This window comes from Microbacterium sp. NPDC076911 (genome assembly GCF_040687125.1).
Classification (GTDB): Bacteria; Actinomycetota; Actinomycetes; order Actinomycetales; family Microbacteriaceae; genus Microbacterium.
This window is the reverse complement of the sequence record NZ_JBFBMP010000001.1, coordinates 57672-115342: the sequence shown is the minus strand read 5'-3', so window position 1 is coordinate 115342 and position 57671 is coordinate 57672. Positions and strand designations below refer to the sequence as shown.

Below are 57671 nucleotides of genomic sequence, written 5' to 3'. Positions count from 1 at the left end.
GACGGCCCGGCGCGCCTGACCGTGGGGCACTGCTGCTCGGGCGAAGGTAATTAGGTGCCCCTGGATTTCACCGCAATCGACTTTGAGACGGCGAACTCCTCGAATGCCTCGGCCTGCGCCGTGGGACTCGTACGGGTGCGCGATGGCATTGTCGTGGAGCAGACAGGCTGGTTGATTCAGCCGCCTCCCGGGCACGACGAATTTTTCGAGCTGAACACCCGCATTCACGGAATATGCGCCAACGACGTCGTGGATGCGGCGAGCTGGACGTCGCAGCTCAGCGCGCTCGTTGACTTCGTCGGTGACGACGTCATCGTCGCGCACAACGCAGGCTTCGATATGGCCGTGCTCAAGCGCGCGTGCGCCGCCACCGAAGATGACCTGCCTGCCTACCGTTACGTATGCAGCCTGCAAGTCGCGCGAAAAGTCTACGAACTGGATTCATACCGGTTGCCTTTTGTCGCCGCGGAAGCGGGTTTTGCCGAGTTCGCGCACCACAACGCCACCGCCGATGCGCTTGCTTGCGCTCACGTCATGATCGACGCGGCTCGACGCCAAAATGCCGACAGTATCGAGTTGCTGGCTGAAGCTACCGCGGTGAAGGTTTCGCAGATCACCGTTGCCGCAGCTCCTCCGAAGACAGTTTTCGCCACGTAGGCCGAGCACAGTCATGTTGCGCGGGTCGCATGTTGGGGCGGGCCCTGTATGGGGGCGGGTCCTGTGTTGGGGCGGGTCGCGTTGCGCGGCAAAACCAGTCGGCCCCGGCCAGCCGCGCCTTTGATGTCTGAGGCCAGCACCACTATGAGGGCATGGACACAATCGCTGTACTGCTGATCACCGTCGTGATGCTCGCTCTCGGCGCGGCGATCGGCCTCTGGATTGGCAACATGCGCGCGTCTGCACGCGCGGCGACTGTGAACGCAGACCTGCACGCACGGGTCGCAACTGCTGAGGCCGCGAGGAATGGCGCGCAGGCGCAATTAGAGCAGCAACAGCAGCTTTACCGAGAGCTGTCATTGCAGACCCGCCAAGATCAAGTTGCCCGCGAAGAGCGCGAGCGTCGAGACCAGACAGTGCTGCGCGCCCTCGCTCCCGTTCAAGAAACCCTCACGGCGATGCAGGGCAAAGTAAATGACCTCGAACGAGACCGGCAGGAGCAGTTCGGCACACTCGCCGAGCAGCTGCGACGTGCGCACGAGTCTGATGAAGCACTGCGCGCCACCACCGAATCGCTCGCGAGCGCGCTGCGCTCCGGCAGCACTCGCGGAGTGTGGGGTGAGACCCAGTTGCGTCGAGTCGTAGAGGCGGCGGGACTCACCCGCTACGTCGACTTCGATCTGCAGACATCGATCTCGTCAGACGCCGGCGTTGGGCGCCCCGACATGATCATCCGACTCCCCGGTGGCAAGGCCATCGCGGTCGACGCGAAAGTGCCGCTGGATGCGTACATCGAGGCGAGCGCTATCGCACTCACCGCCCAAGGTGCCGAAGGTGCTCAGCGCAAGGCATTGCTTGAAAAGCACGTCAAAGCTGTGCGCAGTCACGTTGACGCGCTTGCGAAGAAGGCCTACTGGGCAGGGCTGGAGTCGAGCCCAGAGTTCGTTATCTGCTTCATTCCGAGCGAGTCACTGCTGGCAGCCGCACTCGAAGAAGACCCGTCGCTGCTTGACTACTCGTTCAGCAAACGGGTCGCGCTTGCCTCACCCGTCAACCTCTGGGCTGTGCTCAAGACCGTCGCATACACGTGGACGCAGCAAGACGTATCCCAAGAAGCCCGAGTGCTGTTCGATCTGGGCAATCAGCTCTACGAACGTCTGGGATCTCTCGCCACGCACGCCGACGACCTGCGCCGCGCGATCGAGCGGACGGTCACGAGCTACAACAGCTTCGCTGGCTCACTCGAGAAGCGCGTGCTGGTGACAGCACGCAAGTTTCCCGGCATCGATCAGACCAAGCTTGATTCCGTGGCGGCGCCGCAAACGATCGAGGCTACTCCCCGTCAGATGACCCAGCCGGAGTTGCTGGATGGACTGAACGAAGAGCACCTTGCCGATTCACGCTCAGGGGTGACCGCCGAACTCGGCGATATTCGCGCGCGTCTGTCGCCAACCAACGAGGCAGAACGGATCTCTGGCACGCCCTAGAACACGTTCTGACCCGACGCGGGCTAGAGGGTTACACGGCGAGGGCAGCGGAGCGAAAAAACCGGCTACGCGCCGCCGGGCACAAAGCTCATCACGATGATGACGACGGCTGAGACGCCAACGAATGCACCGATCATCCACCATGCGCTAATTTCGTGGCCTTCTTCGCGGCGAACGCGAAGAAGCACATCAGGTCGACGTGCGGGGTCTGCGGCACTCGCGATGACAGCCTGCGCGCCCGTTTGGGGTGCAGGACCACCAGTAGGTGTAGACATCGACAAACCCCCTCGAATCACGACAGATCAGCGACGCATCGTCGTTGCCGCCTCTGCGATTCTGCCAGAGTTGCCGCGTTGATGACGGATCGAACCGCGACTTACGCCTAAAGCCACTTCGAGGTGAGGTGCTCCGACGAGATACGGCGAAGGGTTCCTGACGCTCCACGAAGTACGACAGATTCGGTGTAAACGTACCCTCCGTCGCGTCGAACACCTGCCACAAGCTGGCCGTCCGTCACACCTGTCGCGACGAAGATCGTGTTGCTTCCGCGCACCAGATCGTCGGCTTCGTACACGTGATCGTCGAGCTTGAGGCCGGAGTCGATACCGCGCTGCTTCTCGTCATCATCACGTGCCCACAGGCGACCCTGAATATGACCGCCCAGAGACTTGATCGCGCACGCGGTGACGATTCCTTCTGGGCTGCCGCCGATGCCCACACACATATCAGTACGCGCATTGTGACGCGCCGCGTTGATGCCGCCAGCAACATCGCCGTCGCTCATCAGTCGCGTTCCCGCGCCAGCTTCACGGATTTCTTCGATCAGCTGTTCGTGACGCGGACGGTGCAGCACCGACACGACGAGTTCATCGACCGGCTTTCCGAGCGCCTTCGCCAGCAAACGGATGTTTTCACCGATGGGCAGGCGAATGTCTACGACGCCTACCCCGGCCGGACCGGTAACAAGCTTGTCCATGTAGAACACGCTTGACGCATCGAGCATCGTGCCGTGGTCAGACACCGCGATGACCGACAGGGCGTTGTTGCGGCCCGCGGCAGTCAGCGAGGTGCCGTCGATCGGGTCAACCGCCACGTCACAGCGAGGACCGCGGCCATTGCCGACTCGTTCGCCGTTGAACAGCATCGGCGCTTCGTCTTTCTCGCCCTCGCCGATCACGATCGTGCCGTCGAAGTTGACGGTGGTGAAGAACGCGCGCATCGCGTCGACGGCAGCTCCGTCAGCATCTTCTTTTCGCCCCCGACCGATGAAAGGGACCGCTCGAATCGAGGCAGCTTCGGTGGCACGAACAAGTTCAAGTGCCAGATTTCGGTCGGGATGCAGCGGACTCATATCCGCAGTAAGACTCACCATGTTCCTCAGCATAGGGTTTCGCATGACGAATATTTCAAACTTTGATGCCCTGTGAAGTGAAGGAATCGCAATTCTTTCCTGAATGGCAGGAGTGGCCACCGCCAACAATGAATCCACGCGCACGCGGCCACTTCGATAGAGTTCTTGTGCACCTGCCATCACGACCAAGGAGCCTTCATGCCCGTCGCAACCCCTGAGCAATATGCCGAGATGCTTGACCGCGCGAAGGCTGGTGGCTTTGCCTACCCGGCCATCAACGCGGCTAGCTCGCAGTCCGTCAACGCCGTCCTGCAGGGACTCACAGAAGCCGGATCAGACGGTATTCTCCAGGTCACCACCGGTGGCGCCGATTACTTTGCCGGCCACACCGTCAAGGGCCGCGCCACTGGCGCGCTCGCCTTCGCGAAGTTCGTGACCGAGGTCGCCAAGAACTACCCGATCACGGTGGCGCTGCACACTGACCACTGCCCGAAAGACGCGCTTCCTGGCTTCGTGCTTCCTCTCATCGAAGCATCCGAAGAAGAAGTGCGCGCCGGTCGCAACCCGATCTTCCAGTCGCACATGTGGGATGGCTCGGCCGTTCCCCTCGACGAGAACATCGAGATCGCCAAAGACCTGCTCCCCCGCATGAAGAACATCAACGCCATCCTCGAGGTCGAAATCGGCGTCGTAGGCGGCGAAGAAGACGGCGTGCAGCACGAGGGATCGAACGATGCCCTCTACACCACCGTCGCTGACGTGACGAAGGCCGTCGAGGCTCTCGGGCTCGGTGAGCAGGGTCGCTACATTTCGGCCCTCACCTTCGGCAATGTGCACGGCGTGTACAAGCCCGGCAACGTCAAACTGCGCCCCGAGCTTCTCGGCGAGATTCAGGCTGGCATTGCTGAGCGCTTCGGCACCGGCGAGAAGCCCCTCGACCTCGTGTTCCACGGTGGCAGCGGTTCAACCTCCGAAGAGATTGCCCTCGCGGTAGCAAATGGTGTTATCAAGATGAACATCGACACCGACACGCAGTACGCGTTCACTCGCTCGGTCGCTGGCTTCATGTTCGAAAACTACGAGGGTGTCCTCAAGGTAGACGGCGAAGTGGGCAACAAGAAGAAGTACGACCCCCGCGCGTGGGGCAAGATCGCGGAGTCGGCGATGGCAGCTCGCGTTGTCGAAGCGACTCACCAGCTCGGCTCAGCAGGTAAGAGCCTCGGCGCCTAAGGCGACAGACCGATAGCAAGAGGGCCGGATGCTGCAGTGCAGCATCCGGCCCTCTTCTTTGCGTTTATCGCGTCACGCCACCGCGTCGAGAATCGCCTGCCAGACGCCCGGCGTGTTCATCAACGGCACGAGCATAAGAAGCGCTGAGATGCTGGTGAAGACAAACGCACCCACGAGCGGAATCCACCACGAGATGCGGCCGCGCGACATCGACATCCACGAGAACATCGCGGTGACGAACCAGCCGAACACCAACACGAGAGCGGCCGCGATGCCCCAAGACTGCCCGGCGATCGTTGCGGCGAGATCGGTATCAACGCCCATCATCGAGAGCATCTGCTCGGCGTACGGGTTGTACTCGACGAGTTCGGTGAATGACGTCACCACCGTGATAAGCCCGTAAACCAGCAGACCGAACGTCGCTGCACGGTCGAACGGACGCCGACGGTTCTGCCGCTTCGCGCCGCCTTCGCCCACCACCGGCGTCTCAGCAGGGATCACGTCAGGTGAGAGTTGACCCTGGGGGACGTCCGCGACAACGCCGGTGTCGAGCGCCTGGCTGATGTCTGGTTGCTTGATGCGCGCTTGCTGCTCTTCGGCAGTGGCATATTCGCCGTACTGCGGTCGTGGTCGCGGGTCGATGGCATCGTTCATGAGGTGATCCGTCCGCCAAGCGCGCGCTCGTCGCGCTTGCCCTCGTTAGTGGAGCGCAATTCCTTGGGCAACGAGAACAACAGGTCTTCCTCTGCGGTTTTTACTTCTTCCACATCGTTGAAGCCCGCGTTGGCGAGGTCGTCCATCACTTGCTGCACGAGCACCTCCGGTACCGATGCGCCGCTCGTGACGCCTACGGTTTCTACGCCTTCAAGCCAAGCCTGTTCGATCTCATCGGCGTAGTCGACCCGGTAGGCGGCCTTGGCGCCGTATTCGAGTGCCACTTCAACCAGGCGCACGCTGTTCGAGGAGTTCGATGAACCCACGACGATCACGAGATCAGCGTCTTTCGCCACCTTCTTGATCGCTACCTGACGGTTCTGGGTGGCGTAGCAAATGTCGTCCGACGGAGGATCTTGCAGCTGAGGAAAGCGAACGCGCAGTCGGCGAACGGTCTCCATCGTCTCGTCGACCGAGAGCGTGGTCTGCGAAAGCCAGACGACCTTTGACGGATCGCGCACCTCGATACGGTCGGCGTCTTCGGGTGAGTTCACGATCGTGACGTGGTCGGGGGCTTCGCCCGCGGTGCCCTCAACTTCTTCGTGTCCTTCGTGGCCGATCAGCAGAATCTCAAAATCGTCACGCGCGAATCGCACTGCCTCGCGGTGCACTTTGGTCACCAACGGGCAGGTGGCGTCTATAGCCAGCAGACCACGGTCTGAAGCGCTGTCAACGACAGCGGGCGACACGCCGTGTGCGCTGAAGACGACGTGCGCACCAGCGGGCACTTCGTCGACTTCTTCGACGAAAATGGCGCCCTTCTGCTCCAATTCGGTCACCACATGAATGTTGTGAACGATTTGTTTGCGCACGTAAACGGGAGCGCCGAAACGTTCCAATGCCTTCTCTACGGCTATGACTGCGCGATCAACGCCAGCGCAGTAACCGCGGGGAGCGGCGAGCAGCACCCGCTTGGGTCCGGGCACGGCGATATCCTGAAGTGGTTCACGCCGGCGCGGAACACGAGGAATGGGCATGCTGATAGTCACCCCCCGAGTCTACGGCCGGTGCCGAGCGCCAGCCTGAAAGGTGCCATGACGAGCTTCGAGCCCGGCCACATCGTCGGCGAACCGCCTCCCGCAGATTCGGTACGTCCCAAAGACTCCACCAACGACGCTCCTACCTCGGTGTCACGGCTCAACGACACGATTCGTGGCTTCATCGCGAACTGGGGGTCGGTGTGGGTCGAGGGCGAGATCACCCAGTGGAACGCGCGCGGCGGCAGCGTGTTCGGTCGACTGAAAGATCTCGTGACCGATGCGGAAATCTCGATTCGAATCTGGTCGAGCACCCTGAATCGTCTCCCCTCCGACCTCAAGGTCGGCGATCACGTCGTTGCTTCGGTGAAAGCTGACTACTTTCCCAAGCGCGGCGATCTCTCCTTCGGCGTGAACGCGATGCGCCATGTCGGTGTGGGCGAGCAGCTTGAGAAACTCGAGCGGCTTCGTGCACAGTTGCGTGCCGAAGGGCTGTTCGACGATTCACTCAAGAAACCGATTCCCTTTCTTCCGCAGGTGATCGGCCTCATCACCGGCGAACGCTCGGACGCCGAGAAAGACGTGCACCGCAACGCCGAGCTGCGCTGGCCACAGGTGCGCTTTCGCACTCAGCACGTCGCCGTGCAAGGGGAGCGTTGCGTGCCCGAGACGATCACGGCTCTCAAACTATTGGATGCTGATCCCGACGTTGACGTCATCGTCATCGCTCGCGGCGGTGGCGATGTTCAGTCTCTGCTCGGCTTCAGTGACGAGAAGCTTGTGCGGGCGGTGGCGGCAGCATCGACCCCTATCGTGAGTGCTATCGGCCACGAGAATGACCGACCGCTACTCGACGACATCGCCGACCTTCGCGCCTCGACGCCTACCGATGCGGCAAAACGGGTGGTTCCTGACGTCGTCGAACAACGTACACTGATCGGCCAGTTGAGATCACGGCTCGCCACGCGGTTGTCGCAGCGCGTCAATCATGACATCGCTCAGCTCGAACAATTGCGCAGTCGCCCGGTGCTGCGACAGCCCGAGACTCTCGTGCACACGCGAGCCCAAGACGTCGAGATCGTCACGACGCGAGGCCGCGAACGCATCGCGCGTGTGCTTGAAACCTCGGCTCGCCGCACCTCAGAGCTCCGAGCCTCGCTACGCGCGCTTTCACCAGCAGCGACGCTCGAGCGCGGCTACGCGATCGCGCACCTGGACGACGGAGTGATCGTTCGCGATGCCAGCCAAGCACCGAGGTCGACACCCGTGATTGTTACCGTCGCTCGTGGCTCTTTTGCCGCACGCTCTGACGGCGAAATTGTGGAGTCGTCGGAGACATCTTGAACGGGCAAATCCGCCAGCGCGCCGAAGTAGGATAGACAGCATGACCGAAGCGAATGGAGCCGTCACCGACGTCGCGGATCTTTCGTTCGAACAGGCTCGAGACGAACTCGTGCGTGTCGTATCAGAGCTCGAGCAAGGTGCACCCACGCTTGAGCAGTCACTTGCCCTCTGGGAACGCGGCGAGGCACTCGCAGCACGCTGCGAACAATGGCTGGTCGGCGCGAAGCAGCGACTCGACGCGGCCCGCTCTGGCGCGGTGGCCGAGGACGACCAGAAGTAATGGCGAGTCAACAGCGAATTGTCGCCGAACTCGGCCGTCCCGAGACTCCGCAAGAAACTGCCAATCGCAAAGCGGCTTCTTCACACGCGTATCGCTCAAGCCAGACCGCGCGCAACCTTATCGCCGCGCTGCTCATCACCCTCGTGCTCGTCGCAATCGTGATCTTCGGCGTTCCTCGTGGCAGCGCACCCGAAGCGGAGCCAATCGATGTCGCCGCAGTCGCTGAGAGCGTCGAAGCCGCTGAAGGCCAATCGGTTATCGTGCCTGACGCTCCCGATTCATGGCGTGTGAACCGTGCCTATGTTGACCGCAACGATCTAAGCGCCTGGACGGTCGTGTATGCGCCGACAAGCGGTTTTGTGCGCATTGCCCAGGGCTTCGACGCAGACGCGGCATGGACGACCCGAGTACTGGGCGGCGCGAACTCTGGCGACAGCGTGAGCATCGACGGAATCACCTGGACGCAGTACGACATCTCAGACCCCGACCGTGCCGGCGGTATTACCGCCGCGATGTCGACGCAGGTCGGCGATGACACCGTGCTCATCTACGGCGTTGCCGATGATGAACTGCTTCTTCAGGCCGCCGAGTCGGTATCGGAATCCATCCACCAGCTTGAAACGGAGTCCCAGTGAGCGAGCACCCTACCCCCGCACAGGTGTGGAACGAGATGGAACGCGGCAACGAGCGCTTCATTTCGGGAGCGCCACAGCACCCGCGTCAGAATGTAGAGCGTCGCCACGAGCTTGCGAGCGGGCAGCGTCCACGAGCCGCGCTCTTCGGCTGTTCGGATTCGCGGCTCGCTGCGGAAATCATCTTCGACAAAGGCCTCGGCGATCTCTTTGTCATTCGCAACGCTGGTCAGGTGATCTCTGAGTCAGTGATCGGCAGCCTCGAGTATGCCGTCGCGGTGCTTGAGGTTCCTCTCATTGTCGTGCTCGGACATGACGAGTGCGGCGCCGTCCGGGCTGCCATCGACAGCGCGAATATGGACTCTGCTCCCCTGCCCCCGCACATCTGGCGACTGATCGCACCGATCGTGCCGGCCGTGCGTCGCGTGGTGCAGGCGACCGGAGCGGGCAAAGCGAACCCCGACACGATCGACGCCGAACACGTTGGTCGCGAGCATCTGCGCGACACCGTCAAAGAGATCCTCCATTCTTCCGAACTCATCACCGACGCAATCGCGTCCGGGCGCCTCGCGATCGTCGGCGCGAACTACCAACTCGCGCAGGGAAAGGCCGTGGCTGATATCGCTGTAGGCCTTGAACTTGTCGCATCCTGACCACACATTCACAAAGGAACAATGAAGTGACTGACATCGAATACCGCATCGAACACGACACCATGGGCGAAGTTCGCGTGCCGAAAGACGCGTTGTACTCCGCACAGACACAACGTGCCGTCGAGAACTTTCCGATCTCGGGTTCAGGTCTCGAATCGACGCAGATCGCTGCGCTCGCGCGCATCAAGAAGGCTGCGGCTCTCGCCAACAAAGAACTCGGCACGCTCGACGGCGGTATCGCTGACGCCATCGCGGCGGCAGCCGACGACGTCATCACTGGTGCGTTTGACGCCCATTTTCCCGTTGACACGTACCAAACCGGCAGTGGCACCTCGTCGAACATGAACATGAACGAGGTGCTCGCTAACCTCGCCTCGCAGAAGCTTGGCGCTCCGGTGCACCCGAACGATCATGTCAACGCCTCTCAGTCGTCGAACGATGTCTTTCCGACCTCGGTGCACATCGCCGTCACCCAGGCTCTGATCGACGACCTGATTCCCGCCCTTGACCACCTCGCGGTGTCACTCGAGGCCAAGGCCGAACTGTGGAAGACCGTCGTGAAGTCGGGTCGCACCCACCTGATGGATGCGACACCTGTCACGCTCGGTCAGGAGTTCGGCGGGTACTCACGGCAGATGCGACTCGGTATCGAGCGCGTACAGGCCGTGATTCCGCACGTCAGCGAGGTGCCTCTTGGCGGCACCGCCGTGGGCACCGGAATCAACACCCCTCCGGGATTCCCGCAGAAGGTTATTGCGCTGCTCGCCACTGAGACCGAGTTGCCGATCACCGAGGCCAAAGACCACTTCGAGGCTCAGGCAAACCGTGACGGTCTCGTCGAAACATCTGGCGCACTGCGCACGATTGCGGTATCGCTGACGAAGATCAACAACGACCTGCGCTGGATGGGCTCTGGCCCGAACACCGGGCTCGGGGAACTGCACATCCCAGACCTGCAACCGGGTTCATCAATCATGCCGGGCAAGGTCAACCCGGTCGTCCCGGAGGCCACGCTCATGGTGTGCGCTCGTGTGATCGGCAACGATGCCGCTGTCGCATGGGCGGGCGCCTCGGGCTCCTTCGAGCTGAACGTCGCCATCCCGGTCATGGGAACCGCACTGCTCGAGTCGATTCGCCTGCTTGCAAACGCGATGCGAGTGCTCGCTGACACGACCGTTGACGGCCTCGAGGCGAACGTCGACCGAGCGGCCGCGTATGCGGGCATGTCACCGTCGATTGTGACTCCTCTGAACAAGCTCATCGGATACGAAGCCGCAGCGAAGATCGCGAAGCACTCGGTTGCCGAGGGCATCACGGTGCGCGAAGCTGTTCTCGATTTGGGTTACGTCGACCGCGGCGAACTCACAATCGAGCAGCTTGACGAGAAACTAGACCTGCTTTCTATGACACACCCTGGATAATCAAGGGGTGAGCCGCACTAGACGGCCGATCTCGGCGCGCGTCAGAATCCTGGGAGCGATCCTCGGTGTGACGTGCGTCGGGCTCGCCATCGTGGGGAGCGTGACCTTCGTCGTGCAGCGAGAGCGCGTGTTCGACGAAGTCAACATCCGCTTGCAATCGCAGGTCGATCGTTTGACGACTGTCGCCGAGCAGGCGATCCCCGCGCCGACGGATGCAGACGGTGCAGCAGACGAAGGCACACAGCCGGCGGATGAGAACTTCACGCCGCAGTCTTTCGATGACCTTCGCTCGTATATGCGCTCTGTGGTCGCTCGCTTGGTGCCAGCGCGCAACGAAGCGTCGATGGCTATCATCGATGGCGAGTTGGCGTTCGTGCCGTCGACGCTCTCGGGTTTCACGCTGCCGGATGACGAAGAGTTCATCGATCGAATCGTCGCCGAAACCGCTGACCGTGAGATCATCATCGGCACCGCGACGACAGATGACCGCACAATTCGCTATATCGCAGTTCCCACTGAGGTCGAGGGCGACCCGAGTTCCGGCATCTACGTGCGCGCGAGCGACCTTGGTGCCGAGCTGCAGCCAGTCACCGCTTCTCTCACCACCTATGTACTCGCCGCGCTGGTGCTGCTCGTGGCTACGGGTGTGGTCGGCTGGTTTGTGACCGGACGTCTACTCAAACCGATTCGCGATATGCGTGTCACCGCCGACTCGATCTCGCTCTCGGATCTTTCTCCTCGTTTGCTCCCTAGGGGTGACGATGACATCTCAGATATGTCTCGTACGGTGAATTCGATGCTGGATCGCATTCAAGGATCGGTCTCTGTGCAGCAGCAGTTGCTCGATGACGTGCGACACGAGCTAAAGACGCCTCTTACGATCGTGCGTGGACATCTAGAGCTGATGGATGCTCATGACGCGACCGACGTCGAACTCGCGCGTCAGATCGGGATCGCCGAGCTCGATCGCCTTGCACGCCTCGTTGAAGACATCGACCTGCTCGCAGCGGTCGAAGGCGAGGCATACTCTCCCACCGACGTCGACGTCTCCGCCCTCACCGCACGTATCGGCGAACTGGTGACGGTCATTCCTGGTCATACGTGGAGCGTCGAGAAGGTGGGAAACGGCACGGTTCTCGGCGAAGAGGACCGTCTGCTGCAGGCCTGGCTTCAGCTTGCCGATAACGCTGCGAAGTACACACCAGCGGGCTCTCCGATCGAGGTTGGCAGCTCTGTGACCGCCGATGGGACGCAGCTCTGGGTGCGTGACCACGGGCCAGGAATCCCTCCAGCTTCACGACATCGAATCTTCCGGCGCTTCGACCGGGCAGGCGGCAAACGTTCCGTCGGAGGCTCGGGTCTTGGGCTCGCCATCGTCGACGCAATCGTCAAGGGGCACGGCGGTAGTTGCACGGTCAATGACACTCCTCGCAGCGGCGCTACGTTCGCTATCCACCTTCCACCCACCTCAACTCCCCTACCGCAGCCTGTGCGCGCCGGTGATGTTGTCATGCAGCGAGAGGCATTCGAATGACGCACATACTTATCGTCGAAGACGAGCCACAGATCGCCTCGTTCGTATGTCGAGGCCTCGTCAACGCAGGATACGAAACAACGATCGTCGAAGACGGAGACAAGGCGCTAGAAGAGATCCTCGGCGGCGCCTATGATCTGGTGCTGCTCGACGTCGGCCTTCCCGGCCTTGACGGTTTCGAGGTGCTGCGGCTTGTGCGTGCGCAGGGCTCCATGGTGCCCATCATCATGCTGACCGCACGCACGAGTACTCGAGACACCGTTGATGGACTCGACGCGGGCGCCAGCGACTACGTACCTAAGCCGTTCACGTTTGAGGAGCTCCTCGCCCGCGTGCGCTCCAGACTTCGCGAATCCACCGCAGCTGCCGCGATGATGATCACCGAAGGAGAGGTTGAGCTAGACGTCTTGGGCCGCCGCGCCACAGTGGCAGGCCGTGAAGTTGAGCTTTCAGCCCGCGAGTTCGCACTCGCCGAGCAATTCCTTCGAAATCCGGGTCGAGTGCTCAGTCGCGAAGTGCTCCTCAGCCAAGTCTGGGGGCTGGACTTCGACCCGGGCTCGAACGTCGTTGATGTGTATGTGCGCTATCTTCGAGGCAAACTAGGCGCCGAACATATCGTGACGATCCGTGGCACCGGCTATCGCTGGGAGTAGCGGATAAGCACCGAGAGCGGCCGGGTGCAGCAGAAAAGGAGAAGCCCCCGGTGCTGGGGAACACCGGGGGCAGGAAGCCGGGCTGGGGAAGCCGGCCTCGTGTCAATCGCGACGATCTGGGGAAACGTGCGATTGAGTCTTGTTGTCGTCGCGTCGATCTTTCTCAGACTTACTCGACGCGCGGTCGTTCGACGCTCTTAGGCCTTCTGGCTCGCGAGTCGAATCTGAGCGCGACTCGCGAATCTTCTCAACGACCTGTTCGACGATCTCGATCTTCTCCGCTGGAGCGCCATCATCTGATCGGCTCTTGTAAGCGGAGGCGGGGGTGCTCGGCTGCTTCACTTGATCAGCTTGCTCTTGACTTCCCGGCTCGCTCGATGCGGCGCTGACCGCGACAACAGCACCGTTGGCTTCTGCGATCGGTGTTGTTGCGATCGGTGTTTCTGCGGCGGGAGCTTGGCTCTCGGCCCCTGAAGCAACAGCGTCTGAAGCAGTAGCGTCTGAAGCAGCAGCGTCTGAAGCAGGAGCGTCGCGCTGCGTAGCCTTGACAACCACCGTTCCGCTTCCCACTGCAGTGCCGCGCACGTCTGCCAATGTTGCAGAGTTCGACATGGCAACAGCGACTACGAGTCCGACGCTTGCCGCCACGCTGGCGATACCGCCAGCTGCGTACTTTGCGCGAGTTTCCATGATGCCGTTCCCATCGAACAAAATCTGTTCTGGATCAATTTTCGCACGCGTTCAAGTCAGCTCAGAACACGGTGGATGAGACTATTCTCATCCCGTGCCACGACGCGAGCGGGAGGGCCGAGCTAGGCATCCCGGCCTTCCCGCTCGTGTGGTCACGCGAGTTCGCCAGCCTCCAGGAGCTCAGTCACCAGTGCGGCAATTGCGGAACGTTCTGAGCGGGTGAGAGTGATGTGCGCGAAAAGCGCATGGCCCTTGAGCGTTTCGATTACTGATGCGACGCCGTCATGTCGGCCGACCCTCAGATTGTCTCGCTGGCCGACATCGTGGGTGAGTACCACGCGTGAGTTCTGGCCCATGCGGCTCAGCACGGTCAAGAGCACGTTTCGCTCGAGCGACTGCGCCTCGTCGACGATAACGAACGCATCGTGCAGCGAGCGGCCGCGAATGTGGGTCAGCGGCAGCACTTCAAGCAATCCGCGCTCGACGACCTCTTCAAGAACATTGCCCGAGACGACAGAACCGAGAGTGTCGAAGACTGCTTGCCCCCACGGATTCATCTTCTCTTGCGCATCGCCGGGCAGATATCCCAGTTCTTGCCCACCCACGGCAAAGAGCGGACGAAACACGATGATCTTTTTCTGCTGCTGACGCTCGAGTACTGCTTCGAGTCCGGCACACAGAGCAAGCGCTGACTTGCCCGTTCCCGCTCGGCCTCCGAGCGAGACGATCCCCACCTCAGGGTCAGTCAGTAAATCGATCGCAATACGCTGTTCAGCCGAACGACCGTGAAGGCCGAAGACGTCGCGGTCACCGCGCACCAACCGGTACGAGGTGTCCCCCGTCACTCGACCCAACGCCGATCCACGCTCTGAATGAACGATCAGCCCTGTGTTGACGGGAAGACCGCGAACATCTTCGCTCGTCGCCACTTCGCTCTCATAGAGATCGCTGATGTCGTCGCCTGCGACGTCGAGGGTCGCAATGCCCGTCCAACCTGAATCCACTGCCTGCTCAGCAAGGTACTCCTCCGCGCTGATACCCAACGATGCCGCCTTCACACGCATGGGCAGGTCTTTGGAGACCACCGTGACTTCTTGGCCGTCCTGGGCAAGGTTCATCGCGACAGCCAAAATACGGCTGTCGTTGTCGCCGAGCCTCATTCCGGCAGGAAGAACAGAGACGTCGGTGTTGGTGAGTTCGACCCGCAGAGTGCCGCCTTCTCCCACCGCCACGGGGAAGTCAAGGCGGCCATGCTCGACGCGGAGTTCGTCTAGATGGCGAAGTGCCTGACGTGCAAAGTAGCCGATCTCGGGGTCGTGGCGTTTTCCTTCGAGTTCGGTGACCACCACGACGGGAATCACAACATTGTGTTCGGCAAACCGGAAATACGCCCGAGGATCGCTCAGCAGAACCGAGGTATCCAGCACATAAGTGCGCAGATTCTGATCCTGATCGTCGATGTGCTCGACGCTCTGACTGCGCTGATTGTGTAGTGCTCGTGTGGTCACAACCCACTCCCGCCCCGGGTGTGAACCCGGCAGTCACGAGTCGACCAAGGTCACGAGTCGCGATCTTTCAGGCCGACTCGAACGGACTCTTTGTCCGTTGAGATGACCGTACGACTGCCAGACGCAATCGCGCCAGGCCGACACGCGGGAAGCTGGTTACGGCTGGGTAAATTCGAAAAGTCGGCTCGTTCACCACACCCGTGCCGACGAAAAAGCGGCAAGCGCATCGCCGAACAGACGCAGCGTGTTGGCGCCGGTTCCGACGTGAGGCGCCACGCGTACGAGCCCGGAGCGCACAGTCACTGTCAACCCGTGATTCGACAGTGATGCTACGAGTGGCGCAGCATCTTGCGGTGCGGGCGCGAGCGTGACGATACCCGCTCGACGTCGCTCGTCGCGCGGCGTCACCACGGGCAGTTCATATCGATCCGCAAAAAACATCACATCTCGTGTGCGCTCAGCAAGCTCCGCTTGTAGCGTGGCGACACCGATGTCTCGAACCTCGGCCAGTCCCGTTGCAAGGCGCGCCGCCGCGAGGTTGTCGACGCGGCTGACGGTGAACGCGCGCGCGGAAGTTGACGGAAGCGGAACGACATCCGTCGGGAGTTCACTATCTGTGCCCGAGAAGCCGGACAGCACGGGAGCAATCCGCTCAAGTGCTCGATCGCTGAACGACGCAAACCCGGTGCCACGTCCTGACCGCAACCACTTATAGCCATTGGCGCACACCACATCGGCGGCACCGAAGTCTGCATCAACAATGCCGAAGCCTTGAATGGCGTCGACGATAAGCAGCCGGTCACCGATGACATCGCGCAGCGCCGAGAGATCAGTGCGATAGCCCGTACGAAAATCTACGAGGCTCACCGCGACAGCGCGGGTGTCGTCGGTGAGGCTGTCGCGCACCAGCTCGGGGGTGATGAAGCCATCATCAGGCTCAAGCCATTGCAACTGAATGTTTCCCAGCGCATCAGCAGCGCGAGTGGCCGCTACCGTGAGCGATGGGAATTCTCCTCTGCCCAACATGAGCCCGCCAGTGAGGCCATACATCGCCTGCATGAGCCCATGTGTGGTCGAAGGTTGGAGCACAACGCGATTCGCGTCGACGTCGAGAAGCTCGCCGATCAGCGAGACCGCCGCAGTAGCGTGCTCGTTGACCAGCTCAATGCTCGATGGTCGCCCTGACCCGAGCAGCTCGGTATCAGCTTGCGCCTCGGCACGAACGGCAGGCGAAAGCGGTCCGAACGCGGCCCAGTCCAAATACCCCGGCTCCCCATCGAACGTGGCTAGAAATGCATCCAGATCCGTCACTTTGTCATTCTGGCATGTCAAGCCCGCAGGCAGGGGTGCAATGCATATGACGCCTCAGCTGCCGAAGCGACGATTGCGGGTCGCGAAATCACGGATCGCTCGAAGGAAGTCGACCTCACGCAGATCGGGACCGAGAGCTTCTACGAAGTAGAACTCACTATGCGCTGACTGCCACAGCAGAAAGTCACTCAACCGCTGTTCACCCGAAGTGCGGATGACCAGATCGGGATCGGGCTGCCCTCCGGTGTACAAATGCTCACCGATCTGTTCGGGAGTAAGGCTGGCAGCAAGCTCTTCAAGAGAGCCGCCGTCTTTGTCGTGTTGCGAGATGATGCTGCGCACGGCGTCGACGATCTCACCGCGGCCTCCGTAGCCAACGGCGAGATTCACGTGCAGTCCAGTGTTACCGCGCGTGCGCTCGGCGGCCGAGGCGAGCACGCGCGCCAGTTCAGGCGGGAGTAGATCGGAGCGCCCGACCGGCTGCACGCGCCAGTCCGGCTGATGAGAGAGCTCATCAGCGAGTTCAGCGATGATCTCGATGAGGTCTTCGATCTCTTTGGTGTCGCGCTTTTGGAGATTGTCCATGGAAAGCAGGTAAAGCGAAACGACGCCCACACCGACATCGTCACACCAGCCGAGAAACTCACGCATCTTCGCGGCACCGGCGCGATGGCCGTGAGCCACGGAGTCGAGGCCGAGCAGCTTGGCCCAGCGGCGGTTTCCGTCGATCATCATGGCGACGTGATGCGGCACACGCCCTGGATCGAGCTGTCGCCGCAGTCGCTTGATGTAGAGGCGATAGAGCGGGCCGCGCCCTGTATTCTCCGAACCTCGTGTCACGCTCCTACGCTACCGCGATACGCAGGCGAACTTTGGAGACTAGGTGCCACAATCGCTGGCACTGAGTATGTACGACTGAGGGCATAGGAGTGGGCCTACCCTGGGTAGCATGAGTCGACGCAGCGAGGAATCCCACCCGCCTGAGGTCCCCGAGCTTCCGTTGATGGATGCGGCGGCCGTCGATGCCACGCTTCCCGAGATCAAGCCGTCGTGGCGTGGTTGGATACACGCCGCCACTTTTCCGGTGACCATCGTCGCGGGAGTCGTGTTGATCGTCGTCGCCGAGGGGTCGGCAGCCAAGTGGGCGTGCGCGGTGTTCGTCGCGACCTCGATGCTGCTCTTCGGAAACTCGGCTCTGTATCACCGTTTCAACTGGGGCCCGAAGACCAAGGGCGTTCTGAAACGCATCGACCATGCCAACATCATGTTGCTCATCGCCGGCACCTACACCCCACTGGCGGTGCTCGCGCTTGAACCGCCCAAAGGATGGATCCTGCTCGCCGTGGTCTGGGGCGGTGCGCTGCTGGGCATTCTCTTTCGAATCTTCTGGATCAACGCCCCGCGCTGGCTCTACGTCGCGCTCTACCTCGCGTTGGGTTGGGCCGCCGTGATGTACATGCCCGATCTCTTCCGCGCGAACGCCGCCATGATGGTACTCGTCATCATCGGCGGTCTGCTGTACACCGGCGGGGCAATCGTCTACGCCATGAAAAAGCCGAACCCCTGGCCTGGCCACTTCGGGTTCCACGAAATTTTCCACGTGTGCACGGTACTGGCGTTCCTATGCCACTGGACGGCATGTTTGCTGATCGCGATCAACCCGCCTTACAACGGATAGACATCGAGCCTCAGCCGCGCGGCGGTTCGCTCTCGGGGTTCGTTGCTGACGACTCGGACCCTGCGACACCGCCGGGCGTCTCTTCCGATTCCGCCGCGAGTCGCGCCTGTTCAGTATCCAACTCTTCATTGACGTCCGCGCGCACACGCCCGCGCCGAATTCGTCGCATCATGTCTGCCACCAGCAAGAAAACGGCGACCACAATCAGCGCGATGACAAAGAAACCCTCGGGGCCTGGAGTCACGGAGTCAGGGTCGAGCGTCGGCGTAGGAGTCGGCGTCACCGTTGTAGTCAGCCATACGTGCGCGGCAAGCGATTGCATATCGTCCTCTGGTCTGCGGGGGCTCCAATTGCGGTGCACCACGAGGGCGCGGAACCGCATAACCTTGACCTACAGCCTAATCTCCGAGCGGAAACGAAAAGCGACAAGGCATGACGACTGAACAGATGCTCGACGAGCGCTATGGGCGCGCGACGTCGGGGCGAAAGCGGCTCGGACTGGGCATCGCCATCGCCTTGGGCACGGTCGCGACACTGTTGCTCGGCTGGGCGGTGTACAACAGCAACGTCAACTCTGTCGATTCCGACAGCACGGGTTTCGAAGTCATCGATGAGCACACCGTGACCCTGCGATTTCAAGTGACCACGGTTCCCGGTCGCGATATCTCCTGCGTCATCGAAGCGCAGGATGAGGACTTCGGCATCGTGGGGTGGCGAGTGGTCAGCTTCGCGGGGTCCGACGTGACGAGTCGAGAGTTCGAAGAGTCCATACCGACGACAGCGCTGGCCACGACAGGTTTTGTCAACTCCTGCTGGGTGTCGTAGTCTGGGCCGAACGCCGTCACCGCGCGCCCTGGCTAAATGCCGGGGCGTTTGACTTATATGCGCGCCCCCGACTGAAGGAGTCAGACGTGTCCAACGATGCCCCAGTGACCTTCCTCACCCAAGATGCCTACGACCGTCTCGCCACCGAGCTCGAGCAGTTGTCGACGACCGGACGCGAAGAGATCGCCAAGCGCATTGAAGCCGCGCGCGAAGAAGGCGACCTCAAAGAGAACGGCGGCTACCACGCGGCCAAAGACGAGCAGGGCAAGCAGGAGGCACGCATCCGCACTCTGCAGCATCTGCTGAAGACTGCAACCGTCAGCGAAGCACCGCAGAGCACCGGCGTTGTCGAGTCGGGAATCGTTGTCACGGCGATCGTCGCTGGGGGCGAAGAGGTTTTCCTCCTCGGCAATCGTGAAATCGCAGTCGGCTCCGAGCTCGATGTGTACAGTGAAGCATCCCCGCTGGGCGCTGCCATTCTTGGTTTGAACGAGGGCGAGAAAACGAGCTACACCGCGCCCAACGGTCGCGAGATCAGCGTAGAGATCGTGAAAGTCGCCACCTACACCGGCCAGTAGCCTGCCGGTTAGTCCAGCGCGACCCGTGCAGTGAAACCAGCCTGCTCGAGCACGTCGATCACGTGGGCACGGTGTTCTTGACCACGGGTCTCTACGCTCAACTGCAGGATCACTTCACTAATCTGCAATCCCTGTCCGTGTCTGGTGTGTAGCACTTCGATCACGTTTGCCCCCGCCTGCGACAACAGCTCAGACACACGCGCGAGCTGGCCAGGACGATCCGGCAACGGAATCTGCAGAGTCATATAGCGACCGGATGCGGAAAGGCCGTGAGCGACCACGCGCTGCAACAGCAACGGGTCGATATTGCCGCCCGAGAGCACTGTGACAGTGGGGCCGTTGGCCTGGATCTTGCCAGCAAGAATCGCGGCCACACCGACCGCCCCTGCGGGCTCCACTACCTGTTTGGCCCGTTCGAGCAGCACCAGCAGAGCGCGAGCGATGTCATCTTCAGTGACGGTCACGACCTCATCGACGAGCTCGCGGATGATCTCGAACGGCAAGTCTCCCGGCCGAGCAACTGCGATGCCGTCTGCGATGGTCGGGCGGGTCTCAACAGTGAGCGGCATGCCCTCGCGCAACGACGTGGGGTAGGCAGCTGAGTTCTCGGCCTGTACACCGATCACCCGCACGGTACGACCCGCTGCAGCAGCGCGAGCCTTCACTGCGGCGGCGACGCCAGCGATCAGCCCGCCACCGCCGATACCAAGCACCACGGTGTCGAGGTCAGGGATCGCGTCAATGAGTTCAATTCCAAGCGTTCCCTGACCAGCAATGACATCAGGATGATCGAACGGGTGGATGAAAATAGCCCCAGTGCGCTCGGCAAACTCCGCGGCGAGACGCAACGGAGTCTCCACCGTGGCACCTTCAAGCACCACGTCTGCGCCGTAGCCTCGAGTTGCCAAGAGCTTGGGCACAGGCACGCCAAGCGGCATGAAGATCGTCGCGGGAATGCCCAGCGTCTTCGCGGCCAGGGCCACGCCCTGTGCATGGTTTCCGGCGGAAGCTGCGACAACGCCACGTGCTCGCTCTTCTTCTGTCAGTCGCGAGAGCCGATACGTCGCACCGCGGATCTTGAACGATCCGGTGCGTTGCAGGTTCTCAAGCTTCAGGTAGACGGGTGCTCCCACGAGCTCAGAGAGAAAGTCGGAGACGTCGAGGGGCGTCTCACGAATCACGCCTTCTAGCGACGCCGCGGCATCGTCAAAGTCGGCGATCGACGGTGCACGAGACTTCTCGTGCACCACTGACTGTGACGGGTTTTGTACGCTCACGAACGGGTCCTCCTCGGACGCGGGACAGTGTCCCATATCAAATCTCCCGTGGGTTTCAGCCCGGTCTCCCAGGCGCGCGCGGCCAGATACACCACCACCACATTCACAAACGCGGCGACGGGCACCGCGAACAGTGCGCCGGGAATGCCAGCGATCATTGCGCCGCCGGCGACAACCAGCACGACCGCGATCGGGTGCACCTTCACCGCTGAGCCCATCAGCAATGGCTGCAAAATATGTCCTTCAACCTGCTGCACGCCCAAAACCACCACGAGCATCCACAGCGCAATCCACGGCCCGTTGTACACGAGGGCAAGGAACACCGCGACGGTGCCTGTCAACACCGCTCCCACGATCGGGATGAAAGCGCCCAGAAAGACCAAGACGCCGATAGGGATGGCAAGTGGAACGCCCAAGAGGTACGCGCCGAGGCCGATGCCGATCGCATCTACCGTCGCTACCAGAAGCTGGGTGCGCGAGTAGTTGACGATGGTGACCCAGCCCGCCCGCCCTGCGCCATCGGCTGCCGCGCGCGCGCGGCGGGGGAAGATTCTCACCGTCCAACGCCAGATTCCGGCGCCGTCCGCGAGCAGAGCAATCAGAATGAACAGTGCCAGCAGAGTGCCCGTGGCGACGTGCCCGACGGTAGTGCCCAATGCGAGCGCGCCACTCCACAGCAGTTCTGCCTGCTGCTGAATCAGCTGCCACGACTGGCTCAGCACGTCATCCAGCTGAGCTGCGGTGAGATGCAACGGACCATCGATCAGGTACTGGCGAAACTGCTGTAGCGCTTCCACGGTGCTGGCCTGCACTGACGCCCACTGTTCACCTACCTGCCATGCGACCAACCACACCAAACCGGCAACAATCGCCAATAGTCCGACCACGGCGATCACAATTGCCAACCAGCGAGGCACGCGGCGGCGCACCAAAAACGAGAACGCGGGCCACACCAACGCGGTGATGAGAATGGAGACCATCAGCGGTATGACCAAGAGCTTGAGCTGAATTACCAGCCAAATGGCAAGTCCGATCGCTGCTGAGATCACCAAAAAACGCCATGAGAACGCGGTGGCGACACGCAAACCGTGAGGCACGATCTCCGACATGTCGGAGGTAACTACGCGGTTGCGATCGCGAAGCGCGTCAAACAGCGAGCCTTTGGGCTTTTCATCAGGGCCGCTCATCCCGCCAGTTTAGGCCCGCCACATGCCTCCAACGTTATGCGGCGTTGTCCGCGGTCCCCCGTAGCCTGGCCCCGTGAAGAATTCACTCAGCGCCGCCGAGGCCCGACGCGTCGCGCTCGCCGCTCAGGGGTTCGCCCGCGCGCCCTCGCGAAACGTCGGAACACGGCAGTTGAATGCCACCCTGGCACGCATGTCGACATTGCAGATCGATTCGGTCAACGTGTTCGCTCGGTCTCACTACATGCCACTGTTTTCACGTCTCGGCCCCTACGACACTGCGCAGCTCGACAAGCTTCTTTTCGAACGGCGTTCGCCGTACGTGGAGTACTGGGCGCACGTTGCCGCGTTCATTCCGGCCGAAGATTGGTCGCTCTTCGGCTTTCGCATGGAGAACATGCGGCAGAAGTATGGCTCAGACCCTGACGGCTGGTTCTTGCAGAATTCAGCCACCGTCAACTGGGTGCGCGCAGAACTGCGACAGCGCGGCCCGCTGCGGCCAGCGCAGATCGAGCACGATAGCAAGCGCGCCACGCGCGGGCCGTGGTGGGATTGGGATGCTGTCAAGCGATCGCTCGAGTACCTATGGCTGTTCGGCGAGGTGGCGATCGCCGGCCGGCAGGGCTTCGAGCGCACCTATGCGCTGGCAGAAGACGTCATTGCCCCAGAAACCATGGCGCGCTCGGTGTCGCGCCAGGATGCCATTCGCGAACTCGTCAGACGCGCATCGCGCGCCTATGGCGTTGCGACGGCAGCTGATCTCGCCGACTACTGGCGTATCAACGACCGTCGAGCGGTGCTCGCCGCCGTTGCAGAGTTGAGCGAGCTTGGCGAGTTGCAGCAGGTGAGCGTCTCGGGTTGGACTCGCAACGGCCGGCCACTCCCCGCGTGGCTACACCGTGACGCTGCGCTCCCCCGCCAAGTCGATGCGGCAGCTGTTCTCACCCCATTTGACCCCACGGTGTGGTTTCGCGATCGGGCGAAGCGATTATTCGCTTTCGACTACCGAATCGAAATCTACACTCCCGCGCGTAAGAGGCAGTTCGGCTATTACTCGCTTCCGGTGATTGTCGGTGACACCATCGTTGGCCGTGTCGATCTGAAAGCCGAGCGAGCAGCATCGCGGTTGCTTGTGCAATCTGCGTGGTGGGAGCGCGACGCACCCCTCGACGCCGCCGCGCGGCTCGCTGGAGTATTAGAGGATGCGGCACGGTGGCAGGGCCTCGAGGGTATCTCTGTATCGGGGTGGGGTAACGCAACCGACGACCTTGCACACGCCATGCCATATGCGAAGCGACACGAAGCTCTCGCCAGGCCCACGAGCTCGCTCGCTGCGAGCACCACCGCAAGCATCGAGACTCACGACGACTAGCGTAGGAAGAGTGAAACGTGCCGGAGTCGTCGCCATCGTTGCAGGAGCAGTCGTTCTGGCTGGCGTGGTCATCGGCATCGTTTCCCTCTCAACCAACGCGGCCGGTCCAGAGGAGGCTGCGCAGTCCTATCTGAGCGCTCTTGCCGCTGGCGACGGTGAATCGGCCGCAGAGTTGATCGTTGACTCGCCCCGCAATGAGTCGGAGCTCGCGGCAGCACTCGACACTGCGGCCTCCCTCATCACCTCGCCCGAGGTGCTGGGTGTTGAGTCTTCCGATGCGGCAGCAACTGCAACGTTTACCTTCCTCCTCGAGGGCGAGAACGTCGAAGGCACGTTGTCTCTCGTGGAGACGGACGACGGTTGGGGCCTCACCCCCGATGCCCTCGGCGTCATCGTGCCGACTGCCCAGCAGGGCGACTCAGTGATGGCCGCGGGCACACTCGTGTTATCCGCCGCCACCGTGGTGTTGCTGCCCGCTGTGTATTCGGTGTCGGCAGCTCCCGTAGACCTCCTCGAAGGCACGGTGACGGCACGCGTTACCCCTGGCTCGACGGTTGGTGTCTCTGCGCCCGCAGAGGTCTCTGCCGAGGCCATCGTTGCTGTTCAGGAGCAGCTCGATAGCTATGCCGATTCTTGCGCGGCGTCAGTCGATGACGTCCCAAACGAATGTGGCATCCGCGTGCCGTGGGGCGTTGATCTCGCTTCGCTCGACCGCATTGCTTTCGAAATCAGCTCCTACCCCGCCGTGGAGATCAGCGACGATGGTGGGAGCTTCCGTTCCTCCGGCGGCGTGATCGTGGCGACCGCAACAGGAACCACGCGCAATGGTGAGACACAATCATTCACCTATCGGTCCGACGACTGGGCAATGCAGGGAACAGTCCAGTTCATCGGTAACGAGATGGTGCTCTCGGTCTTTTAGGACTTCAGCGAGCAAGCTCGACGCCAAGCCACGACGCGAGAGCACTGATCTCGCGTTCCACGTCGTCGCGCACTCCCCGCGACCATCGCGTGTCTTCGTGCATAGCCTGAACACGCAGCACGCCCGCCTTGCGATCGACCTTCGCGTCAAGTTTGCCGACGAATTGATCGCCGTGAAGTATCGGCAGTGCAAAATAGCCCCACCGCCTCGCAGCCGCCGGCTTGTACATCTCTAGTAAGTACTCGAACTCGAAGAGCTCTTCCAGCCTTGCGCGATCAAAAACCATACGGTCAAACGGCGAAAGCAGCGCCGTCCGCGGCAGAAAATTCCCATTCAGCACGCTCGAATCGACCCACCAGACCCCGTTCGTGCCTTCGACCGTGGCCGCCTCAGCAACGTCATCCAGCTCAACCGCCTCATAGACGCGCGACAGCGACTTTGCGCGCGCAATCCCCATTGATCCGATGCGACGAACAGCGCGTTCGCGACCAGCGTCGACAGGCGACACTGTGGGCATCCCACTCGGATACACCCGTTCGGCGAGATCAAAGACCCTGCCAGCAGCATCCCGTCGTGAGATGGCAACCTCGCCCCGGGCGACAAGAATCTCAAGCATCTGCATCGAGTTGCGATTGTTGGTCCAGCCAGTGGATCGCCATGACTGTTGGGCGGTATCGGGTATTTGAGATGCGCGAAGCGGACCCTGTGCTTCCAGCTGCGCCAAGACCTCCTCGCGGAAGCGGTCGTTTGCGGCGAGCCAACTGCGCGCCCGCGAGGAACGCGGGCGCGCTGCCATCTCGTGGCGCAACAATGGCAGATCTGCCATCGGGCGGTAGAAGCCGTCCCACTCGAACACCGCTCGGTCAACCTCAACGAGTCGCGTCAGGTCTGTCGGGTCATACGGCCAGCCAAGTCGGCTCCACAAGATCAGATCAGCGCTCGGCGCGACAGCTGCCGTGGGCTCGATGTTGACATACATCAACGCGTCGATCGTCTCTACGATGCCCGCGGGGCGCCTCTGATCAAGGAGCTGAGCACTCACAGCCAGTCTTCGAGCATCTTGGCGGCTGAGAGAGAGCACCGTGCTACCTCAGCGCCGCAGGGGGTCAGAACTGGACGCGCGGTGGTTCCGCAATGCCAGCTCCATCGACAACTTCAAAGAAGTCGCGCTCGTGGAACCCGAGGTTGCGGGCGAAGAGGTTGTTCGGGAACACCTTGATCTTGGTGTTGAGCTCTCGCACTCCTCCGTTGTAGAAACGTCGCGAGGCCTGGATCTTGTCTTCCGTATCGACAATCGAGTGCTGAAGCTGCAGATAGTTCTGGCTCGCTTGAAGCTGGGGGTACGCCTCAGCCACTGCGAACAGCGATTTCAACGCCTGTTGGAGGTGTCCCTCGGCGAGCCCGGCCTCAACTGGCCCGGACGCCGCCAGCGTTTCCGCACGCGCACGCGTAACGTTTTCGAACACTGCTTTCTCGTGCGCAGCGTATCCCTTCACCGTCTCGATGAGGTTGGGCAGCAGATCTGCGCGACGCTTCAGCTGAACCGTGATGTCGCTCCACGCTTCGTCGACACGTACGTTCAACTGCACCAACGAGTTGTAGGTTGCCCAGAGGTAAATACCGACTGCAGCAACCAGCACCACGACGATAAGAACCGGGATCAGCCATTCCCACATGCGCACGACTCCGTTCTAAGTATGAGTTCATCCTAATCAACGGCGTCACCTGTGGCGACGACAGCGCCCGTACTCTCAGCCGTCACTCACCCAGAACACGCTGCAGGTAGGAGTTTTGGAACATTCGATTGGGATCAAGCCGGTGTCGAACCGCAACGAAGTCATCAAAGCGCGGGTAGCGTTCCCGTAAAGCCGCGGCGTCAAGATTGTGCATCTTGCCCCAATGCGGCCGGCCGCCGAACTCCGTCATGATCTGCTCGACTGCGTCAAAGTACTCCGCCGGGTCGTCGCGCCAGTAACGGTGCACCGCGATGTATCCCGAGGTTCTCCCGTGGGCGGTTGACATCCACAGGTCATCACCTTGGGTAAAGCGCACCTCAACAGGAAACGAGATGCGCCAGCGACGCTTGCGCACGAGCGCCTGCACAGCCTCGAATGCTGCGCGCACGTTCTCAATGGGAAGTGCGTACTCCATCTCTCGAAATCGCACCGACCGAGCAGTCGCAAACACGCTGGCCGAGGAATCCGTGAACTCGCGGTCGCCCCACAGCTTCACTGAGAGCCGGTTAATCCCTGGCGCCGTTGACGGAACCCAGTGTGTCAGGTTGCACGCCACCTGGTGCAGGGCGGTGCCAACGAGCACGTCGTCGACCCACTTCCCAATCCGCGGGAGGGGATGCTTCGGAGCATCCGCCGGCAGACGAGTATTGGTCTTCGTCATGGCCCTGTCAGTGTGGGGGAACCAGTAGAACTCGAAGTGGTCTGTCGCTGCGACGCGGGAATCGAGTTCGCCTAGCACCTTGTCAAGCGGCTCAGGTTGCTCAAGCGCGTGCAGCACGAACGCAGGCACGCACCGCACGGTGACATCGACGATGATCCCGAGCGCCCCCAGACCGAGCGCTGCTGCGGGGAGAAGTTCAGAGTTCTCCTCTTCGTTCACGACGAGAATCTCACCGTCAGCGGTGACGAGGGTGAGGCCGACCACCTGGGTTGCGATTCCCCCAAACCGTAATCCCGTGCCGTGTGTGCCGGTCGAAATCGCGCCCGAGATCGACTGGCTGTCAATGTCACCGAGATTCTCCATCGCGAGTCCGTATGGGGCAAGCAGCTGCGGAATATGGTGAAGCCTGGTTCCCGCGAGCAACGTGACATAGGAACGATCTGCATCGACGCTGACCAAACCCGAAAGATATACGAGCTCCAGCAGCACGCCCGAGGCAACCGCGATGCCGGTGAAACTGTGGCCCGCGCCGATAGCTTTCACGCGCCGCCCATGCGCACCCGCCGCCGCTACGGAGCGCTGCACTGCCTCGGCCGTTCGCGGGTACTCGACAGCCTGCGGGCGAACCATCTCGCTGCGCCCCCAGTTCTGCCAGACCCCACCCATGCGCATCACAGAAAGGCCTTCTGTTCACCGCGATACGTCGCGCTCTCGCCGACCAAACGATCCCCATCGACGAGGTGGTACGACTCGACGCGCTCCGCCAGCTCGCCGCTCTTAGAGTGCCGAAACCACACGCGGTCGCCGACTTTCAGCGTTCGCGCTGCCTTGCCCTGCAACGGTGTCTGCACTTCTCCCGCGCCTTCGCGGCTCAGGGTGGAGAGCCCCTGCGGCCACACCGGTTTGGGCTGACGCGATGCATCAGCAGGCCCGGAAGCGATCCAACCGCCGCCCAACACGGTTGCGATATCGGCGGTCGGCTTGCGCACAATCTCGAGCGAGAACGCAGCAGCCGGAGCGGGGGCGAAGCAACGATAGCCATCAAAGAGGTGACCGGCGAGTAAGCCGCTACCCGCGGTAGCTTCGGTGACTGCCTGGTCGGAGGCGGTGAGTTCAAGAGAACCCGTACCGCCACCGTTCACAAACTCGATCGGAGCGATATCGCGCAACACGCGCACGATTGCGCCGCGGCGTTCACGCAGCTCAGCGCCGGAGCGGCGTTGCATCCACCGGATGGTTGCGTCCCCACGGCCGGTGGAGTCTCCCTGCCCCGCAATCTGAGCCTCGTACATCATCAAGCCAACGAGCGTGAAACCGGGGCGGTCAACGGCCGTACGAGCAAACGATGCAACGTCTTCTGGCTCGTGCAACGGCGACCTGCGCACGCCGATGTGTCCAAGCGCCGGGGCTCGCCACGAGGCGTCGGCGTCGATGCAGAGCCGAACCGTGGGTCGTTTACCGGGGTCAACCACTGAGTCGATGAGGTCCAGCTGTGAAACATCATCGACCATGAGTGTGATGCGGGCCGCGGCACGCTCATCTGCTGCCAGAGCCGCAATCGCCTGACGATCGGCCGTCGGGTATCCCAATACCACGTCGTCATGCCGCTCAGCTAGCCAGAGTGCTTCGGGGAGTGTGAAGGCGAGGATGCCGCGGTATCCGGGCAATGCAAGCGTGGCATCCATGACTTCGCGCACACGAATCGATTTGCTCGCGACACGGATCGGAAGACCGCTGGCACGCACCACAAGATCGAGTGCGTTGTGCCGCAGGGCGGAGACGTTGATCGCGGCAATCGGCCCAGAGAGGTTTTCGGTTGCTCGGGTCATCGCACCCCAGTAGGCCGCGGGGTCGCTCCAAAGCGCCCCCGTCGTTGGGGTGGACAGCATAGTGAGGCTCATAGGGCCCGCTTCGGGTGCGCGCACATATCAACAGCCTAGGCGTGCCGCGCGGCCGCGCGGCCGCGACGCACTATTTCTTCGGTACCCCCGCTGGGGCTCGAACCCAGACTGGAGCGATTTTAAGTCGCCTGCCTCTGCCAATTGGGCTACGGGGGCACGACAGACACGCCTGAAAACGCATGTCTGTCTGAATCAGAGTACGACGAACTCGCCGGCTCCGTGGTGCAGCCTAGCTACCTCAGCCGCCAGTAGGCGACTTGCCTGCGGGCTTCGCGCCCGCATCGGGCTTCGCGGGAGCGTCTGAAGATGCAGCAGGGCGCGGACGAGCGGCGAACTCCTCAAATACGTAGCGCGGGTGCTGAACAGTCTGCAGAGACACGTTGTCGCGACCGAGCCAGAAGTTGTGCCACCAGTCGCCGATAACGCGCCACTTACGCTCCCACGATGGCATTGCGAGGCCGTGGTAGCCGCGGTGAGCGACCCAGGCGATGAAGCCCTTGAGCGCAATGTTGCCCGACTGGAAAACGCCGTTGTAGAGACCAAGCCCCGCAACCGCGCCGAGGTTCTTGTGGACGTACTCGTGCGGGAGTTCGCCCCGCAACACAGCGACAAGGTTCTTGGCAAGAAGCTTCGCCTGGCGCACTGCGTGTTGCGCATTGGGCACGCAGTAGCCGCCGGGGCCTGCACCAGTGAGGTCGGGAACCGCCGAAATGTCGCCAGCTGCCCAGGCACCCTCAACGATCTCGTCGGCCGTTCCGACTCGCAAGTCAGCGCGGGTCGCGATGCGGCCGCGTTCTTCAACGAGCAGGTCACTGCCGCGAACCACCGTCGGGTTGGCCATAACGCCTGCAGTCCACACGATGACGTCGGTCGGGATGATCTCGCCGGTAGACAGTTCAACGTTGCCGTCAACGGCGCCGGTCAACTGCGTGTCGAGGTGCACGTTGGCGCCGCGCTTTGCGAGCGATTTCAGTACCCATTCGCTCGTCTTTAGCGAAACCTCGGGCATGATTCGACCCATGGCCTCGATCAGGTGGAAGTGGGTGTCTTCAAAGCTGAGCGTCGGGTAGTCCTTGATCAGCGAGGATGCCAGCGCGCGAAGTTCGGCAAAAATCTCAATTCCCGCGAAACCACCGCCAACAACTACGACCGTCAGCAATCGGTCACGCTCGGGCCCCGCGGGCAGGTTCGATGCACGCTCGAAGTTCGTCAGCACCCGGTCACGAATCGCGACAGCCTCTTCGATCGTCTTGAGCCCGATTGCGTTGTCGGCGATGCCGGGAATCGGGAACGTACGCGACACGGCACCGGCGGTCACAACGATCTGGTCGTAGGTCTCTTCCCACGCGTCGCCCACAGCGGGCGTGATCGTCGCCGTCTTATGCGCGTGGTCGATGCCCGTCACCTTGGCAGTGACGATGCGAGTCTTCTTGAGGTGTCGGCGGTGTCCGACGATGACGTGGCGGGCCTCGATTTCTCCGGCAGCAACTTCGGGAAGAAACGGCTGGTAGGTCATGTAGGGCAGCGGGTCAACCATGGTGACCTCGGCTTCGCCCTTGCGAAGGTGCTTCTCGAGCTTCCAGGCGGTATAAAAGCCTGCGTATCCGCCACCGACAATGAGGATCTTGGGCACGGTGTTCGTCACGGGGGAAATTACTCCTGAGTATCAGCGGCTCGGCGAGGACCTCGCCGATCGGATGCGTCGGACAGCAGCAGTGACGCCGAGCGCCACCAGTATAGCGCTGGCAGTGCAAAGCATGAGTGGAACCGAGCCGTAAATGAGGGTTGAGTAGCTCGGAAGCAGGGGCGAAGCCACCGTGGTGACGTCATCGACGGGCGGAAGCGCGGGCACGACAACGGGCTCTTGCGTCTGCACGGGGACCGGTGCACTGTCGGCGCGACGGTACAGCCGAATCCAGTCGCTGAGGCTGCCCATCGGGTTGCTCTGCACGGCAGGAATGCTCGCTGTCACGGCCGCGCCCGCGTCTACGAGCCCGTAGCCGTAGAGCGGATCAGGATCTGCCGTCGCGGCTGCGGCGGGCTCAGCCGTCTGAATGATTCGATTGATGACACTGTTTGCATCGAGGTCGGGGTGGGCTGAACGAACCAGGGCCGCGATGCCGGCAACAATGGGCGCAGCACCGCTGGTGCCGTCCCACTGCACGAGCCGGCCGTCAGCAGACACGCCGATGAGGCGTTCGCTGGGGGCCGACACTCCGATCGTGATTCCTTGCGTCGACGCGTCGACGCTCGCCACTCCGTTGGGGTCTACTCCGCCTACCGTCAAAACCCCCGGGATGGTGGCAGGGGCGCCAACTCTCGTGGTTCCGCTCCCCCGGTTGCCCGCCGCGACAACGACAACGACGTCGTTGTCGAATGCGTACATGAATGCGTCATCCCAACTCTGATCCCAGGTTGCCTCATTCGTGGTGAGCGACATATTGATGACGTCTGCACCGTTGTCAACTGACCAGCGGATTGCTTCCGCAATCTGCTCGGTGAAGGGCTTTTGAGCGGCAGCGCCAAACCCGACCGAAACTGAGAGCAGCTCAGCCTCCGGCGCCACGCCGACCATGCCTTCCTCTGCGCTGGTGCCACGGGCAGCTGCCAGTGAACCAACCCAGCTGCCGTGATCAGCATCGACAGCACCGACTGGAGTGCGACCATCGGGAGTGCCAAGGCCCGAGACATCAGTGCCGGCCACCACCGCCCCCTCGAACTCGGCCGGTCCTCTACCGATGCCCGTGTCGATGATCGCGATGCGCACGCCTTCGCCGCGCGTCACTTCCCAAGCGTCATAGATTCCATAGTCTTCCAGCCAGTACTCCGCGCGTCGCACGGGGTCAATGTCATCGGCTTCGGGCGTCGCGGTCGGGGTCGCTGCGGGGGTCGCTACGGGGGGCACTGCAGTCACAGCTCCGGACATGCTCGATGATGCTATCGACTGCACTGACTCCGCTGCGGCCGTCAACGGCAGAGCCGCGGCGAGCACGCTGGCTGCCGCGAGTGTGGCGAACGAACGGCGGATCATCCGCCGTTTCCGGGATCGGCGCACACACAGCGTTCTGGCGACCAGATCGACATCTCGAGCGCTCGGTCACCGACCGGGTTCACACCCGGGCCAGCAGCCAACGCGTGGCCTGCCAGCGCGTGGAGGCATTTGACTCGTGTGGGCATTCCACCCGCAGAGATCCCCTCGATCTCCGCGACCTCTCCGTATTGCGCACGATCGGCGAGGTACGCCTCATGAGCACGCTGGTAGGCAGCCCGGAGCGCTTCGTCTTCTGCCAGCTCTTCGGCAAAGACGTTCATTTGATGGTCGGCTTCGAGCTTGGACATCGCGATTGTTGCGCCAGGATGGGTGAGGTAGTAAAAGGTCGGGAACGGCGTTCCATCGGGCAACCTCGGCACGGTCGCGACCACTGTGGGATTGCCGCATACACAACGCGCCGCGACTCCGATCACACCCCGCGCGGGGCGTCCGAGCTGCTCCCGGAGAACGGCGAGATCAGCATCACTGACAGGGGCGAAAGGCGGGGTCGTCACGACGGCTACGCTACCGGGTACGGCTGAGACACCGCTGGATTACTCGGTCGGTGTGGCTGAGGGCGTGGGCGCTTCATCGGGAATGCCGATCGTTGGCGCGACGACAGTCTGCGCGAGTCCCGCTTCTGTCACCGAAGAGACGAGTTGCGCCATCCAATCGGTTCGCGTGACCTCCAGCGTTTCGCTCACTTCGCGCTGCTCGACAGGAAGATCTTCGGGCGGCAGATCGTTATCTACCAGGTAGACAACCTCGCCCGGTTTGACGTAGTACAGCCGCTCGCGTGCTTGGGTGGTGATGTAGGCAGCGTCTGACCACCGATCGCGTTCTTGCTCGAGCGCTGCCATTTCTTCTTGGCTCAGTTGCACTGCGGCTTCGAGAGCAGCGATCTGCTGCCGCTGATTGACGTAGGTGCCTATGGTCGGCACGAGCACGAAAGCAGCAAGCACCACGAGCGAGAGCATGATGACCATAAACCCCGACAGGCGGATGCCACCAAGCCAACCCCGCACGTCGAGCTGGCCCCTCCCCGGGGAGCGGGGAGTACGAGAAGGGGGAGCCGTCGTCTTGGCCACGGCTCCCCCTCTCACTTGCAGTTTGTTGAGCGCTATCCCTTGAAACGGGGGAACGCGGCACGGCCGATAAAGCTACCGGCGTCGCCGAGCTCTTCTTCGATGCGCAGAAGTTGATTATATTTTGCTACCCGCTCGCTGCGAGCGGGCGCGCCGCTCTTGATCTGACCGGCGTTCGTCGCCACAACCAAGTCGGCGATTGTCGTGTCTTCAGTTTCACCGGAACGGTGCGAGAACATCGACGTGTAGCCAGCGCGGTGGGCCATATCAACGGCGTCGAGCGTTTCGCTCAGTGTGCCGATCTGGTTGACCTTCACCAGCAACGAGTTGGCAACGCCAAGGTCAATGCCCTGCTTCAGTCGCTCGGGGTTCGTGACGAAAAGGTCGTCGCCGACGAGCTGCGTCTTGACACCCAGCTTCTCGGTCAGCGCCTTCCAGTCTTCCCAGGAGTCTTCTGCCAAAGCGTCTTCGATCGTGACGATCGGGTAGTTGTCGACGAGGTCAACGTAGTAGTCAGTGAGCTCCGCTGCCGTCCATGGCTTGCCCTCGAAGTGGTACTTGCCCTCGGAGTAGAACTCGGTTGCTGCGACGTCCATGCCAAGCGCGATGTCGGTGCCGACAGTGAAGCCAGCCTTCTCGATCGCTTTGACCAAGAAGTCCAAGCCCTCGCGGTTGCTGCCGAGGTCGGGTGCGAAACCACCCTCGTCGCCAAGTCCGGTGGCGTATCCGGCTGCCTTCAGCTCGCTGTGCAGCACATGATACGTCTCGGCACCCCAGCGAAGCGCCTCAGAGAAGCTCGCTGCGCCGATGGGCGCGAGGAAGAACTCCTGGCAGTCAATGCCGTTGTCTGCGTGCGAGCCACCGTTGATGACGTTGAACAGCGGCACGGGAAGAACGTGCGCGTTCGGGCCGCCAAGGTAGCGGAACAACGGAAGATCTGCGGAATCTGCGGCGGCCTTGGCAACGGCGAGAGAAACGCCCAAGATGGCGTTTGCGCCCGCGCGCGACTTGTTGTCGGTTCCGTCGGTCTCGATCAGAATCTCGTCGATGATGCGCTGCTCGCTCGCTTCGACTCCTTCAATCGCCGGGCCAAGCTCGTCAACAACGGCGGCCACGGCCTTGAGGACGCCCTTGCCGTTGTATCGACTCTTGTCGCCATCACGAAGCTCATATGCTTCGAACGCGCCGGTTGACGCACCTGAGGGAACGGCCGCGCGCTGAACGATGCCATCGTCGAGCAAGACCTCCACCTCTACGGTCGGGTTGCCGCGTGAATCCAGAATCTCGCGTGCGCCTACTGCCTCGATAAGTGCCACTTGGGTACTCCTTGTGTCGTGGAGGGGTGGATCTGCGGAGCGTCTTCGGTCCGTTCACGAGTCTAGTGACCGTGCGCGAACTTGCCAGTGTCATATTTCGTTCTGCACCAAAGCGAGCGTCATCGCGCTCAAATTACAACTGCCACAGCGACTCCGTCGTAGCCCTTTCGATCAAGGGTCTGCAGCGCTGTGGCATCGAAGCGCGGATCACGGGCGAGCATCTCAAGCCCTCGCTGTGTCCCGATCACCTGAGAGTTGGTGGTCGCCGGGTCAGCGATCTCGCCTGCGCGCCCAACGTTGTCGACAATCACTACGGTGCCGGCTCGCCCCAGGCGCGCAGCCCAGTCGAGGTAGATGGTGTTGGATTCCTTGTCTGCGTCAATGAACACCAGGTCAAACGGCGCATCGCTGGCAAGGGTGGGGAGCACGTCGACAGCACGTCCGACTCGAATATCGACTTTCGCCCCCACGCCCGCGCGGTCGAGGTTGGTGCGCGCCACACGCGCATTGGCTGGTTCGGCCTCAATCGTGATCACCTGACCGTCGCCAGGAATGGCGCGCGCCAGCCAAATCGTCGAGTACCCGGCGAGAGTTCCGATCTCCAGCACACGGCGAGCGCCTGCGATGCGGGCCAGCAGATTCAAGAACTTGCCGTTCACCGGCGCGACCTCGATTGCTGGCAGCCCGGCGGCGTGTTGATCGTGCACCGCCGCATCCAACACGGGATCCGCTCCCACAAGGAGCTCGGTCAGGTAGGTGTCGACGCGGCGCCAAACGTCTGCAGAAGGCTCGGGCATGAGTCCAGCCAACCGCCGAGGCGCGGTGGCGTCAAGCACATCGCGGTGTCCTGACGGTCTCGGTACTCCATCAATCAGCGTGCGTCAGCTCGATGCTTTGGTCGCACGCTCAGCAAGAGCCGCGAGCAACGCTGCTCCGGTTTCGGCATCGTCAGTCGTCACCACGAAGCGTCGCCCGTCGTTGCGGGTGACTTCGATTGCTTGGCCCGCCCGAAGCACAACGCCAAAACGCCCCGGAGCCATTCGAACTCCCCAGCCTCCGAACTCCCCCATCGGCATCACGTCCGCCACTTCGACCCCTGCCACGTCGGTCAGTGGCACCGAGAAGCGCGGCACTCCCCACACGGAGCGCACCGTCAGGCCCGCGTCGTTCACGACGACACGAAAAGCTGTTGTCGCGCCTACCACAATCACCAAGAGCAGCCCGGTCGCCGCGAGAATCCATCCCGACGCTCCGGAATCCGCGGCGATGGCTATAATGCCCGCGCCAGTCAGAGCGATCGACAGACCCCAGAGCACCCACATCACCGCCGGCTTCATGACAGCTCCATGCACCCAGACGACGCGTTCGCCGGAGGCGAGCGCGAGGTCTTGCGGGGCCCGCGAGAGCGAGCGCACCGTCGCTGTCGCAGGTTGCAAGAACCACGCCATCAGCGCCAGCGCCGACGCGACGACCAATGCCACGACGAAGGCAAAGTAGATTCCCGCGCCTTCCGCCGACGACTCCCCACCCGCCTGAATCACGAAGGTCCACGTGAACAACACGACAATGAGAGCGGAAACCCACGTTCCTGTCGCGCCGAGGAAGCGATAGGTCACTCCCCTGTCGCCGCGCCGAAGGCCGGGGGCTGCAAGCAGCGCGAGCAAAGTCGGCACCCCCATACCAAGCAGCAGCGTCGCGAGCGGAACTGACCACGCTGGCGCGAACCCGTCAGGCTCACCTGAAGCATTCCAGTGGGTGGCTACGGTCGAGGGCACGTAGGGCAATGCGACGAGTTGAACCACGATGCCTGCGAGCGTGATCATCGCCGGGATGATGACCGCAACCAAAACGAATCGGCGAGCGACGAGAGAGGATTTAACGGTCATGGGCGATTTCCTTTACCAGAGAGGTCAGCAGTTCAGGTGAGATGCCGAGGTGGCGAGATTGCGCCACCAGCTCGTCGATCTCGTTTCGCAGTTGTGCGAGCGCAGCTACCGCATCGGTAACCACGGCACCCCGGCCACGCCGCATATCGACGAGCCCCTCGTCACGCAAGTCTTGGTAGGCGCGCAGCACCGTGTGCAAATTGACGTCGAGAGCGGTGGCTACTTCGCGAGCGGGCGGCAACCGGTCCCCGGAGCGCAATCGTCCCGCCGCAGCATCCGACCGGATGGAGGCTGCGATCTGCTCGAACAGGGGTTCATCGCTGGTGGGTTCGATTCTGACTAGCACAAAGTTATTCTATATCAACTAGAACAACTCTGCATTCCCGTGCAACGAGGCCAGCCGAGCCGATACCTTCAAGTGTCGTGAACGATCGGCGCCTCATCTTCGCGGTGATCGTCGATCCCGCCAGCAGGATACTTCTCAACCTCCGGCCGCGCCCTCAGCGCGAGAACGCTGAGGATCAGCCCTCCCCACACCAGAACGAGGGCAAGAATCAGGAACGTGATGGCAACGGCGGTCATCGCGACACCTCCTCGGTGTACTCGGGCCATGCATCGAAGTCATCCACAGGGCGCTTCCATTTCAGCAGCGGCATCACCACAGCGCCGATGACCAAGAGCAGCACCGCACCCCAGCCGATCGCGACAAGGTAACTGACCGGGTAGCCTTCGTATCCCTCGGAGACAAGCACGATGATGCGCTGAATCAGCATGTAACCGAGCACAACGGGGGCAAGCAAGCCAACGAAGAAGAGCCACGAACGCCCCACCCTAAACGTGGAAACGCTGTTGAGATGGAAGCGAAGTTCGTTCCCCTGGCGCAGCATCCAGAGAACAAAGACGACGGTCAGAATCGCCGAGGTCACGATGCCGATGTTGTTGACCCAATGGTCGATTGTGTCGAGTGCGATGAGTCCGGTCGTGGTCGAGAACAGCAGCACCGAGAGCATTCCCGAAACGACCCCGATCGTCGCGGCAGAGCGGCGCGGCGACAGGTTGAATTTCTCCTGAAATGCGGCCGAGACTACTTGCAAGACCGACAGCAGCGAGGTGAATCCCGCGACGACGAGCGATCCAAAGAACAACGCGCCGAACAGCGGACCGCCGGGCATCTCGGAAACGATTGCCGGGAAGGTAACGAATGACAGCAAGACCCCGGTGATGTCGTTTAGTTCGCTCACTGCTATCCCCTGCTCGAAAGCAAAGAACCCGAGGGTGGCGAACACACCAATGCCGGCGAGAATCTCGAACGAAGAGTTCGAGAACGCCACCACGAGACCGGGAGTGGTCAAGTTCGACCGACGCTTGCGATACGACGAGTAGGTGATCATGATGCCGAAGGCGATCGACAGTGAGAAGAAGATCTGACTGTACGCCGCGATCCACACATTTGGATTGGCGAGGGCGTCCCATTGCGGCGTGAACAAGGCGTTGAGCCCATCGGCGGCGCCAGGCAAAAAGAGCGCACGCACAACGAGAATCAGAAAAGCTACGACCAACAGTGGCAAGAAGATGAAGTTCGCTCGCTGAATGCCGCGTGCCACACCTGCCCCGAGCACGACGATTGCCGCAATCCACACGATCACGAGCGGAATGAGCACCCCTGGCACAAACTGTGTGCTCAAGCCTGGATCACCGAGCTGTAGATAGTCGTTGATCAAGAATCCGGCAGCATCGTCGCCCCAACGCAGATCGAATGAGAACACGAAGAAGCTCAGCGACCAGGCGATCACCACGGTGTAGTAGAGCCCGATCACGAAAGCGATCGTCACTTGAAACCAACCGAGCCCCTCAAGCCACCGCCCATGACGCCGCCCGCCGAGTCGACGAAAGGCGGTCGGCGCCGCGCCGCGAAACCGGTGCCCGATCGCATAGTCGAGAAACAGAATCGGGATGCCCGCGGTGATCAGTGCCACGAGATAAGGGATCAGAAACGCGCCGCCGCCGTTCTCATACGCGACCCCGGGAAACCGCCAGATGTTTCCGAGACCCACTGCTGATCCGATTGCTGACAGAATGAATCCGGCCTGGCCGGTCCACTGCTCGCGCTGCGGAGCGACACCTGCAGATGCCGACGCGGAAGTGGATGCTGACACTGACGCCTCCTCGATGCTGGGCCCAAGTGATGCCGTTGAGCGCACGCTACCAGCGCCGCGCAGCGAACGCACCTGGTTGTTTACGCGCGTGGGTTCTGCTCAAGGACGCACGGGACGGTCACCTCGTGCGCGGCAGCCTGTCGCTCGGCCACCGCCGCGGCAACAGCGGGCAGGAGGGCGTCGGCAGTGCGCCGATATCCGAGGGCGCTCGGGTGAAAGCGGTCGAGACTGAACATCTCATCGGGTTCGGAAATGAAGAACTGCCCCACGGTATGGCGCAGCGACACCGCGTATGCGCCTGCACGCCGCGCCACCGTTGCCTGTTCCGATGCCAGCTGACGGGAAAGTCGCGAGCCAAGTGTTCGCAGCGGTTGCGGGACGGGGCGCAGAGCCCCGAGGTCTGGACATGTACCGACAACAACCCGTGACCCCTGAGTGTGCAGACGCTCGAGGGCCTCCGATAGGTGACCCGCTGAGATCGTGACGGGAACACGATGCGTGATGTCGTTGCCGCCGACGATGATGACGGCGACGTCTGCAACGTATCCGTCGTCGAGGCCGTCGAGTTGCACACTCAGCTGCGAAGTCTCCGAGCCCACAACCGCCGCCGTGGTCAGGCGCACAGGCCGCTGAAACTGCGATGCTAGCGCTTTCGCAAGTCTGCCGCCGAGGGTGTCCTTGCGTCGGTGCGCGCCCAGCCCTGCCGCGATCGAGTCGCCGAGCAGGAGTAGCTCGATCGGCGAACCCTCGAGTGACCGTCGCCAGACACGGTCGGCATCGATGGCGTCTTCGCCGAGCGGCTTACCGATGCGACGCCGTGCGATTGCCGCTTGTCGGTGTAGTGCCGTGCGAGCACTGAGCATCGCGGCCACGATCACCGCGACCGCCAACAATCCGCTCTGCAACGTCCGTACGCTCTGCAACGTCCGTACGCTCTGCCGCTTCACCGTGCGCCCCATGAGCAGAGTCCACATCGAATAGCTGAACACGATACGACCGGGCGGTTACCAGCGGTGTACACCACCCCGTTTCTTCTGGGACATAGGATGCCACCGTGACAGCCCCCTCACTCGAGCGACGCCTGGGGCTGAGCGACGCCGTGTTCATCGGTTTGGGATCGATGATCGGCGCCGGAGTCTTTGCCGCCTTCGCACCCGCGGCCGCAGCTGCCGGCTCCGGTTTGCTCGTCAGTCTCGCAATTGCCGCAGTCGTGGCGTTTGGAAACGCCACCTCCACCGCTCAGCTCGCCGCGGTACACCCGACATCGGGTGGCACCTATGCGTACGGGCGCGCCGAACTCGGACCCTGGTGGGGATTCGCCGCGGGCTGGGGCTTCATCATCGGCAAGACCGCAAGCTGCGCCGCGATGGCGTTGACTTTCGCCGCGTATGCCGCGCCCAGCGGATGGGAACGTCCCGTCGCGATCATTGCTGTCGTTGGGCTGATCACGGTCAACTGGTTCGGTATCACCCGCACTGCGCAGCTCACTCGTGCGATCGTCACGATCGTACTGATCAGCCTGGCTATCGGTGTCGCTGCGGCAGGCTCCGCCACTGACACCCCCGGTTGGCTCACCGCCGAGGCTCTCGGTGAGTTCGGCTGGTACGGCATTCTTCAGGCTGCTGGACTCCTCTTCTTCGCCTTTGCCGGATACGCGCGCATCGCCACCATGGGAGAAGAAGTCCGCGACCCCGCGCGAACGATCCCCCGCGCGATCCTCATCGCGTTCACCCTCGCGCTCATTCTCTACTTCATCGTGGCGGCCGCGGTGCTCTCAGCCCTGGGCCCGAATGCAACTGCCGCGTCGCTCGCTCCGGTTGCTGACGCAGCGGCAGCCTCCGGCTTCGTTTGGACATCTGCTGTCGTGAGTGTCGGTGCCGCGGCGGCATCGCTCGGCGCGCTGCTGGCGCTGATCGCGGGCATCGGTCGCACCAGCTTCGCGATGGCGCGCGAGGGCGACCTTCCCCGCTTTCTGGCTGCCGTGCACCCGCGATGGAAAGTGCCGCACCGCGCGGAGCTGACGCTCGGGCTCATCGTGATCACGCTCGTCGCCACCCTTGACCTGCGCGGCGCAATCGGCTTCTCGTCATTCGGCGTGCTGCTGTATTACCTGGTCGCGAACATCGCGGCGTTTCGCCAAGGCGCCAACGTGCGGCGCTATCCCCGGGCGCTGCAGGTAACCGGAGGCGTTGGATGCGTCGTGCTTGCTCTCACCTTGCCGTGGCAAGCCGTGGCCACTGGCATCGCCGTGGTCGCTGCGGGCTTTGTCTACCGCTCGGTTCGACTGCGGGTCATGCGAGAGGTTTGATCTCGATGGAGTCGCTCGTCGCCCCAGGCGAAATGATCGCAAACGACGAGTAGCCGTCACCAGACGCACGCTCCAGTAGCGCCTTGAGATTCTTCGTGCGTATTTCGAGCCGAACGCGCAGCCCTTCAGCGACCAGAGATGCTTTGATCGCAAGCAGTTCCGCCATCGGCACGCCGCGGTCGTGAATGAGCACAATCGAGCGGGATGCTTCGTCTTCAGCATCCTTCACCAGATCAACGATTCGCTCGAAACCTATTGAGAAGCCAACCGCGGGAACGTCTTGGCCGAGGAAGCGGCCGATCATGCCGTCGTATCGGCCACCGCCACCCAGCGAATAGTCGACCGAGGGGTGAGCCAGTTCAAAGATTGTGCCGGTGTAGTAGCCCATTCCGCGAACGAGGAAGGGATCAAACACCAGCGGTATATCGCCCGGCACGATGCTTGAGGTCGTTCGCGCTGCACTCACCGCTGCGCCGATGCCGAGCAGGTGCTCAACGATTTCGTCGGGCACCCCGTCGGGAAGCAACTTTCGCACTTGGCGCTCACCGTAGGGGTTGTACTCGAGCGTGACGGGGCGGCGCATGAATGCCTCGAATGCATCAACGGCTGCGGCGGTAGCCCCTCGCTCGCGCAGTTCAGTGACCACGCCCTCCGCGCGAATCTTGTCGAGCTTGTCGATCGTGATCAGCACACCGGGTCGTTCAGCCTCGTGGAATCCGAAGTGCCCCAACATCCAATCGAGAACCCGGCGATCATTGATTCGCACGCTGGCGCCTTCGAGGCCGAGCGCGTCAAGAGTGTCGAGGCTGGCGACAATCAGTTCTGCCTCAGCGCGCGACGTTGCGTCGCCCATGATGTCGATGTCGCACTGCATGAACTGCCGGTAGCGGCCTTTCTGCGGGCGCTCCGCTCGCCATACCGGAGCGATCTGCACGGAACGAAAGACGCTCGGCAGCTCGCCCCGATGACTCGCGTAGAAACGCGCGAGTGGCACCGTCAGGTCGTAGCGCAGGCCGAGGTCCGTGAGAGCCGCTGGGCTGTCAGCTGCGGCGGTGATCGCGGCGGCATCGAGACCACGTTTGAGCACGTTGTACGCGAGCTTCTCGTTGTCTCCGCCGATGCCCGAATGCAGGCGTGAGTACTCCTCCATAACGGGAGTCTCAATCTCGTCGAAGCCGTGCGCGCGATAGCGTTCGCGGATGACGGCGAGCACACGCTCGCGACGAGCCTTGTCTGCGGGAAGAAAGTCGCGCATTCCGCGCGGAGGATTGACCGTTGCCACGCTTCTATCTTTGTCCATCCACGGGTGTGGCCTGTGCACGGGGGCGGGTCTCGGCGTCGCGAACGTCAGCCGTCAAGGCGCGCAAGCTCTCTCGGAGCGCGCGTTCCGCATCCCAACCTTCTCGCCTTGCAAGAGCAGCCAACGCGACCAGCTGCTCGCCGAGTTGCTGTTCGGATGCTGGTTCTTGCACCGCGATCGCTGCCTGGGGCTCAACACCAACAGCATCCGCCTTGCCAATCAGCTTCTGCGCGAGGGCGAGGGTGGGCATTCTCTCGCTGACACCATCGAGCACACTAGTGCGAGAGCTCTTCTCCTCGGCCTTTGCCGCGTTCCAGTGCGTCAGCACCTCTTCGGGTGTCGCCGCCACTGCGCCGGCAAAAACGTGCGGGTGTCGCCGAACCATTTTCTCGGTGAGCCCTCGTGCCACGTCGTCAATATCGAACGGTGACCGCTCATCTCTCGATGCGATCTCGGCGTGAAACAGCACCTGCCACAGCAGGTCTCCGAGCTCCTCACGCAGGTCGTCGCGGGTTCCCACTTCGATTGCGTCGATCAGCTCGGCGCTCTCCTCCTCGAGGTAGGGCACCAGAGCATGGTGGTCAATCTGCTGTGTCCAGACGCAACGATCGCGCACTGCGCGCATAGTTTTCGCTGCCTCGCGTAGCGGATCGCTCTGAGGATCGCTCACAGCAACATCACGCCGTAGCGCTCTTATCATCGGCAGCGGAGTCTGCCTCAACCTGATCAAGCCTGCGGTAGTGCCGCGCACGCCAAGAGACCAGAACGCCGGCAAGCAAAAGCGAGATCATCGAGCCAGCGAGAACACCGAGTGTGGCTTCGTCGCGAAGCTCATCGTTGCTCGCGAATGCGAGTTCAGAGAGCAACAGCGACACAGTGAAGCCAATGCCGCCGAGCGCGCCCGCTGCCAACAGATCGGTAAACGCAAGCGCAGGTTTCTCTGCATCCTTGTCGCGTCCGACTCGCAGCGAGATCCAGCCGAACAGCGAAATTCCGACGATCTTTCCGACCGGCAGTGCGACAACGATGCCCCAGAATGCGGGCGAGAGTTCGCTGAGCGGCACCTGAGGGATGACCACGAGGGCGGCAGCAAAAGCGAACACCGGCAGCACTACGCCGTTGACCCACGGCTCCATTGCATGCCGGGTGCGCAACGCGGGCTGTTGAGCCATCACGAGCCCCAGCGCCACACCCGCAATTGTCGCGTGAACGCCCGACTGGTAGGTGAACACCCACGCGGCGATAGCGAGCAACACGAGAACGATCGAAATCGCGATGCGTCCTCGACCGTCAAGCTGCCTGCTGAGCACGCCGAAAAGGGCTACGCAGATCGCAGCAGCGGCGAGCATGCCGAAATTCACATCGGAGGTGAACAGTACCGCGATAAAGATGATGCCGACGATGTCGTCGAGAATCGCCAGCGCGAGCAAGAAGATGCGCAGCGCCGACGGCAAGCCCCGACCGAACACTGCGAGAACGCCCAACGCGAATGCGATATCGGTAGCCGTCGGGATCGGCCAGCCGTTCGCCGAGTCGGTGCCTGCGGTGAACGCGAAGAACACCAAAATCGGCACGATCACGCCGCCAGTGGCGGCAATTGCGGGCTGTAGTGCCTTTTTGGCGGAGTTGAGTTGGCCGTTGGTCAGCTCAAACTGAAGCTCGACAGCAACGACGAAGAAGAACAGCACGAGCAGACCGTCTTTGATCCAATGATCAACGGAAAGCTCGAAGACATCGGGAATGCCGACGTAGGAGTGCATGAAATCGTCGGCGGCCGTGCCCAAGGGGGAATTGGCCACGATGAGGCCGAGCGCGGCAGCGCAGAGCAACACGATCGCGGGGAAACGTGCGGAACGAAGCAGGGACATAGGGTCCTTTCAGAGTGCCAGTCGGTGGTTCTCTACCGACGCCGACCAGACTTCCCGGCACTCCGCACAAGAGTCTATCGACGTTCAACGTCACAAGTGCCGCTCGTGTGACCAGCACGAAACACAGCGACGCTACCGTTAGAGGATGCGCGAACTGACTCACACCGAAGCGATCGACCTTGTCGGACGATTCGAAGCCGGCCAGGAGATTCCGGAGCAGATGCGCTCCGACGTCCGAATGCTCGGCTCCCTTCTTGGCAAAGTACTCCGCGAGAGCGGCTCGAAAGGGCTATACGAAGATGTCGAGCGCCTGCGCGTTGCGACGATCCATGCCTACACGGATGAGTCCCCCGAAGCCTTCGAACGAGCGGCAGGCATCGCTGACTCCTTCACCGTGGAGCGGGCAGACGAAGTCGCACGCGCATTTACGACGTACTTCCATCTCGTCAACCTGACCGAAGAGCATCAGCGTGTACGGGTACTACGCCAGCGCGACGGACGGCCCGCTCGCGAGAGCGCGACTGACTCAGTAGCTGCCGCTTTCGTACGCCTCGCTGAAGAAGTCGGTGACGACTCGGCGCTCAAGCGCCTGCAGGCGATGCGATTCCATCCGGTGTTCACGGCGCACCCCACCGAGGCCCGTCGGCGCGCTGTATCGCAGAGCATCCGCCGATTGTCAGAACTGCTCGAGGAGCACGACTTCGCCCTCCGCAACGGCGCCGACCAGCGACGCGCTGAGCGCCGCATGCTCGAAGAGATCGACACGCTATGGCGCACCGCGCCGTTGCGCCCGCAGAAGCCATCGCCGACTGATGAAGTGCGCGCTGTCATGGCGGTCTTCGACGAAACACTCTTCACGGCCGTTCCTCACGTGTACCGTCGCGTCGATGACGCACTGCAGGGCCCCGCCGCGGGCGACCGTGCACCTGTGGTGCGCCCGTTCGTGCGAGTGGGATCGTGGGTGGGCGGCGACCGCGACGGCAACCCGTTTGTGACCGCATCGGTCACCCGCAAGGCTGCAGCAATCGCCAGCGAACACGTGTTGCTCGGCCTCGAACGCACTGCGAACCGCATCGGCCGCACTCTTACGCTGGACGCGACATCCACCCCGCCCAGCGAGGCTGCCGGGGTGCTCTGGCGGCGGTTGAAAGCCGCGGATGAAGACGCCGCAGCCGAGATCGCCGAGCGTTCACCGAATGAGCCTTTCCGGCGCATCATGCTCTTGATCGCCCGCAAGCTCACGGCCACGCATGCCCGAAACGCTGATCTTGCCTATCGCGATCCCGAGCACCTGCTCGCCGATTTGCGCGTCATTCAGGACTCGCTCGTCGCCGCCGGTGCGTCACGCCAGGCGTACGGGCATCTGCAGCAGCTGATCTGGCAGGTCGAGACCTACGGTTTCCACCTCAGCGAGCTCGAAGTACGCCAGCACTCGGCAGTTCACGCGAAGGTGCTCGCCGAGCTTGACGCCGGTGGGGCACTCAGCGAGCAGGCCGAAGAAGTTCTCGACGTCTTCCGTTCTGTTGGCTTTATTCAGGAACGTTTCGGTCCACGCGCGGCCGGTCGCTATATCGTTTCGTTCACGCAGTCGGCTGAGGATCTCGCCAATGTGCACCGACTTGCGGCCTTCGCCGCCGGGCCTGATGGGAACGTCCCGGTGCTCGATGTCATTCCGCTCTTCGAGACTTTCGCCGACCTGCAGGCCGCACCGGGCATTCTCGCCGAGATCGTCAACCACCCTGAATTCGCTGCCAGGCTCGATGCGACGGGACGCCGCCTTGAGGTGATGCTCGGCTACTCCGACTCGTCAAAGGACGTCGGCCCGGTTGCGGCGAACCTTGCCCTTTACGAAGCCCAAGCAAAGATCTCGGCGTGGGCCAAAGAAGAGGGCATCGAGCTCACTCTCTTCCACGGTCGCGGTGGTGCGCTCGGCCGCGGTGGCGGCCCTGCAAACTCGGCGATTCTCGCTCAGCCGCAGCACTCTGTCGACGGTCGATTCAAGCTGACCGAGCAGGGGGAAGTGATCTTCGCGCGCTATGGTGACCCGGCAATCGCAATGCGGCACATTGACCAAGTTGCCGCAGCGATCCTGTTGGCGTCGTCGCCGTCGAATGAAAAACGAAACTTCGATGCGGCAGAGAAGTATGCCGATGTCGCAGCAACTATGGACACCGCTTCGCGCGAGCGTTTCTTCTCACTCGTCAAGGCTCCCGGATTCGCTCCTTGGTTCGCCACGGTGACCCCGATGGAAGAGATCGGACTGCTGGCGCTCGGCTCGCGACCCGCCCGCCGCGGACTCTCCGTGGAGTCGCTCGAAGATCTGCGCGCAATTCCGTGGGTGTTTGCCTGGACGCAGGCCCGCATCAACCTTGCCGGATGGTTCGGTCTGGGAACTGCGCTCGAGGCAGTCGCCGATGAAGCGCTTCTGACACAGGCCTACGCCGACTGGCCGTTGTTCCAGACGATGATCGACAACGTCGCTATGAGCCTTGCTAAGGCTGACGACCGCATCGCACAGCGCTATCTCGATCTGGGCGATCGTGACGATCTCGCGACGCTCGTGAGCGAAGAGATGGCGCTCACTCGCGCGTGGGTCACCCGCATCACAGGCGGAACCGAATTGCTCGGCAATAAGCCGGTACTGCAGCGGGCGGTCAAGATGCGCAGCCCCTACGTCGATGCGCTCTCGTTGCTGCAGCTACGTGCATTGCGCGCGTTGCGCGATGCCGATGAGAATGCTCCGGTGGATGCTGCGCAGCAACGGCTATTGCTGCTGTCGGTTAGTGGCGTCGCGGCCGGGCTGCAGAACACCGGGTGAGCTGAGGCGCCGCGGGGAGCATCAGTCCGAGGGCTGATCGTCTGCGTGCCGCGCCAGGCTACGACCGTAACGTTCGGTGAGCTGCACCATCAGGTCGGGAGTATCACGGTCAAGTCCGAAAACGTAGCCGGGAAAGTCAAGATCCTTCTGTGCTGCCCAGATATCTTCGTGCTTGTCGGGCGAGAGAATCAGTACGGGCTCACCGACAGCGACCCATGCGATGGGCACAACCGTCTCGGCGGGCAGAATTGTGCGAACATGCACGACGGCGTTGATGCGTATCTCGCAACGCTCGCCGATTCTGGCACCATTGAACACTCGTGTTCCGGTAGCCAGAAATGTCTCGTTGCCAATCGACGCCCCCGACACGCTCGCCATCGGCCCGACGAGCACATGGTCGCCAATGTGCACCGGATTCGTAGACGTCGCGCGGATCAGCGCGTTCTCCATCACGATGACGTGCTCACCCAGAGTGATCGCACCGCCTTCAGCGGTCACCACCGCCCCGTGGAGCACCTGACAGTCGGCGCCAATCTCGACATCGCCGCTGATCACTGCGGTGGGTGCGATGACGGCGCTGGGATGGATGCGAGGCGCTGCCCCGAGGTGCGAAAACCGCATAGATGCCCTCCGTGGGTGCCAGCGTAGCGTGGCGCTCACGCTGGCGAAAGGGCCCAATCTGTTAGAGAGTTGGAGCGCTACGCTGAGGCATCGGCCTTCGCAGGCGCCGGCCATAGCTGGTCAATAAGCTGACCAACCCACGCGATCAAGTCGGCGTCGCTGACTGGCTCGGAATTCACCCGCGGCAGTGGCACGACAAGGGCGTCACCGCCAGCGAGCAGTTTCGCTTTCGGATACAGCCGCTGCAACCGCACACGCATTGAGTCCGGCAGGTGAGCGGGTGCGATGCGCAGGTTTGGCCCCATCGCGACCACATCGGTCAATCCCGCCTGCGTAGCGCGCCGGCGCAGGCGAGCGATTGATAGCAGCCCTTCGACATCGGCAGGCGGTTCGCCGTAGCGATCACGAAGCTCGTCGATCACCGCATCGAGCGAGTCGTCTTTCGCCTGCGCGGCCGACGCTGCTGACAGCTTTTGGTACGCCTCCAGTCGCAGACGTTCGCTGTCGATGTAGGCCTCAGGAATACGAGCCTGCACGGGCAACTCGAGCCGCAACTCGACGGGGCCTTCAACGTCATCGCCCCTGAACGTCGAGACAGCTTCGCCAATCATGCGCAGGTAGAGGTCAAATCCGACACCCGCAATGTGCCCGGCCTGCTCGGCGCCCAACATGTTTCCGGCACCACGGATCTCAAGGTCTTTCAGCGCCACCTGCATGCCGGAGCCAAGGTCGTTGTTGACCGCGATTGTCTCAAGACGGTCGGCAGCAGTTTCGGAGAGCGGCTTCATCTCGTCGTACATGAAATAGGCGTATGCACGCTCGCGTGCACGCCCGACTCGCCCGCGCAACTGGTGCAACTGGCTCAGCCCGTACTTGTCTGCTCGGTCGATGATGATCGTATTGGCGTTCGCAATGTCGAGGCCTGTCTCGATGATCGTGGTTGACACCAACACGTCTGCCTTGCGCTCCCAGAAGTCGTCAACGACCTGTTCGAGCTGATGCTCCCCCATCTGACCGTGCGCGACCACAACCCGTGCCTCTGGAATCAGCTCAGCAAGTTCAGATGCCACACGCTGAATGGACTGCACTCGGTTGTGCACGAAAAACACTTGGCCTTCGCGCAACATCTCACGACGGATGGCAGCCGCGATCTGCTTGTCGTTGCGAGGACCGACGTACGACAGAATCGGATGCCGATCCTCGGGTGGGGTCTGCAACGTCGACATCTCGCGGATACCGGTGACTGCCATCTCGAGTGTGCGTGGAATCGGCGTCGCGCTCATCGCGAGAATATCAACGTTCGTCTTGAGCTTCTTCAACGCGTCTTTGTGCTCAACGCCGAACCGCTGCTCCTCATCAATGATCATCAGTCCGAGGTCTTTGAAGAGAACCTTCTCAGTGAGAATTCGGTGCGTTCCAATCACCATGTCGACGGTGCCATCAGTAATGCCAGCGAGAACCTCGCGTGCTTGTTTATCGGTCTGAAAGCGCGACAGCGCTCGCACTTTCACGGGGAAGCCGGCGAAGCGCTCGGCGAACGTCTCGATGTGCTGCTTGACCAGCAACGTCGTCGGCACCAGCATGGCAACCTGCTTGCCATCCTGAATGGCCTTGAAAGCGGCGCGCACCGCCACCTCTGTCTTGCCGAACCCCACATCGCCCGACAACAACCGGTCCATGGGAATCGGCTTCTCCATGTCGGCTTTGATCTCATCGATCGTCTGCAGCTGGTCGGGAGTCTCGGCAAACGGGAATGCTTCTTCCAGCTCACGCTGCCAAGGCGTGTCTGGACCGAAGGCATGGCCTTTCGCCGCCATGCGCGCCGAATAGAGCTTCACCAGTTCGACCGCGATGTCTCGCACTGCCCTGCGCGCTTTGCCCTTTGCTTGGGCCCAATCGCTGCCGCCCATCTTTGACAGCACGGGCGTCTCGCCCCCGACGTAACGCGAGAGCAGGTCAAGCTGATCGGTGGGCACGAACAGCTTGTCGCCCGGGTAACCGCGCTTGGACGGCGCATACTCGATCACCAAATACTCGCGAGTGCTTTTGATCGCGTTGCGACCGCCGCTCGAGACCTCGCGCTGAGTGAGCTCGACGAACTTTCCGATGCCGTGCGTAACGTGCACGACCGCGTCGCCCGCCTTCAGCTGCAGCGGGTCGACAACGTTGCGACGCCGCGATGCCAGTTTCTTGACGACTCGCTGGTCGCCGCCGATCGTGCGGCCATAGAACTCGGACTCCGTGAGAACGGCGAGCTTGGCCTCCGCCGATTCGAAGCCTCGCTCCAGAACAGATAGCACCACGTGCGCGACTCCTGGCTCAGGAATCGTCAGGACCTCATCGACCATGCGTGCGGCGATCCCCCGCTCCGCCATCACATCGCGTGCGCGCTCTACCAACCCGACACCCGAGGCGCTGACGATGACACGCCACCCTGCTTGCAGCAGCTCGGCGATGTGGGCTGTCGCGCCGTCAACGTTGCCATGGAACGAGGGCACGGCATTGCCCGGCACGCGAACCACCCGCGCGGCCTCGAGAGCAGCGTCGATATCAAGCAACCCCTCTGCCGAGGCGTCTGCCTCGCCTGAGTCAAATGAGCTCAATGTCCACCAGACATCGCCGCGTGACTCTGCGGCTTCACGCAGTGCTGGCAACGGTACGAAATCGCCGGTACCAAGATCGACCGGAGTATCCGCGCCCGCGGTGGCTGCGCTCCATGCCGCATCGAGAAACTCTCGATTCGTATCGCTCAGCGTGATCGCACGACTCACGGCACGCTCGGGATCAAGCAAAGCTACTGCGGCCTGTTCGGGTAGATAATCCACGAGCGTAACGAGGCGATCGACGAGCGCGGGCAACAGCGACTCCATGCCCTCGACGGGGATGCCCTCCGTCATCTTCTCGAGCATGTTGCGCAACCCGGGGAACGTCTCATGCAGTGCAGCGGCACGATCGCGAACGTCCTGGGTAAGCAGAAGTTCGCGACTCGGCAGCAACGACACTGCTCGCACGTCCTCGGGCAGCGAACGCTGGTCAGCGACCGAGAACTCCCGAATCTGGTCGACCTCGTCGCCGAAGAACTCGATACGCAGGGGGTGCGCGGCGGTGGGAGGAAAAACATCGAGGATGCCGCCGCGCACGGCGAACTCGCCGCGGCGCGACACCATGTCAACGCGTGAATAGGCACGTTCCACGAGCCCGAGCACCACATCGCCCAGTTCGTTGCCACGGCTGCCCATCGCCAGCTCGATCGGCCCGACATCGGTGAGGCCAGCTGCAATCGGCTGGATCGCCCCGCGCACTGATGATGTGATGACGAGCGGAGTATCTCCCTGCCACTTCGCCACGTGCGCGAGGATCTCCAGGCGCTTGCCCACGGTCTCTGCGCTGGGACTTAGCCGCTCATGAGGCAACGTCTCCCATGCAGGAAAATGCAATACCTCTGCACCGGGTAGGAGCGCACCCAGCGCGGGCCCGAGCGACTCAGCGCGTCGTCCGGTGGGCGCGATCAGCAGCACCACCGGTGGCTTTCCCGCCGCGCGGCGCCGCTCGATCAGAGCGGCCAGAAGCGGTGCGTCAAGTCCTTCGACGAGAGAGAAGTCAGCGTTTACAGGCGCCGCAGAAACGGCGTCCTGAAACGGCTCCGCCTGCTCGAGGGCGCGCACTATCCCGGGAACTGTCACCTTAGAAGTGTACGGCGCACAGCGGACACCACGACAGCTGCACTCCTTCACACGACTGGCCCCTCCTAGGATGAAGGCGTGAGTGATTCCACGCCTGATCAAAGCCCCGTGCCACCGCCCGCGGCTGCCGCGAGCGGCTGGACGGCGCCAAGCGCACGTCCCTTCGCTCCTCCCGCTGGCTATTCAATGCCGCCGGGGTATTCCGCACCGCCTACGCAACACCTCGGCACCAGCGTTCCGGCCGCTCCCCCGGCGCAGAAGCGTGGCGCCGCTCTCGGCGTAGTCGCGCTGTTGCTCTCGCTTTTTGCCGTCGTTATCGTGCCTCTAGTGCTGGGAGTCACCGCCTTTGAGATTGGTCAGGGTGCACTCACCCAGAATGTGCTGACCACGGCTCAGTTCAGCCCCGAAGCCCTCACTCCCGTGCGCGGCTGGGTACTGTTCGCAGAGATCACGTTTTGGACCGGCACTGTGTGCGGCATCTGGGCGCTCACCCAAGGCATCGTCGCGATCGTGCGCCGACGCGGACGTGGTGCCGGAATCGCCGCGGTGGTGTTGGCAAGCGCAGGTCCGCTCATTGCTCTTGTGGTTGGGTTCAGCGCACTCGCCGTCGGCGCGACCATGAATATGGGCGGCTAAGTCTCAGGGGCACAGCAGGCCGCGCTAGCCGCGCGGTGCGTGGTGCTTCTGCTGAGCCGCGACCAGGCCTTCCGCAATCAGCTGTTCCACTGCGTCGGCAGCATCCGACACCAAAATAGGGAGCGTTTTGCGCTCGACCGAGCCGAACGGGTCGAGAACCCAGTCAGAAGTCTCTTGGCGTCCTGGCGGACGCCCGATACCGATGCGAACTCGGGGGAAGTCTGGTGTGCCGAGCGCCTTTGCGACGTCGCGTACACCGTTGTGACCACCGTGCCCGCCGCCGATCTTGAGCTTGATCGTGTCAAAAGGGATGTCGAGCTCATCGTGCACGACGACGGTATGTCTGGGCTCGACGGAGTAGAAATTCGCGAGGGCCGCGACGGGCCCACCTGAAACGTTCATGAAGCTGTTGGGCTTGGCGAGAACTAGTTTGTCGCCACCCGGGCGCAACCAGGTCTCGACCGTTCGTGCGTTCGTCTTGTGCGTGCGGAAGGTTTCGCTGCGACGGGCTGCGAGTTCGTCCACGACCATCTGTCCCACATTGTGACGAGTGGTCTCATATCGAGGCCCGGGATTGCCCAGGCCCACGATCAACCAAGACTGTGCCATGTTTTCCATCCTGCCTCGGGCGCGCGTCAAAACCGAAACGAGGGGATGCGGAATCCGCACCCCCTCGTCACAAGCGAGAGTCTTACTCGGCTGCTTCCTCGGCCTGCGTGTCAAGAGCTTCGCCCTCGGCTGGAGTGGTGTCTTCAGCGTCAGCACCAGCGGACGGCGCCGAGATCGCAACGATGAGCAGCTCCGGGTCAGCGGCAAGCGACGCGCCCTTGGGCAGCGGCAGGTCGGCGGCGGTGATGTGCGCGCCCTCTTCAAGACCATCAACGTCAGCCTCAACGCTCTGCGGAATGTGAGTTGCCTCAACCTCAAGCAGGACCGACACCGCGTGCTGGTTCACGTTCATACCTGCAGCGGGCTCGCCGACGACGGTGACCGGAATGTCAACCTGGACCTTCTCGCCCTTCTTCACGACGATGAGGTCGATGTGCTCGATGATCTGGTGCACGGGGTCCTTCTGCACGTCCTTGACCAGAGTGAGCTGGTCCTTGCCATCGATGACGATGGTCAGCAGCGCGTTTGCGCGACGGATGAGGAGCGCGACCTGGTGGCCGGGCAGTGCCACGTGCACAGGCTCGGTGCCGTGTCCGTAAATTACCGCAGGAATCTTGCCAGCGGCACGAAGACGGCGGGCAAAGCCCTTGCCGAAGTTCTCACGGACGTCTGCGATGACCTTGTGGTCGGGCTCGTTCGACATTGTTGCTCCTTGCGGGCGTTCAGGCCCGTTTTGTCAGCGGGCCAACCTGCGAAGGCCCAGGGTATATGGGGTGGTTTCGACTCGAACGCGATCGCGTGAGGAAAGCCATAGGGCCTAATTCACCGCGTCGATCACGGATGCCGATTGCTGCTGTAGAGCGAAATTGGGGCATCCCTCGCCGAAGTACAAACACAGAGTCTAGCAGTGACCGGGCTACGATGAAGACTCACCCGATCAGCACCCGGAGGTTTTGCATGGAGTACGGATTCTTGACACACGTAATGCTGTGGGTGGTCGGCGCCGTCGCGCTCATCGGAGCAGTCGGCACGACCTTGGCTTTCTGGTCAATGGGCCGCTCCTACGACAAGAGCTGAGCTAGTCGCCCTCAGGCCACACCGCAACAACAACTTTGCCGGATTGCTCCGAGTCGCGAGCGATCTCGAACGCCTCTTCGAGGGATTCCGCAGATATCTCATGGGTGATCACACGCTCGATTTCTGGGTGCGAATCGAGTAAGTCAAGCGCCCGATCGATTTCGTCCTTGAAACGAAATGTTCCCACCCATCGCACCTCTTTTGAGATGAACGGCGCAATGTTCAGGGGTCGGTTTTCGTTAGGAACCATCCCTACTTGAACCACGGTGCCCCGAGCGCGAACCGCGCGCAGTGCGCTCGATATCGACGGCGCGACGCCCGAGCATTCGAGCACTATGTCGTAAGCGCTCTCGGGGATCTCCTCCACGGCGACGTTGATCACGGTGTCGGCTCCAAGAGCGCTGGCACGCGTCAGCGGCCCGGGAAGAACATCTGTGGCGCACACGCTGCTCGCGCCTCCTGCAGCCGCCGCAGCGACAGCCAGCAGGCCGATAGGCCCGGCGCCCGTTACGAGTACCCGCGCACCTGAGACGCCGCCCGCTTGCGCGATGCCATGTAGCGCCACCGCAAGCGGTTCAGCAAGCACCGCGCGACGCACGGGCAACGACTCGGGCAAGGGACGGATCATGTCTCGGTCGACCAAGATGTATTCCGCCAGGGCGCCCTGGGTGTGTGGTGTTGTCGAAGCGCTGCCCAGGTAGGCTCCACCCGGCCAGAGGTGCGGCTCGTCGATGATCTCGGGAAGCGGCGTCCCGAACGTTGCGGGATGCACAGTGACCGGCATTCCTCGCTCCCAGACGCCCTTTGGGTCCTCGTCTATGCGACCCGACAGTTCGTGTCCAGGAATAAGCGGCTCTCGCACGACAAACGCACCGTTGGCACCGGTGAAGTAGTAGTGGAGATCAGAGCCGCAGATTCCGACGTACTCCACTCGCACTCGCACTTGCTCTGGACCTGGCTGCGGGGAGACTGTCTCGCGCACGACGAGCTTCTGCGTGGCTTCGATATAGGCAGCGCGCATCATTTGTTCCTTTTCGACGGTCATACGACAGCCGTCATTCCGCCGTCGACGAAAATGTTCTGTCCGGAGATGAAACTCGAGGCATCCGAGGCGAGCAAGACAAGCGCACCGTCCAACTCTGCGAAGTCGCCCCAGCGCTGAGCCGGTGTGCGGGCCTTCAGCCAACCTGTGAACTCGGGGTCTTCGACAAGATCCTTATTCATCTCGGTCGCGAAGTAGCCAGGGGAGATCGCATTCACCTGCACGTTGTGGCGCGCGAGATCCGCGGCCATGCCCTTGGTCAGCTGCACCACGCCTCCCTTGGAGGCCGAGTACGGAGCAATGGTCTGGCGTGCGAGCAACGACTGCACCGAGGCCACATTGATGATCTTTCCCGAACCCCGTTCAACCATGGCAGGAGCCACGAATCGAGATACATAGAAGACCCCGTTGAGGTTCGCCGCGATGATGTCATCCCAGTCTTCGATAGAAAACTCAGTGAATGGACCCCGGCGCTGCACCCCCGCGTTGTTTACCAGAATGTCGGGGACGCCGATCTCCTCGAGGAGCTTCGCGATGCCCGCCTCGACGCCGGCAGCGTCAGTCACATCGAATGTGACAGACGCCGCCGGTCGCCCTGAGAGACGTTCAGCCTCGGCACGAGTGCTTTCCACTGCCTGCGCATTTCGCCCGTGAACAACGACACGCGCACCTTCTCGCGCGAGAGCGAGCGCGAGCGACCGGCCGAGACCTCGGGATGAGCCGGTGACCAGCGCAAGCCGGTCAGCCACATTGAAAAGTTCAGACATGAGAAAGGGTGCCTTTCAGTTGAGGTCAGACGAGAGTGGCAACGCCGTAGACAGCGAGAACGAGCACGAATGCCAATACAGACTCGATCGCCTGCTGCACTGTCCACGTCTTCAGGGTGGTCTTGACATCCATGCCCATGAGTCGCCCGACGAGCCAGAAACCCGAGTCGTTCACGTGGCCGGCGAAGACAGAGCCAGCAGCAGTCGCGAGCGTGATAGCTGCTATCTGGAGCGGGTTGAAGTCACCAGCGAGAACAGCCGGCGCCGCAAGGCCCGCGGCCGTCACCAATGCGACAGTCGCAGACCCCTGCGCCAGGCGAATGACAACCGCAATGATGTACGCGGCCACAATGACGGGAAGACCCAGGTCGCTCAGCGTGTCGGCCAACGCGTCACCGATGCCTGATGCGCGCAACACGCCACCGAACATTCCACCAGCGCCAGTGATCAGAATGACCGAAGCAACGGGACCGAACGATGAATCGAGCGTCTTTTCCAGAGCAGTGCCGTTCTCGCCGCGGCGGGTACCGAGAACATACGTCGCTACCAGAACGGTGATCAGCAGCGCGACAAACGAGTTGCCGAGCAAAGTAAGAACCTGTACCCACAGCGAGTCGCTGGCGACCACACCTTCGCTGGCGAGGGTGGTGAGACCCGTGTTCAGGAAGATCAGGAACATCGGCAACAGCAGAATCAGCACGATCGTCATCGGCTTGGGCGGGTTGACCGGCTGGTCGTCGTCGATCGAACCGAACAGTGCCGGAACAGGGAGCTTGATGCGCGCAGAGATGAACTTGGCCCAAAGGTAGCCGGAGACGTACCACACCGGGAATGCGATCAGCAGTCCGAGCAACAGGACGATGCCCAAGTTGGCGCCATATAGGCCTGCGGCAGTGACCGGGCCCGGGTGGGGCGGGAGGAATACATGCATGACCGAGAAGGCGGCTGCGGCGGGCAGGCCGAACAGCAACACGTTGTTCTTTGACACGCGGCGTGCCACAGCGAAAACGATGGGGAGCATCATTACCAGGCCCGCGTCGAAGAACATCGGGAAGCCAAGGATCAGCGATGCAACGCCGAGAGCGAAGGGAGCGCGCTTTTCACCGAAAATTTCGACAAAGCGATCCGCCAGCGCCTTCGCGCCTCCGGAGTGCTCTATCAGCCTTCCGAGCATCGCTCCCAGACCGACGAGCAACGCAACGCTTGCCAGGGTGGCCCCGAACCCTCCCAGCAGAGTCGTCGCGATCTCCGACACCGGCACTTGCGCCACCAGGGCGGTCAGTAGCGAGACGATAATCAGCGTCAAGAAGGCATGCACCTTAAAGACGATGATGAGCACAAGAATGAGCGCGATCGCGCCCGCAGCTATGGCCAGAAGTGGCCCGGTACCCAGCGTTTGGGTCCAATCATCCATCTGAATCTCCGTTGATGTGAGGAATGAGAACTCGGGGACACCCCGGCTCCCGCGTTAGGATTCGTGCGACGCGCTCCATAAATTCGAGCGCGTGCAGTGATCTTGCCACAATGATCATATCTTTGGCAAGCTTTGATCGTACTTATGGGAGGCCCTCGTGGCACAGGCAGCTCACGGACCGTTGCTCGATGCGCTCGGCGAGCGCATCGCATCGGGCGAACTGCAACCCGGCGTTGTGCTCACGCTCGCCGGACTTGAATCCGAGTACGGGGTCTCGCGAACGGTGGTGCGAGAGGCTGTTCGGGTGCTCGAGGCCATGGGGATGCTCGAATCGCGCCGACGAGTTGGCCTTACCGTCCGACCGGTGAACCAGTGGAATGCCCTGGACTCTCAGCTGATCGCCTGGCAGCTCGCGGGCCCGCGGCGCGATCAGCAGCTGCTTGTCGTGACGGAGCTACGGGCAGCAATCGAGCCCGTAGCAGCGCGCCTCAGCGCTACCCGCGCTAGTGATGTGGAACGAGCCGAACTCACCAGGCTGGCAGACCAGCTCAACGAGTTAGGAGGCCAGGGAAAAGGCGACTCCGAGGAGTATCTCCGCGTCGACATAGCCTTCCACGATCTGATCCTCGACTCGAGCGGCAACCTGATGCTTGCCGCGACGAAGTCTGCGATCGCGGCGGTGATCAGCGGACGTTCGCGCGAGGGTCTCACTCCCCCAACCCCTCATCACGAAGCGCTGCACAACCACATCCAGACGGCCGCGGCGATCGCGCGCGGCGACGCCGAAGCGGCCGAGCACCACACCCGCCGCTATGTCGACGCTGTTCTCTCAGAGGTGCGGTCGCTGAGCTGAACGCTGCCAGCTGCTGCGTCAGCCTTTCGGCGGGGTGCCCGGCAGCGTCCGCGAGTAGTGATCCAGATAGCGCACGAACCCGGCGTCATACTGCGCGCGCCGTTCTGGTCGAGGCCGGACAACTCGGCGCTCGACCGAGTCAAGGGCCGGATGCTGCATAGGCAACCCCGCCGCCGCGAGGCCCATGCGAACGGCGCCCACCGTCGAGCTGTGCTGCTGGGTAGATACTTCCATTTCGACGCCGAAGACATCAACAGTCAGCTGCGTCCAGAACGGGGAAGAAAGCACTCCACCAGACAGAATGACACGCCTCGGTGAACCGCTCAGCGCGGTCAGCTCTTTGAAGCAGTGGAACAACGAGTACACAATGCCCTCGAGCACGGCTTGGTACATGTCAGCGCGGGTGTGATGCGGTTGCAGCGCGAGAAGACCCCCCTGTCGCTGGTCTTGCCATCCTGGACTGCGCTCACCGAACAAGAACGGCATGAATACCGGCGTGTCAAGTCGGTCCGCAGAAAGTAGCGGCTCAATCTCGGCGTAGTCAGTCGACATGCCGAAGAGGCGCTCGCGTGCCCAATCGACACAGTTTCCACAACCTGAGGTAGCTGCGCCACTCAGTGATCCC

At 62.2% G+C, this 57671-nt stretch carries 56 protein-coding genes and 1 tRNA gene (1 of these 57 only partly in view); 19 read left to right on the top strand and 38 right to left on the bottom strand.

Annotated features, from left to right (window positions below):
• Positions 1-54: 54 nt before the first annotated feature.
• A complete protein-coding gene (locus AB0O81_RS00550) occupies positions 55-657 on the top strand; it encodes an exonuclease domain-containing protein (RefSeq protein WP_363580165.1) in 603 nt (200 codons plus the stop codon).
• Between the two features lie 152 nt (positions 658-809).
• On the top strand, positions 810-2144 hold the full coding sequence (locus AB0O81_RS00545; RefSeq protein ID WP_363580163.1) for a DNA recombination protein RmuC: 1335 nt from the start codon (positions 810-812) through the stop codon (positions 2142-2144).
• 65 nt (positions 2145-2209) lie between these two features.
• Here the strand turns inward: AB0O81_RS00545 and AB0O81_RS00540 are convergent, their stop codons facing one another.
• Positions 2210-2419 (bottom strand): UDP-N-acetylmuramyl pentapeptide phosphotransferase, encoded by a 210-nt coding sequence (locus AB0O81_RS00540; RefSeq protein ID WP_363580161.1) that lies wholly within the window; start codon positions 2417-2419, stop codon positions 2210-2212.
• A 107-nt stretch (positions 2420-2526) separates the two neighbouring features.
• On the bottom strand, positions 2527-3516 hold the full coding sequence (glpX, locus tag AB0O81_RS00535) for a class II fructose-bisphosphatase (protein WP_363580159.1): 990 nt from the start codon (positions 3514-3516) through the stop codon (positions 2527-2529).
• Between the two features lie 177 nt (positions 3517-3693).
• On the opposite strand from glpX, the gene fbaA reads away from it, so the two are divergent.
• Positions 3694-4725 (top strand): class II fructose-bisphosphate aldolase, encoded by a 1032-nt coding sequence (fbaA, locus tag AB0O81_RS00530; RefSeq protein ID WP_363580157.1) that lies wholly within the window; start codon positions 3694-3696, stop codon positions 4723-4725.
• Between the two features lie 72 nt (positions 4726-4797).
• Here fbaA and AB0O81_RS00525 read toward each other — a convergent pair whose 3' ends face one another.
• Complete coding sequence (locus tag AB0O81_RS00525; RefSeq protein WP_363580155.1) at positions 4798-5379, bottom strand: DUF6264 family protein; 582 nt, start codon at positions 5377-5379, stop codon at positions 4798-4800.
• Complete coding sequence (locus AB0O81_RS00520; RefSeq protein WP_363580856.1) at positions 5376-6416, bottom strand: 4-hydroxy-3-methylbut-2-enyl diphosphate reductase; 1041 nt, start codon at positions 6414-6416, stop codon at positions 5376-5378. Before AB0O81_RS00520 ends, AB0O81_RS00525 begins: the two co-directional genes overlap by 4 nt.
• A gap of 57 nt (positions 6417-6473) precedes the next feature.
• Between AB0O81_RS00520 and xseA the strand changes: the two genes are divergently transcribed.
• From xseA to AB0O81_RS00485, 7 genes are read left to right on the top strand one after another with little or no spacing between them, the layout of a single operon-like run.
• Positions 6474-7760, top strand: coding sequence for an exodeoxyribonuclease VII large subunit (gene xseA, locus AB0O81_RS00515; RefSeq protein ID WP_363580153.1), 1287 nt, complete (start codon positions 6474-6476; stop codon positions 7758-7760).
• Positions 7761-7800: 40 nt separating this feature from the next.
• A complete protein-coding gene (locus AB0O81_RS00510; RefSeq protein WP_363580151.1) occupies positions 7801-8040 on the top strand; it encodes an exodeoxyribonuclease VII small subunit in 240 nt (79 codons plus the stop codon).
• The gene (locus AB0O81_RS00505) at positions 8040-8675 is read left to right on the top strand and encodes a DUF4245 family protein (protein ID WP_363580149.1); all 636 of its coding nucleotides are present in this window, start codon (positions 8040-8042) and stop codon (positions 8673-8675) included. The genes AB0O81_RS00510 and AB0O81_RS00505 overlap by 1 nt, the downstream gene beginning before the upstream one ends.
• 35 nt (positions 8676-8710) lie before the next feature.
• Positions 8711-9325 carry a carbonic anhydrase gene (locus tag AB0O81_RS00500; RefSeq protein ID WP_363580854.1) on the top strand — a complete coding sequence of 205 codons (615 nt, stop codon included), beginning with the start codon at positions 8711-8713 and terminating at the stop codon, positions 9323-9325.
• Between the two features lie 26 nt (positions 9326-9351).
• Entirely contained in the window at positions 9352-10746 is a 1395-nt protein-coding gene (locus AB0O81_RS00495; protein ID WP_363580147.1) for a class II fumarate hydratase, read from the top strand.
• 7 nt (positions 10747-10753) lie between these two features.
• Entirely contained in the window at positions 10754-12280 is a 1527-nt protein-coding gene (locus AB0O81_RS00490) for an ATP-binding protein (RefSeq protein WP_363580145.1), read from the top strand.
• Complete coding sequence (locus AB0O81_RS00485; protein WP_363580143.1) at positions 12277-12933, top strand: response regulator transcription factor; 657 nt, start codon at positions 12277-12279, stop codon at positions 12931-12933. Before AB0O81_RS00490 ends, AB0O81_RS00485 begins: the two co-directional genes overlap by 4 nt.
• 102 nt (positions 12934-13035) lie before the next feature.
• Here the strand turns inward: AB0O81_RS00485 and AB0O81_RS00480 are convergent, their stop codons facing one another.
• From AB0O81_RS00480 to AB0O81_RS00465, 4 genes are all read right to left on the bottom strand, one after another.
• Positions 13036-13623, bottom strand: a complete 588-nt coding sequence (locus AB0O81_RS00480; RefSeq protein ID WP_363580141.1) for a hypothetical protein — start codon at positions 13621-13623, stop codon at positions 13036-13038.
• A gap of 152 nt (positions 13624-13775) precedes the next feature.
• Entirely contained in the window at positions 13776-15131 is a 1356-nt protein-coding gene (locus AB0O81_RS00475; RefSeq protein WP_363580139.1) for a PhoH family protein, read from the bottom strand.
• Between the two features lie 189 nt (positions 15132-15320).
• A complete protein-coding gene (locus tag AB0O81_RS00470) occupies positions 15321-16442 on the bottom strand; it encodes an aminotransferase class V-fold PLP-dependent enzyme (protein ID WP_363580137.1) in 1122 nt (373 codons plus the stop codon).
• A gap of 54 nt (positions 16443-16496) precedes the next feature.
• Entirely contained in the window at positions 16497-17282 is a 786-nt protein-coding gene (locus tag AB0O81_RS00465) for an isoprenyl transferase (RefSeq protein ID WP_363580135.1), read from the bottom strand.
• A gap of 109 nt (positions 17283-17391) precedes the next feature.
• On the opposite strand from AB0O81_RS00465, the gene AB0O81_RS00460 reads away from it, so the two are divergent.
• A complete protein-coding gene (locus AB0O81_RS00460) occupies positions 17392-18120 on the top strand; it encodes a hemolysin III family protein (RefSeq protein WP_363580133.1) in 729 nt (242 codons plus the stop codon).
• Between the two features lie 10 nt (positions 18121-18130).
• Here the strand turns inward: AB0O81_RS00460 and AB0O81_RS00455 are convergent, their stop codons facing one another.
• Entirely contained in the window at positions 18131-18502 is a 372-nt protein-coding gene (locus tag AB0O81_RS00455; RefSeq protein ID WP_363580131.1) for a hypothetical protein, read from the bottom strand.
• 50 nt (positions 18503-18552) lie between these two features.
• Between AB0O81_RS00455 and AB0O81_RS00450 the strand changes: the two genes are divergently transcribed.
• Both AB0O81_RS00450 and greA read left to right on the top strand, forming a co-directional pair.
• A complete protein-coding gene (locus AB0O81_RS00450) occupies positions 18553-18945 on the top strand; it encodes a DUF4307 domain-containing protein (RefSeq protein ID WP_363580129.1) in 393 nt (130 codons plus the stop codon).
• An 86-nt stretch (positions 18946-19031) separates the two neighbouring features.
• Positions 19032-19523, top strand: a complete 492-nt coding sequence (gene greA / locus AB0O81_RS00445; RefSeq protein ID WP_363580127.1) for a transcription elongation factor GreA — start codon at positions 19032-19034, stop codon at positions 19521-19523.
• A gap of 8 nt (positions 19524-19531) precedes the next feature.
• On the opposite strand, the gene ilvA is transcribed toward greA, so the two are convergent.
• Positions 19532-20770: a threonine ammonia-lyase gene (ilvA, locus tag AB0O81_RS00440; RefSeq protein ID WP_363580852.1), complete on the bottom strand. Its 1239-nt coding sequence runs from the start codon at positions 20768-20770 to the stop codon at positions 19532-19534.
• Positions 20771-20796: 26 nt separating this feature from the next.
• Positions 20797-21987: an AI-2E family transporter gene (locus tag AB0O81_RS00435; protein ID WP_363580125.1), complete on the bottom strand. Its 1191-nt coding sequence runs from the start codon at positions 21985-21987 to the stop codon at positions 20797-20799.
• Between the two features lie 73 nt (positions 21988-22060).
• Here AB0O81_RS00435 and AB0O81_RS00430 point away from each other — a divergent pair, with 73 nt between their 5' ends.
• On the top strand, positions 22061-23356 hold the full coding sequence (locus AB0O81_RS00430) for a crosslink repair DNA glycosylase YcaQ family protein (RefSeq protein WP_363580123.1): 1296 nt from the start codon (positions 22061-22063) through the stop codon (positions 23354-23356).
• Between the two features lie 10 nt (positions 23357-23366).
• Positions 23367-24278 (top strand): hypothetical protein, encoded by a 912-nt coding sequence (locus tag AB0O81_RS00425; RefSeq protein WP_363580121.1) that lies wholly within the window; start codon positions 23367-23369, stop codon positions 24276-24278.
• Positions 24279-24282: 4 nt separating this feature from the next.
• Here AB0O81_RS00425 and AB0O81_RS00420 read toward each other — a convergent pair whose 3' ends face one another.
• From AB0O81_RS00420 to AB0O81_RS00345, 16 genes are all read right to left on the bottom strand, one after another.
• Entirely contained in the window at positions 24283-25320 is a 1038-nt protein-coding gene (locus AB0O81_RS00420) for a crosslink repair DNA glycosylase YcaQ family protein (protein ID WP_363580120.1), read from the bottom strand.
• A gap of 64 nt (positions 25321-25384) precedes the next feature.
• Positions 25385-25954 (bottom strand): LemA family protein, encoded by a 570-nt coding sequence (locus AB0O81_RS00415; RefSeq protein WP_363580850.1) that lies wholly within the window; start codon positions 25952-25954, stop codon positions 25385-25387.
• A gap of 82 nt (positions 25955-26036) precedes the next feature.
• Positions 26037-27350: a D-arabinono-1,4-lactone oxidase gene (locus tag AB0O81_RS00410; RefSeq protein ID WP_363580118.1), complete on the bottom strand. Its 1314-nt coding sequence runs from the start codon at positions 27348-27350 to the stop codon at positions 26037-26039.
• Positions 27347-28576, bottom strand: a complete 1230-nt coding sequence (locus tag AB0O81_RS00405) for an alanine racemase (RefSeq protein ID WP_363580116.1) — start codon at positions 28574-28576, stop codon at positions 27347-27349. Before AB0O81_RS00405 ends, AB0O81_RS00410 begins: the two co-directional genes overlap by 4 nt.
• Positions 28577-28658: 82 nt before the next feature.
• Positions 28659-28732, bottom strand: a tRNA-Leu gene (locus tag AB0O81_RS00400).
• 82 nt (positions 28733-28814) lie between these two features.
• Complete coding sequence (locus AB0O81_RS00395) at positions 28815-30209, bottom strand: FAD-dependent oxidoreductase (protein WP_363580848.1); 1395 nt, start codon at positions 30207-30209, stop codon at positions 28815-28817.
• 33 nt (positions 30210-30242) lie between these two features.
• Positions 30243-31607 (bottom strand): S8 family serine peptidase, encoded by a 1365-nt coding sequence (locus AB0O81_RS00390; RefSeq protein WP_363580114.1) that lies wholly within the window; start codon positions 31605-31607, stop codon positions 30243-30245.
• Positions 31604-32122, bottom strand: a complete 519-nt coding sequence (locus tag AB0O81_RS00385) for a DUF501 domain-containing protein (protein WP_363580112.1) — start codon at positions 32120-32122, stop codon at positions 31604-31606. Before AB0O81_RS00385 ends, AB0O81_RS00390 begins: the two co-directional genes overlap by 4 nt.
• A 39-nt stretch (positions 32123-32161) precedes the next feature.
• The gene (locus tag AB0O81_RS00380; protein WP_363580110.1) at positions 32162-32695 is read right to left on the bottom strand and encodes a septum formation initiator family protein; all 534 of its coding nucleotides are present in this window, start codon (positions 32693-32695) and stop codon (positions 32162-32164) included.
• Positions 32696-32727: 32 nt separating this feature from the next.
• Entirely contained in the window at positions 32728-34008 is a 1281-nt protein-coding gene (gene eno, locus AB0O81_RS00375) for a phosphopyruvate hydratase (protein ID WP_363580109.1), read from the bottom strand.
• Positions 34009-34136: 128 nt separating this feature from the next.
• Positions 34137-34805, bottom strand: a complete 669-nt coding sequence (locus AB0O81_RS00370; RefSeq protein WP_363580107.1) for an O-methyltransferase — start codon at positions 34803-34805, stop codon at positions 34137-34139.
• A gap of 84 nt (positions 34806-34889) precedes the next feature.
• Positions 34890-35894, bottom strand: coding sequence for a DUF1648 domain-containing protein (locus AB0O81_RS00365; RefSeq protein ID WP_363580105.1), 1005 nt, complete (start codon positions 35892-35894; stop codon positions 34890-34892).
• On the bottom strand, positions 35884-36240 hold the full coding sequence (locus AB0O81_RS00360; protein ID WP_363580103.1) for a GntR family transcriptional regulator: 357 nt from the start codon (positions 36238-36240) through the stop codon (positions 35884-35886). Before AB0O81_RS00360 ends, AB0O81_RS00365 begins: the two co-directional genes overlap by 11 nt.
• A 68-nt stretch (positions 36241-36308) precedes the next feature.
• Positions 36309-36476, bottom strand: a complete 168-nt coding sequence (locus tag AB0O81_RS00355) for a methionine/alanine import family NSS transporter small subunit (protein ID WP_363580101.1) — start codon at positions 36474-36476, stop codon at positions 36309-36311.
• The gene (locus AB0O81_RS00350) at positions 36473-38050 is read right to left on the bottom strand and encodes a sodium-dependent transporter (RefSeq protein WP_363580099.1); all 1578 of its coding nucleotides are present in this window, start codon (positions 38048-38050) and stop codon (positions 36473-36475) included. The genes AB0O81_RS00355 and AB0O81_RS00350 overlap by 4 nt, the downstream gene beginning before the upstream one ends.
• Positions 38051-38130: 80 nt before the next feature.
• Entirely contained in the window at positions 38131-38973 is an 843-nt protein-coding gene (locus AB0O81_RS00345) for an SGNH/GDSL hydrolase family protein (protein ID WP_363580097.1), read from the bottom strand.
• A 131-nt stretch (positions 38974-39104) separates the two neighbouring features.
• Between AB0O81_RS00345 and AB0O81_RS00340 the strand changes: the two genes are divergently transcribed.
• A complete protein-coding gene (locus tag AB0O81_RS00340; RefSeq protein WP_363580095.1) occupies positions 39105-40358 on the top strand; it encodes an amino acid permease in 1254 nt (417 codons plus the stop codon).
• On the opposite strand, the gene hisS is transcribed toward AB0O81_RS00340, so the two are convergent.
• The 3 genes from hisS to nhaA are packed head-to-tail and all read right to left on the bottom strand — an operon-like array spanning position 40342 to position 43526.
• Entirely contained in the window at positions 40342-41613 is a 1272-nt protein-coding gene (gene hisS, locus AB0O81_RS00335) for a histidine--tRNA ligase (RefSeq protein ID WP_363580846.1), read from the bottom strand. The two genes, AB0O81_RS00340 and hisS, sit on opposite strands and share 17 nt — an antisense overlap.
• A gap of 31 nt (positions 41614-41644) precedes the next feature.
• Positions 41645-42358, bottom strand: coding sequence for a MazG family protein (locus AB0O81_RS00330; protein ID WP_363580093.1), 714 nt, complete (start codon positions 42356-42358; stop codon positions 41645-41647).
• Positions 42336-43526: a Na+/H+ antiporter NhaA gene (gene nhaA / locus AB0O81_RS00325; RefSeq protein ID WP_363580091.1), complete on the bottom strand. Its 1191-nt coding sequence runs from the start codon at positions 43524-43526 to the stop codon at positions 42336-42338. The genes AB0O81_RS00330 and nhaA overlap by 23 nt, the downstream gene beginning before the upstream one ends.
• A gap of 145 nt (positions 43527-43671) precedes the next feature.
• On the opposite strand from nhaA, the gene AB0O81_RS00320 reads away from it, so the two are divergent.
• Positions 43672-46344: a phosphoenolpyruvate carboxylase gene (locus AB0O81_RS00320; RefSeq protein WP_363580089.1), complete on the top strand. Its 2673-nt coding sequence runs from the start codon at positions 43672-43674 to the stop codon at positions 46342-46344.
• Positions 46345-46365: 21 nt separating this feature from the next.
• Here AB0O81_RS00320 and AB0O81_RS00315 read toward each other — a convergent pair whose 3' ends face one another.
• Both AB0O81_RS00315 and mfd read right to left on the bottom strand, forming a co-directional pair.
• Complete coding sequence (locus AB0O81_RS00315) at positions 46366-46965, bottom strand: gamma carbonic anhydrase family protein (protein WP_363580087.1); 600 nt, start codon at positions 46963-46965, stop codon at positions 46366-46368.
• A gap of 77 nt (positions 46966-47042) precedes the next feature.
• Positions 47043-50648 carry a transcription-repair coupling factor gene (gene mfd, locus AB0O81_RS00310; RefSeq protein WP_363580085.1) on the bottom strand — a complete coding sequence of 1202 codons (3606 nt, stop codon included), beginning with the start codon at positions 50646-50648 and terminating at the stop codon, positions 47043-47045.
• A gap of 78 nt (positions 50649-50726) precedes the next feature.
• On the opposite strand from mfd, the gene AB0O81_RS00305 reads away from it, so the two are divergent.
• Positions 50727-51284, top strand: coding sequence for a hypothetical protein (locus tag AB0O81_RS00305; protein ID WP_363580083.1), 558 nt, complete (start codon positions 50727-50729; stop codon positions 51282-51284).
• A 24-nt stretch (positions 51285-51308) separates the two neighbouring features.
• On the opposite strand, the gene pth is transcribed toward AB0O81_RS00305, so the two are convergent.
• The 5 genes from pth to AB0O81_RS00280 form a co-directional block, all read right to left on the bottom strand.
• On the bottom strand, positions 51309-51893 hold the full coding sequence (pth, locus tag AB0O81_RS00300) for an aminoacyl-tRNA hydrolase (RefSeq protein ID WP_363580081.1): 585 nt from the start codon (positions 51891-51893) through the stop codon (positions 51309-51311).
• 82 nt (positions 51894-51975) lie between these two features.
• The gene (locus tag AB0O81_RS00295; RefSeq protein ID WP_363580079.1) at positions 51976-52596 is read right to left on the bottom strand and encodes a 50S ribosomal protein L25/general stress protein Ctc; all 621 of its coding nucleotides are present in this window, start codon (positions 52594-52596) and stop codon (positions 51976-51978) included.
• Between the two features lie 375 nt (positions 52597-52971).
• A complete protein-coding gene (locus AB0O81_RS00290) occupies positions 52972-53991 on the bottom strand; it encodes a zinc-binding dehydrogenase (protein WP_363580844.1) in 1020 nt (339 codons plus the stop codon).
• Between the two features lie 20 nt (positions 53992-54011).
• The gene (locus tag AB0O81_RS00285) at positions 54012-54779 is read right to left on the bottom strand and encodes an SDR family oxidoreductase (protein WP_363580077.1); all 768 of its coding nucleotides are present in this window, start codon (positions 54777-54779) and stop codon (positions 54012-54014) included.
• A gap of 25 nt (positions 54780-54804) precedes the next feature.
• Positions 54805-56193 (bottom strand): GntP family permease, encoded by a 1389-nt coding sequence (locus AB0O81_RS00280; RefSeq protein ID WP_363580075.1) that lies wholly within the window; start codon positions 56191-56193, stop codon positions 54805-54807.
• Positions 56194-56350: 157 nt separating this feature from the next.
• Here AB0O81_RS00280 and AB0O81_RS00275 point away from each other — a divergent pair, with 157 nt between their 5' ends.
• Entirely contained in the window at positions 56351-57046 is a 696-nt protein-coding gene (locus AB0O81_RS00275) for an FCD domain-containing protein (RefSeq protein WP_363580073.1), read from the top strand.
• A gap of 18 nt (positions 57047-57064) precedes the next feature.
• On the opposite strand, the gene AB0O81_RS00270 is transcribed toward AB0O81_RS00275, so the two are convergent.
• Positions 57065-57671 carry the end of an FGGY-family carbohydrate kinase gene (locus AB0O81_RS00270; protein WP_363580071.1) on the bottom strand. It continues 833 nt past the right edge of the window, so only the last 607 of its 1440 coding nucleotides appear in the window; its start codon lies off the right edge, out of view; its stop codon occupies positions 57065-57067.

Excerpts from the sequence above, each read along its gene's own strand:
- AB0O81_RS00290 (WP_363580844.1), bottom strand. The coding sequence starts at position 53,991 with ATGCGCGCTGCCTATATCGAAGCCACGCAGAAGCTCGTCGTGCGCGAG.
- AB0O81_RS00415 (WP_363580850.1), bottom strand. The coding sequence starts at position 25,954 with ATGTGGGAATGGCTGATCCCGGTTCTTATCGTCGTGGTGCTGGTTGCT.
- AB0O81_RS00295 (WP_363580079.1), bottom strand. The coding sequence starts at position 52,596 with ATGTCGAACGAGCCCGACCACAAGGTCATCGCAGACGTCCGTGAGAAC.
- fbaA (WP_363580157.1), top strand. The coding sequence starts at position 3,694 with ATGCCCGTCGCAACCCCTGAGCAATATGCCGAGATGCTTGACCGCGCG.
- AB0O81_RS00500 (WP_363580854.1), top strand. The coding sequence starts at position 8,711 with ATGGAACGCGGCAACGAGCGCTTCATTTCGGGAGCGCCACAGCACCCG.
- glpX (WP_363580159.1), bottom strand. The coding sequence starts at position 3,516 with ATGGTGAGTCTTACTGCGGATATGAGTCCGCTGCATCCCGACCGAAAT.
- AB0O81_RS00545 (WP_363580163.1), top strand. The coding sequence starts at position 810 with ATGGACACAATCGCTGTACTGCTGATCACCGTCGTGATGCTCGCTCTC.
- AB0O81_RS00450 (WP_363580129.1), top strand. The coding sequence starts at position 18,553 with ATGACGACTGAACAGATGCTCGACGAGCGCTATGGGCGCGCGACGTCG.
- AB0O81_RS00355 (WP_363580101.1), bottom strand. The coding sequence starts at position 36,476 with ATGACCGCCGTTGCCATCACGTTCCTGATTCTTGCCCTCGTTCTGGTG.
- AB0O81_RS00320 (WP_363580089.1), top strand. The coding sequence starts at position 43,672 with ATGCGCGAACTGACTCACACCGAAGCGATCGACCTTGTCGGACGATTC.
- AB0O81_RS00405 (WP_363580116.1), bottom strand. The coding sequence starts at position 28,576 with ATGAGCCTCACTATGCTGTCCACCCCAACGACGGGGGCGCTTTGGAGC.
- AB0O81_RS00285 (WP_363580077.1), bottom strand. The coding sequence starts at position 54,779 with ATGTCTGAACTTTTCAATGTGGCTGACCGGCTTGCGCTGGTCACCGGC.
- AB0O81_RS00505 (WP_363580149.1), top strand. The coding sequence starts at position 8,040 with ATGGCGAGTCAACAGCGAATTGTCGCCGAACTCGGCCGTCCCGAGACT.
- AB0O81_RS00435 (WP_363580125.1), bottom strand. The coding sequence starts at position 21,987 with ATGAGCGGCCCTGATGAAAAGCCCAAAGGCTCGCTGTTTGACGCGCTT.
- AB0O81_RS00485 (WP_363580143.1), top strand. The coding sequence starts at position 12,277 with ATGACGCACATACTTATCGTCGAAGACGAGCCACAGATCGCCTCGTTC.
- AB0O81_RS00540 (WP_363580161.1), bottom strand. The coding sequence starts at position 2,419 with ATGTCTACACCTACTGGTGGTCCTGCACCCCAAACGGGCGCGCAGGCT.
- AB0O81_RS00455 (WP_363580131.1), bottom strand. The coding sequence starts at position 18,502 with ATGCGGTTCCGCGCCCTCGTGGTGCACCGCAATTGGAGCCCCCGCAGA.
- AB0O81_RS00330 (WP_363580093.1), bottom strand. The coding sequence starts at position 42,358 with ATGATAAGAGCGCTACGGCGTGATGTTGCTGTGAGCGATCCTCAGAGC.
- pth (WP_363580081.1), bottom strand. The coding sequence starts at position 51,893 with ATGGCACAGTCTTGGTTGATCGTGGGCCTGGGCAATCCCGGGCCTCGA.
- AB0O81_RS00520 (WP_363580856.1), bottom strand. The coding sequence starts at position 6,416 with ATGCCCATTCCTCGTGTTCCGCGCCGGCGTGAACCACTTCAGGATATC.
- AB0O81_RS00525 (WP_363580155.1), bottom strand. The coding sequence starts at position 5,379 with ATGAACGATGCCATCGACCCGCGACCACGACCGCAGTACGGCGAATAT.
- AB0O81_RS00510 (WP_363580151.1), top strand. The coding sequence starts at position 7,801 with ATGACCGAAGCGAATGGAGCCGTCACCGACGTCGCGGATCTTTCGTTC.
- AB0O81_RS00280 (WP_363580075.1), bottom strand. The coding sequence starts at position 56,193 with ATGGATGATTGGACCCAAACGCTGGGTACCGGGCCACTTCTGGCCATA.
- AB0O81_RS00370 (WP_363580107.1), bottom strand. The coding sequence starts at position 34,805 with ATGCCCGAGCCTTCTGCAGACGTTTGGCGCCGCGTCGACACCTACCTG.
- AB0O81_RS00460 (WP_363580133.1), top strand. The coding sequence starts at position 17,392 with ATGAGTCGACGCAGCGAGGAATCCCACCCGCCTGAGGTCCCCGAGCTT.
- AB0O81_RS00390 (WP_363580114.1), bottom strand. The coding sequence starts at position 31,607 with ATGATCCGCCGTTCGTTCGCCACACTCGCGGCAGCCAGCGTGCTCGCC.
- nhaA (WP_363580091.1), bottom strand. The coding sequence starts at position 43,526 with ATGTCCCTGCTTCGTTCCGCACGTTTCCCCGCGATCGTGTTGCTCTGC.
- xseA (WP_363580153.1), top strand. The coding sequence starts at position 6,474 with ATGACGAGCTTCGAGCCCGGCCACATCGTCGGCGAACCGCCTCCCGCA.
- AB0O81_RS00365 (WP_363580105.1), bottom strand. The coding sequence starts at position 35,894 with ATGACCGTTAAATCCTCTCTCGTCGCTCGCCGATTCGTTTTGGTTGCG.
- AB0O81_RS00315 (WP_363580087.1), bottom strand. The coding sequence starts at position 46,965 with ATGCGGTTTTCGCACCTCGGGGCAGCGCCTCGCATCCATCCCAGCGCC.
- hisS (WP_363580846.1), bottom strand. The coding sequence starts at position 41,613 with ATGCGCGACTTTCTTCCCGCAGACAAGGCTCGTCGCGAGCGTGTGCTC.
- AB0O81_RS00480 (WP_363580141.1), bottom strand. The coding sequence starts at position 13,623 with ATGGAAACTCGCGCAAAGTACGCAGCTGGCGGTATCGCCAGCGTGGCG.